General features: G+C 62.1%; 40 protein-coding genes, 2 tRNA genes, 1 other RNA gene and 1 pseudogene (2 of these 44 running past the window's edge). 17 read left to right on the forward strand and 27 right to left on the reverse strand.

Annotation, left to right across the window (positions count from 1 at the left end):
- Nucleotides 1-1,142, reverse strand: the 5' portion of a protein-coding gene (locus L7A15_RS07030; protein WP_237188986.1) for an HtaA domain-containing protein. 1,048 nt of this gene lie to the left of the window's left edge; the window shows 1,142 of its 2,190 coding nt (coding positions 1-1,142); its start codon is at nucleotides 1,140-1,142; the stop codon falls past the left edge of the window.
- A 214-nt stretch (nucleotides 1,143-1,356) separates the two neighbouring features.
- Here L7A15_RS07030 and L7A15_RS07035 point away from each other — a divergent pair, with 214 nt between their 5' ends.
- Complete coding sequence (locus tag L7A15_RS07035; RefSeq protein WP_237188985.1) at nucleotides 1,357-2,004, forward strand: heme oxygenase (biliverdin-producing); 648 nt, start codon at nucleotides 1,357-1,359, stop codon at nucleotides 2,002-2,004.
- A 127-nt stretch (nucleotides 2,005-2,131) separates the two neighbouring features.
- Here L7A15_RS07035 and L7A15_RS07040 read toward each other — a convergent pair whose 3' ends face one another.
- From L7A15_RS07040 to L7A15_RS07060, 5 genes are all read right to left on the reverse strand, one after another.
- Nucleotides 2,132-3,121, reverse strand: coding sequence for a hypothetical protein (locus tag L7A15_RS07040; protein WP_237208920.1), 990 nt, complete (start codon nucleotides 3,119-3,121; stop codon nucleotides 2,132-2,134).
- Nucleotides 3,122-4,622: 1,501 nt separating this feature from the next.
- Nucleotides 4,623-6,941 (reverse strand): phosphoribosylformylglycinamidine synthase subunit PurL, encoded by a 2,319-nt coding sequence (gene purL, locus L7A15_RS07045; RefSeq protein WP_237208921.1) that lies wholly within the window; start codon nucleotides 6,939-6,941, stop codon nucleotides 4,623-4,625.
- Nucleotides 6,942-6,967: 26 nt separating this feature from the next.
- Nucleotides 6,968-7,777: a phosphoribosylformylglycinamidine synthase subunit PurQ gene (gene purQ, locus L7A15_RS07050; protein ID WP_237188981.1), complete on the reverse strand. Its 810-nt coding sequence runs from the start codon at nucleotides 7,775-7,777 to the stop codon at nucleotides 6,968-6,970.
- 5 nt (nucleotides 7,778-7,782) lie between these two features.
- Nucleotides 7,783-8,034: a phosphoribosylformylglycinamidine synthase subunit PurS gene (purS, locus tag L7A15_RS07055; RefSeq protein WP_237188980.1), complete on the reverse strand. Its 252-nt coding sequence runs from the start codon at nucleotides 8,032-8,034 to the stop codon at nucleotides 7,783-7,785.
- A 344-nt stretch (nucleotides 8,035-8,378) separates the two neighbouring features.
- The gene (locus L7A15_RS07060; protein WP_237208922.1) at nucleotides 8,379-8,945 is read right to left on the reverse strand and encodes a TetR/AcrR family transcriptional regulator; all 567 of its coding nucleotides are present in this window, start codon (nucleotides 8,943-8,945) and stop codon (nucleotides 8,379-8,381) included.
- Nucleotides 8,946-9,044: 99 nt separating this feature from the next.
- On the opposite strand from L7A15_RS07060, the gene L7A15_RS07065 reads away from it, so the two are divergent.
- Together L7A15_RS07065 and L7A15_RS10675 are read left to right on the forward strand one after the other, a co-directional pair.
- The gene (locus L7A15_RS07065; protein WP_237208923.1) at nucleotides 9,045-9,428 is read left to right on the forward strand and encodes a DUF1304 domain-containing protein; all 384 of its coding nucleotides are present in this window, start codon (nucleotides 9,045-9,047) and stop codon (nucleotides 9,426-9,428) included.
- A 431-nt stretch (nucleotides 9,429-9,859) separates the two neighbouring features.
- Entirely contained in the window at nucleotides 9,860-15,904 is a 6,045-nt protein-coding gene (locus L7A15_RS10675; protein WP_272878657.1) for a MucBP domain-containing protein, read from the forward strand.
- A gap of 189 nt (nucleotides 15,905-16,093) precedes the next feature.
- Here the strand turns inward: L7A15_RS10675 and L7A15_RS07080 are convergent, their stop codons facing one another.
- The 5 genes from L7A15_RS07080 to ffs form a co-directional block, all read right to left on the reverse strand.
- Nucleotides 16,094-17,017 (reverse strand): 3-methyladenine DNA glycosylase, encoded by a 924-nt coding sequence (locus L7A15_RS07080; protein WP_237208924.1) that lies wholly within the window; start codon nucleotides 17,015-17,017, stop codon nucleotides 16,094-16,096.
- Between the two features lie 101 nt (nucleotides 17,018-17,118).
- Entirely contained in the window at nucleotides 17,119-18,408 is a 1,290-nt protein-coding gene (locus L7A15_RS07085) for an aspartate kinase (RefSeq protein ID WP_237208925.1), read from the reverse strand.
- 168 nt (nucleotides 18,409-18,576) lie between these two features.
- Complete coding sequence (gene recR / locus L7A15_RS07090) at nucleotides 18,577-19,671, reverse strand: recombination mediator RecR (RefSeq protein ID WP_237208926.1); 1,095 nt, start codon at nucleotides 19,669-19,671, stop codon at nucleotides 18,577-18,579.
- Between the two features lie 58 nt (nucleotides 19,672-19,729).
- A complete protein-coding gene (locus L7A15_RS07095) occupies nucleotides 19,730-22,930 on the reverse strand; it encodes a DNA polymerase III subunit gamma and tau (RefSeq protein WP_237208927.1) in 3,201 nt (1,066 codons plus the stop codon).
- A 232-nt stretch (nucleotides 22,931-23,162) separates the two neighbouring features.
- An RNA gene (ffs, locus tag L7A15_RS07100) (signal recognition particle sRNA small type) lies at nucleotides 23,163-23,259 on the reverse strand.
- Between the two features lie 200 nt (nucleotides 23,260-23,459).
- On the opposite strand from ffs, the gene L7A15_RS07105 reads away from it, so the two are divergent.
- Nucleotides 23,460-23,544 (forward strand) — tRNA-Ser (locus L7A15_RS07105).
- Nucleotides 23,545-23,739: 195 nt separating this feature from the next.
- Nucleotides 23,740-24,060: a type II toxin-antitoxin system VapB family antitoxin gene (locus tag L7A15_RS07110; protein WP_237188541.1), complete on the forward strand. Its 321-nt coding sequence runs from the start codon at nucleotides 23,740-23,742 to the stop codon at nucleotides 24,058-24,060.
- On the opposite strand, the gene L7A15_RS07115 is transcribed toward L7A15_RS07110, so the two are convergent.
- Nucleotides 24,057-24,725: a TetR/AcrR family transcriptional regulator gene (locus tag L7A15_RS07115; RefSeq protein WP_237188539.1), complete on the reverse strand. Its 669-nt coding sequence runs from the start codon at nucleotides 24,723-24,725 to the stop codon at nucleotides 24,057-24,059. The two genes, L7A15_RS07110 and L7A15_RS07115, sit on opposite strands and share 4 nt — an antisense overlap.
- Nucleotides 24,726-24,901: 176 nt before the next feature.
- Here L7A15_RS07115 and L7A15_RS07120 point away from each other — a divergent pair, with 176 nt between their 5' ends.
- The 4 genes from L7A15_RS07120 (at nucleotide 24,902) to L7A15_RS07135 (ending at nucleotide 29,539) form a co-directional block, all read left to right on the forward strand.
- Nucleotides 24,902-25,609, forward strand: coding sequence for a queuosine precursor transporter (locus L7A15_RS07120; RefSeq protein WP_423817294.1), 708 nt, complete (start codon nucleotides 24,902-24,904; stop codon nucleotides 25,607-25,609).
- 285 nt (nucleotides 25,610-25,894) lie between these two features.
- Entirely contained in the window at nucleotides 25,895-27,343 is a 1,449-nt protein-coding gene (locus L7A15_RS07125; RefSeq protein ID WP_237208928.1) for an amino acid permease, read from the forward strand.
- 199 nt (nucleotides 27,344-27,542) lie between these two features.
- Nucleotides 27,543-28,919 carry an amino acid permease gene (locus L7A15_RS07130; protein ID WP_423817295.1) on the forward strand — a complete coding sequence of 459 codons (1,377 nt, stop codon included), beginning with the start codon at nucleotides 27,543-27,545 and terminating at the stop codon, nucleotides 28,917-28,919.
- A gap of 173 nt (nucleotides 28,920-29,092) precedes the next feature.
- The gene (locus L7A15_RS07135; RefSeq protein ID WP_237208930.1) at nucleotides 29,093-29,539 is read left to right on the forward strand and encodes an acyl-CoA thioesterase; all 447 of its coding nucleotides are present in this window, start codon (nucleotides 29,093-29,095) and stop codon (nucleotides 29,537-29,539) included.
- Between the two features lie 79 nt (nucleotides 29,540-29,618).
- Here the strand turns inward: L7A15_RS07135 and L7A15_RS07140 are convergent, their stop codons facing one another.
- A complete protein-coding gene (locus L7A15_RS07140) occupies nucleotides 29,619-30,107 on the reverse strand; it encodes an SRPBCC family protein (protein ID WP_237208931.1) in 489 nt (162 codons plus the stop codon).
- A 176-nt stretch (nucleotides 30,108-30,283) separates the two neighbouring features.
- On the opposite strand from L7A15_RS07140, the gene L7A15_RS07145 reads away from it, so the two are divergent.
- Nucleotides 30,284-30,730: a helix-turn-helix domain-containing protein gene (locus L7A15_RS07145; RefSeq protein WP_237208932.1), complete on the forward strand. Its 447-nt coding sequence runs from the start codon at nucleotides 30,284-30,286 to the stop codon at nucleotides 30,728-30,730.
- On the opposite strand, the gene L7A15_RS07150 is transcribed toward L7A15_RS07145, so the two are convergent.
- From L7A15_RS07150 to L7A15_RS07170, 5 genes and pseudogenes are all read right to left on the reverse strand, one after another.
- Nucleotides 30,704-31,771 carry a DUF3039 domain-containing protein gene (locus L7A15_RS07150; protein ID WP_237208933.1) on the reverse strand — a complete coding sequence of 356 codons (1,068 nt, stop codon included), beginning with the start codon at nucleotides 31,769-31,771 and terminating at the stop codon, nucleotides 30,704-30,706. The two genes, L7A15_RS07145 and L7A15_RS07150, sit on opposite strands and share 27 nt — an antisense overlap.
- 40 nt (nucleotides 31,772-31,811) lie before the next feature.
- A complete protein-coding gene (locus tag L7A15_RS07155) occupies nucleotides 31,812-32,315 on the reverse strand; it encodes an SRPBCC family protein (RefSeq protein ID WP_237208934.1) in 504 nt (167 codons plus the stop codon).
- 297 nt (nucleotides 32,316-32,612) lie between these two features.
- A pseudogene (gene tgt, locus L7A15_RS07160) lies at nucleotides 32,613-33,908 on the reverse strand (tRNA guanosine(34) transglycosylase Tgt); the annotation flags it as partial.
- A 32-nt stretch (nucleotides 33,909-33,940) separates the two neighbouring features.
- Nucleotides 33,941-35,455: a SulP family inorganic anion transporter gene (locus tag L7A15_RS07165; RefSeq protein WP_237208935.1), complete on the reverse strand. Its 1,515-nt coding sequence runs from the start codon at nucleotides 35,453-35,455 to the stop codon at nucleotides 33,941-33,943.
- A 186-nt stretch (nucleotides 35,456-35,641) separates the two neighbouring features.
- On the reverse strand, nucleotides 35,642-36,061 hold the full coding sequence (locus L7A15_RS07170; protein WP_237186960.1) for an organic hydroperoxide resistance protein: 420 nt from the start codon (nucleotides 36,059-36,061) through the stop codon (nucleotides 35,642-35,644).
- A 103-nt stretch (nucleotides 36,062-36,164) separates the two neighbouring features.
- Between L7A15_RS07170 and L7A15_RS07175 the strand changes: the two genes are divergently transcribed.
- Both L7A15_RS07175 and L7A15_RS07180 read left to right on the forward strand, forming a co-directional pair.
- The gene (locus tag L7A15_RS07175; RefSeq protein WP_237208936.1) at nucleotides 36,165-36,629 is read left to right on the forward strand and encodes a MarR family winged helix-turn-helix transcriptional regulator; all 465 of its coding nucleotides are present in this window, start codon (nucleotides 36,165-36,167) and stop codon (nucleotides 36,627-36,629) included.
- 9 nt (nucleotides 36,630-36,638) lie between these two features.
- On the forward strand, nucleotides 36,639-37,295 hold the full coding sequence (locus L7A15_RS07180; protein ID WP_237208937.1) for a hypothetical protein: 657 nt from the start codon (nucleotides 36,639-36,641) through the stop codon (nucleotides 37,293-37,295).
- Here the strand turns inward: L7A15_RS07180 and L7A15_RS07185 are convergent.
- Nucleotides 37,269-38,531, reverse strand: coding sequence for a glycoside hydrolase family 76 protein (locus tag L7A15_RS07185; RefSeq protein ID WP_237208938.1), 1,263 nt, complete (start codon nucleotides 38,529-38,531; stop codon nucleotides 37,269-37,271). The two genes, L7A15_RS07180 and L7A15_RS07185, sit on opposite strands and share 27 nt — an antisense overlap.
- Nucleotides 38,532-38,714: 183 nt before the next feature.
- Here L7A15_RS07185 and L7A15_RS07190 point away from each other — a divergent pair, with 183 nt between their 5' ends.
- On the forward strand, nucleotides 38,715-40,034 hold the full coding sequence (locus L7A15_RS07190; protein ID WP_237188524.1) for an MFS transporter: 1,320 nt from the start codon (nucleotides 38,715-38,717) through the stop codon (nucleotides 40,032-40,034).
- An 88-nt stretch (nucleotides 40,035-40,122) separates the two neighbouring features.
- Here the strand turns inward: L7A15_RS07190 and L7A15_RS07195 are convergent, their stop codons facing one another.
- On the reverse strand, nucleotides 40,123-40,722 hold the full coding sequence (locus tag L7A15_RS07195) for an ArsR/SmtB family transcription factor (protein ID WP_237208939.1): 600 nt from the start codon (nucleotides 40,720-40,722) through the stop codon (nucleotides 40,123-40,125).
- A 91-nt stretch (nucleotides 40,723-40,813) separates the two neighbouring features.
- Between L7A15_RS07195 and L7A15_RS07200 the strand changes: the two genes are divergently transcribed.
- Nucleotides 40,814-42,085 carry an MFS transporter gene (locus L7A15_RS07200; protein ID WP_237208940.1) on the forward strand — a complete coding sequence of 424 codons (1,272 nt, stop codon included), beginning with the start codon at nucleotides 40,814-40,816 and terminating at the stop codon, nucleotides 42,083-42,085.
- On the opposite strand, the gene L7A15_RS07205 is transcribed toward L7A15_RS07200, so the two are convergent.
- The 3 genes from L7A15_RS07205 to L7A15_RS07215 form a co-directional block, all read right to left on the reverse strand.
- Nucleotides 42,032-43,171 (reverse strand): pseudouridine synthase, encoded by a 1,140-nt coding sequence (locus tag L7A15_RS07205; RefSeq protein WP_237208941.1) that lies wholly within the window; start codon nucleotides 43,169-43,171, stop codon nucleotides 42,032-42,034. The two genes, L7A15_RS07200 and L7A15_RS07205, sit on opposite strands and share 54 nt — an antisense overlap.
- 107 nt (nucleotides 43,172-43,278) lie before the next feature.
- Complete coding sequence (locus L7A15_RS07210; RefSeq protein ID WP_237208942.1) at nucleotides 43,279-44,613, reverse strand: peptidase T; 1,335 nt, start codon at nucleotides 44,611-44,613, stop codon at nucleotides 43,279-43,281.
- Nucleotides 44,614-44,770: 157 nt separating this feature from the next.
- Complete coding sequence (locus L7A15_RS07215) at nucleotides 44,771-45,655, reverse strand: DNA-formamidopyrimidine glycosylase family protein (RefSeq protein ID WP_237208943.1); 885 nt, start codon at nucleotides 45,653-45,655, stop codon at nucleotides 44,771-44,773.
- Nucleotides 45,656-45,910: 255 nt separating this feature from the next.
- Here L7A15_RS07215 and L7A15_RS07220 point away from each other — a divergent pair, with 255 nt between their 5' ends.
- The gene (locus L7A15_RS07220; RefSeq protein WP_237188513.1) at nucleotides 45,911-46,054 is read left to right on the forward strand and encodes a hypothetical protein; all 144 of its coding nucleotides are present in this window, start codon (nucleotides 45,911-45,913) and stop codon (nucleotides 46,052-46,054) included.
- A gap of 169 nt (nucleotides 46,055-46,223) precedes the next feature.
- Here the strand turns inward: L7A15_RS07220 and L7A15_RS07225 are convergent, their stop codons facing one another.
- The 4 genes from L7A15_RS07225 to L7A15_RS07240 form a co-directional block, all read right to left on the reverse strand.
- On the reverse strand, nucleotides 46,224-52,004 hold the full coding sequence (locus L7A15_RS07225) for an Lhr family helicase (RefSeq protein WP_237212386.1): 5,781 nt from the start codon (nucleotides 52,002-52,004) through the stop codon (nucleotides 46,224-46,226).
- Between the two features lie 136 nt (nucleotides 52,005-52,140).
- A complete protein-coding gene (locus L7A15_RS07230; RefSeq protein WP_237212387.1) occupies nucleotides 52,141-52,953 on the reverse strand; it encodes a DUF4232 domain-containing protein in 813 nt (270 codons plus the stop codon).
- A 3-nt stretch (nucleotides 52,954-52,956) separates the two neighbouring features.
- Nucleotides 52,957-53,277 (reverse strand): 2Fe-2S iron-sulfur cluster-binding protein, encoded by a 321-nt coding sequence (locus tag L7A15_RS07235; RefSeq protein ID WP_237188508.1) that lies wholly within the window; start codon nucleotides 53,275-53,277, stop codon nucleotides 52,957-52,959.
- 266 nt (nucleotides 53,278-53,543) lie between these two features.
- Nucleotides 53,544-53,619: transfer RNA gene (locus L7A15_RS07240), tRNA-Arg, on the reverse strand.
- Nucleotides 53,620-54,070: 451 nt separating this feature from the next.
- Between L7A15_RS07240 and L7A15_RS07245 the strand changes: the two genes are divergently transcribed.
- Nucleotides 54,071-55,897 (forward strand): phosphoenolpyruvate carboxykinase (GTP), encoded by a 1,827-nt coding sequence (locus L7A15_RS07245; protein ID WP_237208946.1) that lies wholly within the window; start codon nucleotides 54,071-54,073, stop codon nucleotides 55,895-55,897.
- A 302-nt stretch (nucleotides 55,898-56,199) separates the two neighbouring features.
- A protein-coding gene (locus L7A15_RS07250; protein ID WP_237212388.1) for a sugar ABC transporter ATP-binding protein crosses the window boundary here: on the forward strand, nucleotides 56,200-57,671 show its 5' portion. It continues 16 nt past the right edge of the window; 1,472 of the gene's 1,488 nt are visible here — the first part of the coding sequence; the start codon lies at nucleotides 56,200-56,202; its stop codon lies off the right edge, out of view.

The following is a 57,671-nucleotide window of genomic DNA, read 5'->3' on the forward strand; positions in this document are numbered from 1 at the left end:
TCGGCGTAGCGGGAGCCAAAAATGGTGCTTGCGTGGGCGGTAGCGCGGGTAGCGGCCCCGTCCAGAACCAAGGAGCCGTCAGCGCCAAGGGTCAGGGCGGCGGCGTCAAAGGTGGCGATGGGCTGGTCGGTAATTTCACCGGTGTTAGCCGAGGTGCCGGTGGCGTAGATGTAGCCCTGGGCGCCATCAGTGACGACCCGGAAGCTGTGCAGGTTAATGTTCAGCACCCCGCCGTGGGCAACCAGGGAGAAGCTACCCGGAACACTGATGGAGTAGCCGGTATCAGTCTTCTGGGCGGTGGCACCTGCGAAGACAAAATTGTTGCCCTCAAGGGTGGTGTTCTCGCCGGGGGTTACTGCGTTCTGAGAGATCAGGTAGTTCAGGAAGGAATCCTTGATACCCCAGGTCACGGTGCCAGCTGCGTTGCTGACCCCATCGGTTGCAGGGGTGGACGGCGCCGGGGTGGGCTCAGGTGACGGGGCCGGGGCGGGCTTCTCAGTCAGGGTGGCTGAGAAGGTCAGGGGGGCCAGGACGTCCCCAGCCTTGTAGAAACCGGCGAAGGCCGCAGCGCCGTCGGCAGTCAGGGCGGTGGGGGCCTGGTTGGCTGAGATAGTGCCGGCCTTAAAGGCGATTCCGCTGAGGTCTACGGTGGCGAAGTTGACGGCGGTGGAGTCAATATCGGGGGAGCCGTTGTAACCCTTGGACTTTACGTCCATGACCAGGGTGCCGCTGGTTCCGTTGATGACCAACTTGATGTTGGTGTAGGTGATGTCGAGGGCACCCTTATGGGCGGTGATGTGGATGGTGCCGGGGTAGTTGATGGTGCCGTTAGCGCCGGTGAACTCGCCGGTAGCGCCCTCCCAGGCAAAGGACGAGCCGTTGAAGGTGGGGCCGTCGGTCACGGTAATGGTGCCCCCGGCGAAGGCGCCGGTGACGTACTTGATGAAGGAGTCCTTGAGGGCCCAGGAGAGGGTGGCATTGTTGGTGACGTGGGTTGCGGACGCACTCGCAGCGGCCAGGCTGTTGGTGGGTTCGCTGGTTGCGTGGGCCAGGGGGGAGGAAGTGAGAGTCAAGCCGGTCAGGGTGAGGGCTGCTGTCGCTAGGAGCGCTCCGGTGCGCTTAGCGGTGAACTGTGAGGGCATGGGGTGTCCTTGTTAGTGTCTGATGAATCTGGCGGGGCCCACTTGGGGGTCAAGGGGGTCCTCAGAAATGTTGTTGGCAGAGCTAAATTAGCATTAAGGCCAGCCTAATAAAAATAGGTTACAAGCGCTTGACTTAATTGTGTTTTAGTGACAGTCTGTCGTTTAAGGCCTTTGTTGTGGGCCACCACTAGACACCTACCCCAGGAAAACCATCATGACCGCAACCCTTGCCGACACCCAGCGTCCTACCGGCTTCGCAGCCCGCCTCAAGGCCGAGACCGCTGCCCGCCACGACGCCGCAGAACACTCCACCTTCATGACCGACCTCATGGGCGGTAAGCTCTCAGCTGCCGACTACCAGCGCCTGCTCAACCAGTACTTCTATATCTACGAGGCCCTTGAAGAAGTTGCCGCTAGCTTCCGGGCTGCCCCCAATCCCATCACAGACCCCTTCACCCTTGAAGGTCTAGACCGCCTGGAGGCCATTAAGGCCGACCTCGCTGCCCTCGGTCAGACCGAGGTGGAACCTGCCCTACCCGCAACTACTGAATATGCAGCAGCTATCCGGGCAACAGCGTCCGCCCCTGAACGGTTCTTAGCCCACCACTACCTGCGCTACCTGGGCGATCTTTCTGGGGGCCAGGTGGTCGCCGCCCTCATGGCCCGCCACTACGGCCTGGCCCCCGAGGCGCTGAGTATGTACCGCTTTGACGCCCTCCCCAAGCCCAAGGTCTTCAAGGATTCCTACCGCTCCCTGCTCGATGAGGCTCCCATGACGGACGCCCAGCGGGACGCCCTTATTGACGAGGCCCTTGCTGGCTTCGACTACAACTCCCGCGTTTTTGCAGAACTGGCCCAATAGGTTCTACCGTGCAAAAATGACCGCATGAGTTACCCGCCCTGGCGCCTACGAAGGTAGCCCAGGGCGGGTTTTCTTGTGCGGGGAACTAGCCTCTTGCCCCGTTGTTCCCCCGGGGCTTGGTGCTTGGTTAGTGCTTATGGGGATGGTCTTGGTACCCGTGCGGATCAGTCAGAGGATAGCGGGCCCTGAACCGGGCATAGGCGGTTTCGAGGTCGGCGCCTGAGGCCTGGCCGTCCTGAAAAGCCCGCACCGCGGGAAGAAGCTCCTGCCGCCACGCCCAAGAAAAGGCAGCGAGGGTCAGGCAAAAGGAGGTGCCCCGGGTATCGCAACCGTGCAGGCAGGTGGGGTCTTTGAGGATCCACCGCCAGGGCTGGGGTGCCCCACCGTTTGCGCCCACCATCTGATAGGTTTCCCCAACTTTAAACATGAGATGCGGCCGGATGGGGCCAGCGGTGGCGCTCACTAGGTCGATGAAATCGTCACGGTAGGGGTTGCGGGGATCGTCAAAGCCGAGTGGCTCGGGGTAACGTTGCGCCGAGCTGGGGTGATGGCGGCTGGCACTCTCCTGGGCTGGGGCAAAAGGTAGGCTGAAATCAACCCACTGTTGGAACCTGGCAATATGGTGGGCGGTTTTGAGGGCGAGGTCGACGTCGTCCTGCTCCTGCCTGAGGGAGGTCAGGTAGGTGAGTAACTGGGGCTGTAGGGTCAACGTGAAATAGTCGAGGACGTCTCGCGCCCGAATACCGTAGCGTTGGGCCAGGATAACCCTACTCAACAAGGCAGGGGTGAAAGAAACAAGAGCCCAGGCAAGAATGGCGAGGACGGCGGTGCTCAGCGGGCTGACACCCCAGACGGCGGCGATATAGAGGGGGAGGCAGAGCACCAGCAGGGGGAGGGCGCCGAGCCGGAGGACGAGCCCCCGCCTGCTTACGAAGGAACACCTCAGGAGCTTGATAGGTAGCACCTGGGGGTGCGTGGCAAATACCTGGATGAAGCCGGGCAGGCTGATGGGCAGCTGGTCTTCAGGTAGATTTTTGAGCCGAGCAATCAGGGCAGTGGGCCGGTAGGTGGCCCACGGTGACGCTGCTGCCGACTGGCGCGAAGAGGAGTTACTCATGCTCCTTCCATTAAACATGACGCAGGGCACAGTCAGCTAATCGATGGTTGCGGGTCTTCCTTCCTACCTGGCCACGGGGTCTTTCACAAATCGGGGGAGGTCAGCTGACTGAGGCAGAAGTTAAGCCCCGAAAATCAAAAGAGGTGAGGACGGTCCCAACCCAGGGCATAAGCGGGGGTTCAGCTGGGCAGGGGCTAGAAGTTTCAGGGGCTTTATGACGATATGGAAATGGGTGTGCCTTGCAGGTTTTGTCTGCACAATTGACGGCTGCAACTGGAGGGGTGCACACGTATTCTGGCAAAAGTAGACTTCTTCGGCCTTGTTTTAAGGCGAAAAAGAAAGCTCCTCTCGAATAGAGAGGAGCTTTATCCCTGGGGCGATCAGGCGACTATGAGTAACTAGTCTTGAACAAACCCATTGGGAGACAGGGTGAACCCGTGCGTAGTGTTGACGCAGTATAGGGTCTGCGCATCCGTGGGCTTGCACGAGACACCCAGCGCTGTGATGACTGTGCCTACATCAACAGGGGTCGACTGAACGGGGGCGGTAGGGCCGTCGCTAAAATCAGAGAAAGTTGGAGCCCCGGCTTTGCCCATCGTCACATAGTTAATGCCACCCCCAGCCAGGAAGGCCCGGCAGGTGATTGTTTTGGTGTCGAGAGTGCCAATGCAATCAACGGTCTGAGCGGGAGTAGAGAAAGTGACTGCGGTGCCAGTCATAGCCCCCGGAGGGTCACCGATATGTTTGTTCATATCGACTACATAGCCGGGTAGCACTCGTTCCCCAGGGTAGCGCAGCTCAAGGTAGGCGCCGTTTGCGCTGTTTTGGCAGAGGTACACTTGGCCGCTTAACATTGCGTAGGCACCCATATATTGCCGGTTCATCTGGCAGGTGTACCCTCCCAGTATGCCTTCGACGACCCCGTATCGGTTGTAGGCAAGATCGGGTATCTGGGGGAAGTAGGAGTTAAAAACTGAGATAGCTTCAGCGCAGCTTACGGCTCCGCCAGAGACATAGACGCTTCCCTCAGTACTTTCGCCCTCACTATTGACCACGGGGCCGCAGTTGGTACCTGGCGCTGCAATAGCATCTGATGCGGGAGAGGCTTGTTCAGAAGGAGAAGGAGGTGTCTGGGCTTGTGCGGGAGTGGCCTCAGTAGTTGTTTGCTCTACCGTAGGTTCAGATGAGGGCGTTTCTGCGGTAGGTGAGGGGCTTGATGTTGTGGCCGAAGGCGACGGTGCTGCCGAGCTGCTTGATGATTCATGAACGGGGGTGGGTTCTGGAACACCGCCGGATGAGGAGCAGGCTGAGAGCGCGAGAGCCGCGATTCCCAGGATGCTCATGAGTGTGGTGCGAGAAAACATAGAGATTCCTTTGCTGGTGTGTACAGGTTTAACTCTAGCTTTATTCAGTTGATAAAAGCAGAAGGACGCCGCCACGCACCTTACCTGCCGTGGGGCAGGGTAGGGGCGGGGCGGCGTCCTTACACAGTAGCTAGCGACTAGCTGGGGGCAACCTCACCGAAGTAGCGGGCCAGGGTGCCCTCGTGGGCTTCGCGCAGCTCGTCCAGGTCGATAGCGACCTCACCCTGAATGTCCAGGGCCTTAGAAGCAGCGTCTACGACACCAATCCGGGCGAAGGGGTAGTCGCGAGCGGTGCACATGTCCTTGAAGCGAACTTCCTCAGAACGGGGCACAGATACAACCACGCGGCCCAGGGACTCTGAGAAGAGCAGGGTGAAGAGGTCAATACCGTCACGCTCAGCAACCTCACCCAGGCCAACGCGGGCACCGACGCCAAAGCGCAGGCAACCCTCAACCAGGGCAGCGGCCAGGCCACCGGCAGAAACGTCGTGGGCGGCATCAATCATGCCGTCCCGGCTCATGTTCACCAGCATGTCGCCCAGTAGCTTCTCAGCCGCCAGATCAACCTTGGGGGGCAGGCCGCCCAGGTGACCCTTGAAACGGGCCCACTCGGAGCCGTCCAGCTCGTCGCCGGTGGTGCCCAGCAGGTAGAGGGCCTGGCCGTCGTGCTCAGGAGCCCAACCGGAGGGGGTGCGGCGGGTGACGTCGTCCATCACGCCCATCATGGCAACCACGGGGGTGGGGTTAATAGCCTTGCCACCGGTCTGGTTGTAGAGGGAGACGTTACCGCCGGTCACAGGCACGCCCAGTTCCATACAGCCGTCAGCGATACCGCGTACAGCCTCAGCGAACTGCCACATGATGTCCGGGTCCTCGGGGGAACCGAAGTTCAGGCAGTCAGAGACAGCCACGGGGCGGGCGCCCACGGTAGCGACGTTACGGTAGGCCTCAGCCAGGGAGGCCTTGGCGCCCTCGTAGGGGTCCAGCTTAGTGAAGCGGGGGTTAGAGTCGGTGGCCAGGGCAACGCCCAGGCCGGTCTCTTCGTCCACGCGAATCACGCCAGAATCATCGGGCATGGACAGGGCGGTGTTGCCCTGAACGTAGCGGTCGTACTGGTTAGTAATCCAGGACTTGGAGCACATGTTGGGGGCGGCCATGAAAGCCTTGATAGCCTCGCCCAGCTCAGCACCGGTGGGGCGGGCGTCGTCCGCGCTAGAGCCGGTGAACTTGTCGGCCTGCAGGGCGTCCTGCCACTCGGGGCGGGCGTAGGGGCGCTCGTAGGTGGGCCCGTCGTGGGCGACGGTCTTGGGGTCAACGTCCACGATGATCTCGCCCTGCCACTCGATGGTCAGGCGGCCAGAGCCGGTGACCTCACCCAGAATGGAGTATTCGACATCCCACTTGGCCATGATGTCTTCGAAGCGGCTCAGGTTCTCGGGGGTAACCACTGCCATCATGCGTTCCTGGGACTCAGACATGAGGATCTCACCCGGGGTCAGGGTGGGGTCGCGCAGCAGAACCTTGGTCAGGTCAACGTGCATACCGCCGTCACCGTTAGAGGCCAGCTCGGAGGTGGCGCAGGAAATACCCGCAGCGCCCAGGTCTTGAATACCTTCAACGATGGAGTTCTTGAAGAGCTCCAGGCAGCACTCAATCAGCACCTTCTCAGCGAAGGGGTCGCCCACCTGGACGGCGGGGCGCTTGGAGGGCTTGGTGTCGTCGAAGGACTCCGACGCCAGAACCGAAGCGCCGCCAATGCCGTCGCCACCGGTGCGGGCACCGAAGAGGATGACCTTGTTGCCGGTACCTGAGGCGTTTGCGGTGCGGATGTCCTCGTGGCGCATGATGCCCACAGCCAGGGCGTTGACCAGGGGGTTGGCCTGGTAGCACTCGTCAAACTCAACTTCGCCGCCGATGTTGGGCAGGCCCAGGGAGTTGCCGTAGCCGCCCACACCGGAGACAACGCCGGGCAGGACGCGGGCGGTGTCGGGGTGGTCAATGGCACCAAAACGCAGGGGGTCCATGACGGCCACGGGGCGGGCACCCATCGAGATAATGTCACGCACGATACCGCCCACGCCGGTCGCTGCACCCTGGTAGGGCTCAACGTAGGAGGGGTGGTTGTGGGACTCGATCTTGAAGGTCACGGCCCAGCCGTTGCCAATGTTGGTCACGCCGGCGTTCTCGCCGATGCCGACCATGAGGTCCTTCTTCATCTCGTCGGTGACCTTGGCGCCGAACTGCTTGAGGTGAACCTTGGAGGACTTGTAGGAGCAGTGCTCAGACCACATAACCGAGTACATGGCCAGCTCGGCTGCGGTGGGGCGGCGGCCAAGAATCTTCTTGATGTCCTCGAACTCGTTTTCCTTCAGGCCCAGCTCAGCCCAGGGGAGTTCAGTGTCAGGGGTGGCTGCGGCGTGCTCGACGGTGTCGAGGTTAAACTTCTTTTCGCTCAATGTTGGATTTCCTTATGACGCGGCGTTTAGGCCGAAACCAGCTTGTTCAGTACCGAGGTGAAGACGCCCAGACCGTCGGCGCCCCCGCGCAGGGGCACGGTGCCGAAGCCTGAGGAGGAGGGGCCGAAGCCGGGTTCGACGGCGTGCTCGGGGTGGGGCATGAGGCCAACTACGTTACCGCGCTCGTTGGAGATACCGGCGATGTCGTTGCGAGAACCGTTGGGGTTGACGTCCACGTAGCGGAAGACGACGCGGCCTTCAGCTTCAAGGGCCTCAAGGGTCTTGGCGTCGGCAACGTACTGGCCGTCCTGGTTCTTGAGGGGGACGACGATGTTCTGGCCTGCTTCAAAGTCGCTGGTCCAGAAGGTCTGGTTGGTTTCAACGCGCAGGATCTGGTCGCGGCAGATGAACTTACGGTGGTCGTTCTTAATCATGGAGCCGGGCAGCAGGTGGGTTTCGGTCAGGATCTGGAAACCGTTGCAGATACCGAGGACGGGCAGGGGAGCGGAGCCGGAGGTGCCAGCGGCCTGGGCTGCTTCAACGACCTTGCTCATGACCGGGGCTTTCGCTGCGATAGCGCCTGCGCGGAGGTAGTCACCATATGAAAAACCGCCGGGTACGATAACGGCGTCTACATCGTGTAGGGCTGCTTCATCGTGCCACAGCGGTACGGGGGTGCCACCTGCCAGGCGGACGGCGCGGGAGGCGTCGCGGTCATCCAGGGTGCCGGGGAAGGTGATGACGCCAACGCGCACATCTGCGAGGGCGGCGTTGGGGGTGCTGACGGAGAAGTCGCCGACGAGGGGAACTTCAGTTGCTGCGAGGGATTCTGCCACCTTGTTTAGTCCTCCAGCGCTTCGACGTTGACTACGTCTTCGATAACGGGGTTGGAGAGCAGTTCTTCTGCTGCCTGGCGGGCCTGGGCGAGCAGTTCTTCGGTGACTTCGCCGTCGACAGTAAGTTCGAATCGCTTGCCCTGACGGACATCGGTGAAGTTGGTGAGTCCGATGCGGGGAAGTTCGTGTGCGATTGCCTTGCCCTGGGGGTCGAGGATCTCGGGCTTGAGCATAACGTCAACAACAATACGGGCCATGAATGGGCACTCCTTGGGTGCTGGAATCTAGTAAGAGCCGTCACCTATTTTAGCTGACGGTGAGCCAGGTCGCCTTGTTTTGAGATGGTGTGGGCCAGGGCATTTCTAGGCGGGCGCCGGGCCGGGGCGCTGATCTCTACTGGGACAAAAAGCGGGGATTTTCCCAATAAGGGCCTTAACGGGAAAATTCCTCTCAATTTTCTCATTAGTGGGACGCCGTCGCTTCGTCTAGGTCGGGGCGGGGGTGCGGCGTCTGGCTGTGGTGAGCATGCGTCATATCGCTGAGCGTGCGGTGGAACGGTGCAGGTTCAGTGATATAGCCCATGGTCGAGGTGTATGAAGGGTTAGCTGATAAGTGCTTGCGCCGCCTGCAGATTAGCGAGGGCAAGGGCGGGGTTGGTGCGGGCCAAGGCTAAGGCCGAGACGGTGAGGGCCACCAGGGATCGACTCTGATGATCCAGCTGGGAATCGGTAAGGTTCGGACGGGCCCTGCCCAGCCCCGCGCGGAAGGCGGCGAGGAGTTCGTCGTAGTAGCCAGATATGGCGGCGCTGACGGTGGGTTCAGCCCCGACGGGGGAGTTGGCGGCGGCAATGAGGAGGCAGCCCGGGTGGGAGCTGGTTGAGCGGATTGAGTCTGCTAGGTGCTCAAAATAGGAACGGAGGGCGTGAGGGGTAGCGTTTTCGCTGGTGAGTGGGGCTAGGAGGGGGCGGACGCTCTGCGCCAGATAGTTTTCGATTACTGCGTCGAAGAGTTCTTTTTTGGAGCCAAAGGCATGGTAGAGGCTGGAGCGTTTGAGGCCGGTGGCTTCTTCGAGGTCGGGGACGGACGTGGCTTCGTAGCCTCGGGCCCAGAAGAGGTTGCGGGCCTGGGTGAGGACCTGGTCGCGGTCAAAGGTGGCGGTTCGCCCCATGGGTGTGCCTCATTTCATCATCACCAAGGGTTTTGTACTGACTCTTCTAGTATATATTGGAATGAGCGTTGCAAAAAACTTTCTGAAAGGACACCTCTCATGACCATCGCCGGTATCATCGCCCTACTGCTCGCCGTTGCCCTACACGTTTTCATCTTCTACCTCGAATCCTTCGCCTGGACCACCCGAGCCCTGCCCGTCTTTGGAATGAGCCGTGAATCAGCCGAGCAGACCAAGGAAATGGCCTACAACCAGGGCTTCTATAACCTCTTCCTGGCGCTCATTGCTGCTGCCGGCGTCCTGGCCCACCTGGCAGGTGCCCCTGCTGTTGGCCTGGCCCTCATGCTTGCTGGCACCGGGTCTATGCTGGCTGCCGCGGCCGTCCTCTTCATTGCCTCACCTGACAAGCGCCCCGCTGCCATTAAGCAGGGTGCCTTCCCCCTGCTGGCCGTCCTCCTGCTCACTCTCGGCGCCATGATCTAAAAGGGGCTTACACAACCTGCGCGAGGCCACTGGGTTCAGTGGCCTCGCGCAGGTTTTTTGTTGCCCCGTGGGCGGGGTGAGGGGCCTGTGAGTAGGTAGGACGTCCGATGAGTCGGTTTCTGGCCGGTGGGGTCATGTCATATTTCCATTAATTTTCAGAAGTGCAAAATTGCCGGGGGGGGGGGTGGGTTAGGTGAACCTAATACCTGTCTGGTTTGGAAAAATAATACCTGTCTTATTTCAAACTTCAACTGTTCCTGTGTGGTGCTTCAAAACTGATCGAATGTAACAAATAGGGAAAACCCTAGAGCTCCTAAACCTGTCTGGCTACCCTGAAAGTGTCACTCTAAAACCTTTGCGAGAACTCCCAGAATTCTCGGTCCTTCGCGGGATCATCTGGGGTTTCTTGCGTGCACCAAAAGAGGAACACCATGACAACCCCAAAACATACCGCTAAGCGCAATGCCGCGCTCATTACCACAGCCGCAGTCGTCTCTGGTGGTCTTATATTCCTTCCCCAAGCCGCTGAAGCATCTGAAGCATCAGATTTACCTGTAGCCCTCAGCTCCAACGGCGCCCGCATGAGTATCGCTGAACTCAACCAGCAGATCTCCTGGGCCAACTTCAAGCCCGCCGCTGGCCAGGGCCAGGTCGGCGTTTGGAACTACGGCACCGGCAACGCCTTCCAGGTCGGCTCCGTCTACACCCACGAAATGATGTACGCAGGTGACGTCGTCCGTATCACCGCCGAAGTCGTGGAACTCAAGCCTTACCAGGACGACGACGTTAACTGGAACCGCGCGGAGAACACAGAGGCCAAGGTCGTCGCCACGGAAGACAGCGGAACCTATTCCCACCTGACCTATGCCGGTATTCCCATGCTCAATGAGGACGGCAGCAAGGCCCTGGGCAACCTGGGCTCCAATGTCGACGGCGGTAACATCGGTATCACCTTCAACGTCACCGCCGTCCGTATCCTCTCTGACGGTAGCGAAGTTCCCGTCCGTCCCTCCATCATCGTGGCTGACGGTGAGATGGCCGGTGTCGCAGAGTTCCAGGCCTACTCCACCACCGGTACCGCCTGGGACCTCCTTGCTGAGGCCAAACGGAGGGAATCCTACCCCTCCTTCCGGGACTACCCGGACTCGCTGACTTCAGACTGGTTCAGCTACAATAATCGTCATTACAATATCAACGACTGGAAGCTCAACCCCAACGACCCCAACCGCGGCATCGGTACTAGCCTGGTCGGCCCCCTGCGCACTGAAGCTTACGAGCCTAAGGAAGGTCCTCATCCTGCCCATGGCTCCGTCCCCATCGTTGAAACCACTAGTACCTCAACCCAGGGCATGAACGTCTCCATCTTCGTGAACTCCCCTGGCCAGCAGCAGGTCCGTCTGGGCTTCGTCCTCTTCGATCAGGGAGATGCCCCTGAATCCTACGGATCAGCCAAGCACCTCATCGCCGATAATCCCCAGATTCCCAACTACCAGAACCCCAAGATTGGTCGCGTTGGGCCCGACTTCCGATCTGAAGACGGCGCTGACGTCGAATGGAAGAGCGACGACATGTACGACGCCGGCGACGAAGGCATCGCCGACTTCACCGCCGCTGGTAACACTGACGACGACCTCGCCTTCTACTTTGCCTCGAGCACCCGCTTCGAGTACCAGATGATGGCCTCCCGCTCCAACGACCCCGCCAAGAGCTCCTACCTGCGCTCCTGGGTCGATACTAACAACGACGGCACCTTCGAGGTAGGTGAAGCCTCCGAACCCGTCCGCGTTGACACCTACACCGCTCAAGGCCAAGCCGGCGCCATGCACACCCTGGCCTTCAACAACCCCCACCAGATCGTTGACACCTCCCTCAACTACGTCGGCGTCCGTGCCCGTATCGCTGATAACTTTGCAGATATCCAGCACCCCACCGGCTTCGCTTCCTCCGGTGAAGTTGAGGACTTCATGGTGCGCGTCATCCACCCGCCGCGCGGTACCCAGCAGTTCACCGAAACCCCTCAGAACACCCCGGTAACCTCCACCCCGATCGGCTTCAACGCCTACGGTAACCTCAAGGACAACTTCAGCGTCGCCAACGCCCTCCTCGGCACCAGCGAATACAAGATCGTTGGCCCCGACGGAACCCTCTACGGGGTAGGGGAGACCTACACCCTAGCAGGTGAAGGCAGCTACGTCCTCAACGCCGACGGCACCGTCACCTTCACCCCCGAACCCCAGTTCGTCGGTACCGCCAAGGGCGTCGCTATCCGCGCCTACGATGAAAACGGCAACGACACCGGTTGGACCTCCAACACCACCCTCAATGGCCTTGAAAACGTCAACGACATCCGGGTCAACGGCGCCCGCACCATGGACGCTATCTTCGTCCCCACCGTTGTAGGAGCCAAGCCCAGCGCAACCGTAGACTCCAACCTCGACCGTCAGGGCGCCCCCCAGACCTCCGAAATTGTCTACACCCCGGGCTCCGAATTCGCACCCCTGGACTTCTCCACCACCACCTTCGTTGACGGCGATGGCAACCCCATCTCAGGCACCACCATCCCAGCCATGAAGGACGGCGTCCAGGTCGGCACCTACACCCTGGACCCGGCAACCGGCCAGGTCACCTTCCAGCCCAACCCCGACTTCGTCGGCTCACCTGACCCCGCCCGCGTCCGCATCAGCGACCGCAACGGCGAACACGCCACCGGCATCTTCGCCCCCCACGTCTTCCCCGTAGCACCTGCGGCAGACGGCAAGGAAACCGGCGACCTCCAGGGCCGTGACCAGAGCGCAACCCCCACCTTCACCGAGAGCGACGGCAAGCCCATCGTTCCCAGTGCAAGCAACCCCGTGCGCTTCATCGATCCTGCCACCGGCCAGCCCACCGACGAAACCACCATCCCTGCCACCGATGAAACCGGCAAGCAGATTGGTACCTACACCGTCGATCCCCTGACCGGCAAGATCACCTTCACCCCCAACAAGGACTTCACCGGAACCCCGGTGGCCGCCACCGTCACCGTCAAGGACAAGTACGGTGTGCCCGTCACCGCCACCTACACCCCGACCGTCTTCACCGTCACCCCCTTTGCCTCTGACGACGTCACCACCGGCCTCCAGGGACGGGAACAGACCGGCCGTCTGGACTTCCAGCCCGGCCACGAAGAAGTCCCCCTGGACTTCTCCACCACCACCTTCGTTGATGGCGATGGCAACCCCATCTCAGGAACCACCATCCCCGCCAAGAAGGACGGTGTCCAGATTGGCACCTACACCCTGGACCCGGCAACAGGCCAGGTCACCTTCAAGCCCAACCCGGACTTTGTTGGAACCCCTGACCCCGCCCGCGTCCAGGTTAAGGACATCAACGGCACCCCCGCCACCGCCGTCTACACCCTCAGCGTCACTGAGGTCACCGGCGACGTCCTCGTCACCTACAAAGACACCACCGGCAAGGAGATTCCCGGCCTGCCTCCCGTCACCGACACTAAGGACAAGCGGGTCGGCACTGACTACGACACCACCGACCACAAGCCAGCTGAATTCACTGCGGTCGACGGTAGCCGCTACGTCCTCGTCCCCTCCCTCACCGAAGGCGACGAAAAGGGCACGGTAGCAGAAGGTGAAACCACCGTCGCCTACGTCTACCAGAAGGTCGGCAGCTGGATCACCAATATCCCGGGCCAGCCCGTCGAAAAGATCCCCTTCCCCTTCGACCCCGAAAACCCCGGCAACCCCATGGTCCCCGGTGACGGCGTAACCATCCCCTACGTCCCCGGTTTGACCCCGGTCGATCCTGGCACCAACCAGCCCCTGACCCCGGTTGACCCCGAGGATCCCACCAAGGGCTACGTCCCGCCGACCCCCAGCACCCCCGGTGAAGACCTCAACATCACCTATGTACCCAACGCTAGCGGTAGCGTTACCGTCAAGTACCAGGATGTTGACAGCAAGGAAATCTCAGTTTCCGTCATCGACACCGAGGCCGGCACCAAGGTGGGCGAAGAGTACGACACCACCGACCACAAGCCCACCGAAATCGTCACCGAGGACGGTAGCCGCTACGTCCTCGTCCCCTCCCTCACCAAGGGCGACGAAAAGGGCAAGGTCACTGAAGTCGACACCGAAGTCATCTACGTCTACCAGAAGGTGGCTAACTGGGTTCCCATGCTCCCCGGCGTCCCCGTCGATGAGCTTCCCAAGATCCCCTTCCCCTTCGACCCTGCCAACCCGGACCAGCCGGTAACCCCGACCCCGGACCAGACTATTCCCCACGTCCCCGGCTTCGTTCCGGTTGACCCCCGGGATAAGACCCCGCTGAATCCGGTTGATCCTAACGATCCCAAGAAGGGTTACATCCCGCCGGCCCCCAGCACCCCCGGTGAGGAACTCCTCATCCCCTACCAGCTCGTAGCAACCGGTAGTGTCATCGTCAACTACGTCAGCACCGGCGGCGACACCATCAAGGCCCCCGTCACGGACACTGCTGGCGCAGCGGTAGGTACCGAGTACACCACCACCGACAACAAGCCCGAAACCATCATGCTGTCCGATGGCACCCGCTACGTGCTCATCCCCGGCAAGACCAAGGGCGCAGAAACAGGCACGGTAACTGAGGGAACCACCGAAGTCACCTACGTCTACGCGAAGGTCGGCTACTGGGAACCCAAGATCCCCGGCGTCCCCGACGAGAATCAGCCCAAGATTCCCTACCCCTTCGACCCTGCCAACCCGGACAAGCCGGTAACCCCGACCCCGGATACCGTCATCCCCTGGGTCCCCGACCACACCCCGGTTGACCCCGAGGATCCCACCAAGCCCCTGACCCCGGTTGACCCCGAGGATCCCACCAAGGGCTACATCCCGCCGACCCCCAGCACCCCTGGCGCCAACACCCCGATTCCCTACGTCCCTGTAGTGGAAGAGACCCCAGCGCCCGAGGCTAAGGTTGGCAGCGTCGTGGTTCGCTTCACCGACACCGAGGGTAACGCCATCAAGGACCCTGCCTACCTGGTCACCGACTCACCTGTCGGCGGTAGCTACGACACCACCGGCACCAAGGCCGCAGAAATCATTGCAGCCGACGGTAGCCGCTACGTCCTGGTACCTTCTAAGACCATCGGCACTGAAAAGGGTGAAGTCACCGAAGGTACCACCGAGGTCACCTATGTCTACCAGAAGGTAGGCAACTGGGTACCCAAGCTGCCCGGCGTCCCCGTCGAGGATCTGCCTAAGATCCCCTACCCCTTCGACCCTGCCAACCCGGACCAGCCGGTAACCCCGACCCCGGATACCGTTATCCCCTACGTCCCCGGTTACACCCCGGTTGATCCTCAGGATCCGACCAAGCCCCTGACCCCGGTTGACCCCGAGGATCCGACCAAGGGCTACGTCCCGCCGACCCCCGGCACCCCCGGTGAAGAACTGGTCATTGACTACGTCAAGGACGCAGATAAGGTCGGTAGCGTCATCGTCAAGTACCAGGACAAGGACGGAAACGCCATCCCCGGCCTCAACCCCGTCACTGACACCCGCGACGCAGTCGTCGGCACTGACTACTCCACCGAGGACCACAAGGTCACCGAAGTAACTACCGCCGACGGTAGCCGCTACGTCCTCATCGCCGTGGAGGGCACCGAAAAGGGCCAGGTCGTTGAGGGTGAAACCACAGTCACCTACATCTACCAGAAGGTTGGCTACTGGATTCCGCAGCTCCCCGGCGTCCCCGTCGAGAATCTGCCCAAGATCCCCTTCCCCTTCGATCCTTCTAACCCGGACAACCCCTCCGTCCCCGGTGAAGGCGACGTAGTGCCCTACGTTCCCGGCTTCGTCCCGGTCGACCCAGTCACAGGTGAACCCCTGCAGCCGGTTGATCCTAACGATCCCAAGAAGGGCTACATCCCGCCGACCCCCGCTAACCCCGGTGACGACCTGGTCATTCCCTACAAGCCCGTAGAGAATAAGCCGGTTGACCCGACTGACCCGGCTGACCCCGGCGTCCCCAACCAGCCCATTACCCCGGCCCCCGGTGACGGCCAGCCCGGTACCCCCGGTGACGGTCAGCCTGGTGACGGTCAGCCCGGCACCCCCGGCGACGGCCAGCCTGGTGACGGCCAGCCCGGTGACGGCCAGCCCGGCACCCCCGGTGACGGCCAGCCCGGTGACGGTCAGCCCGGCGATGGTCAGCCCGGTACCCCCGGTGACGGCCAGGGCAAGGGTAAGGACGGCGGTAACGCCGGTGGCTCAGGCGACACCGGTAATACCGGAGGCAAGACCGGTGGTAACGCTGGTGGCTCCACTGGCGGTAACACCGGAGATGCAGGCCAGGGCAAGACCCCCGCACCTGCAGGTAAGTCTTCCAGTGGCAACCTTGCAAACACCGGTGCTCAGGTTGGCACAGCTGCCGGTCTCGGTGCCCTGCTGCTGGGTCTCGGTGCGGCCCTGACCCGCCGCAACCGTCGCAAGGACTCCTAACGCCAAGCGTCAAGAGTCTGACCTGAACCACTAGGTTCCTTCACAATGTACTCAGCCCCTTGGGGCTAACCGGCGGGCGGGCCAGCACCTGGCCCCCCGCCACCCTAGCTACACAAGACCCCTCCTCTCAACCTGGTTGAGAGGAGGGGCCTTGCGTATGGTTAGCTCTGACGCAGTGCGAGGGTGAAGCTAGAGCGCCCGATCGATGGCGTCCAGAAGCTGCTGGCGCAACTCAACCGACCGGGCAGCAAAGGCCCGCTGCTGGCGGGCGTACTCAAGTTTGCCCTCAGGCGTCTCAATCTTGACCGGCTCGTAGCCCCAATCCCGCAAATCGTAAGGGGCTGCCCTCATATCCAGCTCCCGAACCTCCCAGGCTAACTCAAAACAGTCCATGACCAGGTGAGAGGGCACCAGCGGCAGGAGCTTATAGGCCCACTTATAAATATCCATGTTGGCGTGCAGGCACCCCGGCTGCTCCAGGTTGCGTTGCTCCTCCCGCGTCGGCTGCAGCTCGTTGAGGGGAGCGGCCTGCGGCATAAAGAAGCGGAAAGCGTCAAAATGGGTGCAGTGGATTCTGTGGCTCTCCACTACCCGGTCGGTGCCCTCCGGCCCCAGCCGTAGATCAAGGTAGTCGTGGCGGATGTTATTCTCCACCGACTTATAGGCCATCGCCCACTCATGCAACCCAAAGCAGCCGAAATTACCGGGCTTGGCGGCTGTGTTGCCCAGAATAATGCGGGCAAAATCAATGGCGGATGCGCGGGCTTCGGCAAACTTTTCGGTATCGACCAGGACGCTACTGCCCGCCTCCGCCGCTTCGGCAGCTTCGGCTGGGGGTAGGCCTGCTTCTTCTAGTTCTTGCCGGGTGGCGGGCCGGTAGAACTTCCAGTCTGCCCGGTCGGCGGCGTCGTGCAGGATTATTCCGGCCCCGGGGTGCCAGCGCATGAATTGGCCTGGTTTGAGGGTGTAGTAGGTGAAGAGGAAGTCTTCAACGGGGTGGGCCTTGCCCCGTTCGCGTCGGGCTGCGAAGGGTAGGGCGTAGCGGCCAGCGCGGTTTTCGTGGGCGGACGCCAGCGCCCGCCACTCGTCAGAGGCAAGGAGGGTAAGGGGCATGAGGTCTATTCTAATGGGCAAAAGCAGGCCCCGGGCCAGCAGCGCTACACTGCCAACCCGGGGCCAGCCCGTCCTTACCGGACGAAACAAAAACCTACAACCTAACGGCCAGTACCACCATAAACAGTAGCCTCACCCTCGGCATCCAAACCGAAAGCAGTATGGACCGCACGAACAGCCTCATCCAGCTTCTCAATATCAGTAATCACCGAAATACGGATCTCAGAAGTAGAAATCATCTCAATGTTGATACCAGCAGCACTCAAAGCGTCAAAGAACTTGAACGAAACACCCGGGTTAGACTTCATGCCCGCACCCACGAGAGACAGCTTACCAATCTGCTCGTTGTACTCCACAGACTCAAAGCCCAGCTCAGCCTTCTTCGCCTCAAGGGCAGCCAGAGCAGCCGCACCCTGCTCCTGGGGAAGAGTGAAGGAGATATCAGTAACGTCAGGGCGGTCAGTAGAGACATTCTGAACAATCATGTCCAGGTTCACGTTAGTCTCATTCAAAATACCAAAGACCTTAGCGGCAGAACCCGGAACATCGGGAACACCAATAATAGTGACCTTAGCCTGGCTACGGTCGTGGGCAACGCCCGAGACGAGGGGCTGTTCCAAGGGGATCTCCTTCAGATTAGTTTCCATACCCTCATTGTCCGGGATAACGAGGGTGCCTTCAAGCTGTGAGAACGAAGAACGCACATGCAGCTTCAAGTTAAAGCGGCGGGCATACTCAACAGAACGCAGGTGCAGAATCTTTGCGCCGTTAGCAGCCATCTCCAGCATTTCTTCGCTGGTAACAGTGTCAAGCTTGTGGGCGGTAGGGACGATACGGGGATCAGCGGTGAACACGCCGTCAACGTCAGAATAAATCTCACACACATCAGCATTCAGGGCAGCAGCCAGAGCAACAGCAGTAGTATCAGAACCGCCCCGGCCCAGGGTAGTGATGTCCCGGGTCTGACGGTTCATGCCCTGGAAGCCAGCAACCACAGCAACATAACCCTCGTCAAGGGCAGTGCGGATACGCTCAGGGTTAACCTCAACCAGGCGGGCGGAGCCGTGGACGCCGTCGGTAATCATGCCGGCCTGGGAACCAGTGAAGGACTGGGCGCGTCCGCCCATGCTGTTAATAGCCAGGGCCAGCACGGCCATGGAAATTCGCTCGCCGGCGCTCAACAACATATCGAGTTCACGCGAGGGGCCGGCATTGGGGGTTACTTCAGCCGCAAGGTCGAGCAACTCATCGGTGGTATCACCCATCGCTGAGACAACAACGACGACCTCGTTGCCAGCCTTCTGCGTGTCCACAATACGGCGGGCAACGCGCTTGATACCCTCGGCGTCAGATACCGAGGATCCGCCGAACTTTTGGACAATCAGGCTCATTTGGTTTTCTCCAGTACAAAGTATGGTGTGGGGCCGGCGAGTAACCGGCTCACCACCTATGGTATGGCCCGGCGCCTAAGATGAACTATTTTTGCTCACATGACGGGAATATAACGTGTGTGACGGAAAATTACAGAGAGACAGGGGTTCGTTGCAGGACGCTGCGGGCTAGGTCCAGGGGTTCACGTAGGTCTTGCCCGGAATAGGAGGTATCTCGGGGGCCACCGTGCGCAGGGGAGTTTTCTTCAGCTCTTCCAGCTTGGCTTCGTAGGCTTCGCGGCGCTCGTCGTCCTCAGCGGATGCCGGGGCGGGGACGTCCGCGCCCTCTTCCGCCTCGAAGGCTGCGGCGGCTGCCCGCTCAGCAAGCTCTTCGGCAGAGAGCTCGCCGGGCACTTTCTCAAGTTCCTGCTCTAGGAGGGCTTCGTTCAGGTCGCCCTGGGTTGCTGCCGGGCTGGCCTGGGCGGACGGGCTGGGGTCGGGGGCGTCCTGCCCTGTAGGCTCCTGCCCGGTTGGGGCGTCTAAATCATCGAACATGGAGCCAGACCAGCGGGCCCGAGGGGCCTTCGCCGCCTCAGCCTGGGCGGCCTGCTCAGCCTTTGCCTGGTTTTCTTCTTCGACAGCGGCCTCAAAATCCTCAACCGGGTTGGCCGTCTCAGGGCGGTTGCCCTCGCTAATGATCCGGCGACCCTCTAGGGCCCGGCCCAGGGTGATTTCGTCGGCATACTCCAAATCGCCACCCACCGGCAGGCCCGACGCCAGGCGCGACACCCGAATCCCGATAGGCACCAGCAGGCGGGAGAGGTAGGTGGCGGTAGCCTCCCCCTCAAGGTTGGGGTCCATGGCCAGAATCAGCTCGGTAATACGCTCATCGGACAGGCGGGCTACCAGCTCACGAATCCGGAGCTGCTCGGGGCCGATACCGGCCATGGGGTTAATGGACCCGCCCAGCACATGGTAGCGGCCGTTGAAGGATCGGGTGCGCTCAACTGCGACCACGTCCTTGGACTCCTCAACCACGCAGAGCATACTGGGATCCCGCTGCTCGTCCCGGCAGATAGCGCAGAGCTTGGTTTCAGAGACATTGCCGCAGATATCGCAGAAGCTGACGGTCTTTTTGACGCGGGAAATTGCGTCGGTCAGCTTGGCCATCTCAGACGACTCAGCGTTCAGGATGTAAAAAGCAATGCGCTGGGCAGACTTAGGCCCGACGCCGGGCAACCTGCCGAGTTCATCGATCAGATTTTGGACGGCACTCTCGTACACTCAAACTCCTTGCGCCCGGCACCTAGCCGGTGGTTACTGCCTGAAACAGGAAGAGGGGTTAGCCCTGGTGGAGGGGCTGTTCGTCAATGACCTTGCCGCCGAGAATCTTCTCGACCGCCCTCTGGCCAATAAGGACGGCTGACTCAAGGGCAGCGTCGTCGTCGCTAGGGGCGAAGTCCTCGGGGGCTTCTGCGCCTGGGGCCGGGGCCTGGGCTTCTTGCACCGCCCGCTGACCTGCCGCGATTTGGGCGGCGTGACGCTCCCGGAAGGACAGCTTGCCACCCCGGCCCTGGGCAGGGCCAGACTGGGTGCTGCTGGGCTGGGGAGCCGGTTCGGACGCGCTGGGCTCGCCTGCACTGGGCTCGCCTACGTTGGGGGCAGCCAGGGGCGCACCCGCCAGGGGAGCCGCCGCGAGAGGGGCTACAGGAGTGGGCCCGCCTTCCTGCTCCTGCCCGGGAGCGGGGCTGGGGCAGTTAGCCGGAGCGGGCTCAGGCTGGCCTGACGGGACGGAAGCAGGTGCAGGTGCAGGTGCGGGCTGGGCAGGCGCGACGGGCGCAGGCTGCCCGGGCGCGACGTCCGCCGGGCTGGGCTGATTCGGATGACTGGGCTGGCTCTCCTGGTTGGGCTGGCTAGCCTGGGCGGGCTGCTCGGGGCCAGTCTGGTCTGGACTGAGGTAGCCGACGCCAGCAACATATTCCGGCTCGTCGGCGGGGGCGTCATCGAAATAGCCGCCCTCATAGTCGGCGTACTCATGGGCCACCGGGGCCTCAGCCACCTGCCCAACCGGCTCGGGCGCACCCTGGGCAGGAGCAACCGGAACCGGAGCAACCGGCCCTGAACCAGGCTCAGGCTGAACGGAATCAGCCTGGGCCTGCTGGGCAGGAGCCTGCTGGCCTCCCTGTTCAGCAGGGCCTGCCGGGACGGACGCTTCTGCCGGGGCCTGCTGGGGCGCGGCAAGAGGGGCCGGGCCTACCGGAACCTGCTCCTGGCCCGGGCCCTGCACCGGCGGGGTGGGCGCGGGCGTTGCTTGCCCGGCTACCGCCTGGGCCTGGGCGTCCAGATCGGTGGCAGGAGCCTGGGTGGCCCCGGGGCCTGCGTCAGGATCCCCACTGGGGATGGGGGCAACAGACCAGGAGGTGACGGGGTTGTTCCAGTCGTCCTGGCTCCAGGCGGGGGGCTCGGGGGAGCGGGGCTGGCCGTGGGCTGCCCAGGCCTGGTCCCCACCGCGCGGCCCCTCTGCCACAGGGGCAGCCACCGGGGGCTGGTGGACGGGAGCGCTAACCGGGGCGCTCGCAGGTTGGGGGGACGCTGCCGGGCTCGTGGGGGCTACCTGAGCCTGCGGGGCTAAGGGGGCGCGGACGGCTGCTTGGGCCTGCCCGGCTGCGGCGGCTGTAAGCGGGGGCTGGCCTACAGGGGCTGCTTCGGCGGGAGCCGGAGCGTTACCCTGTGGGCCCTGGGGTTTTCCCAGGTCGGCTGGGCCTCCCTCACCGTGGGCTGGGCTCGATGGCTTAATTTCCCCGCGCAACTGAACCTGGAGGCCCAGCACCTGGTGGAGGGCCTGCTGAAGCAGGGGCAGGTGGCTCTTCACGTTTTTCAGTACGGCTAGTTCAGCCCGTAGGAAGAGGGCGCCACCTTCAAATTTTGACGGCTCGCAGAGGGCAAACTGGGCCCGGGCGTAGGGGGAGGGCAGCTGGGCAACCACATCAGCCCAGGAGTTACGCACCAGGTCAACGGTATTTTCACCGGGGACGCTCTGGGGGGCTTGCTGGGACGCCTGCAAGGGCGCGGACGGGGCCTGGGCTGGGGCCTGCTGGGGAGCTCTGCCTGCGAGGGGGGCAGAGGCTAGAGGGGCTACCGCTAGAGGAGCAGAAGCCAGGGGCGCAGAAGCCAGGGGGGCACCTGCCCCGGGGGCAGGGGCAGAATCAGCCGGGGTTGCCCGGGGGTGGGCTAGGGGGGCCTGGGGCACCTGGCCCTGACCGGCCCCGTCCGGCCCCGCGCCCACGGGGCTAGCATTCACGGGATTAGAGCCTGCAGGCCCAGTGCTCATGGCACCGGCACCTGCTGAACCAGCCCCAACCGGGGCGGACTGCTGGCCCGACACCGACTTACGTTCCAGGCGCTCTACACGGGTAGCCAACCCGGCTACCCCCTGCTCTCCGGTAGCCATAAGAATCCGGGCGCACAAAAGCTCAAGGTGCAACTGCGGGTTCATGGCCCCGCTCATTTCATTCAAGGCCGCATTGGTGATGTCCGCCGCCCGCGACAGCTCAGCAGACCCTAGCTGCCCAGCCTGGGCCCGCAGACGCTCCAACTGATCAGGTGCCAGGCCCCGCAAAATCGACCCGGCAGCGTCCGGAACAGCCTTGACCATAATCAAATCACGGAACCGCTCCAGCAAATCCTCCACAAACCGGCGGGGATCCTGGCCGGTCTGAATCACCTTATCAACCGCCCCAAACACCTCAGCAGCAGAGCCAGACGCAAAAGCGTCAATGACCTCGTCCAGAAGCTCACCGTGGGTAAAGCCCAGCAGGGCCACCGCCAGGTCATAGGAAATACCCTGTTCATCTGAGGCACCAGCCATAAGCTGGTCAAGAATCGACAAGGAATCGCGCACCGACCCGCCACCGGCACGCACCACCAGGGGCAAAACCCCGTCAGCCACGGCAACGCCCTCCTCCTGGCAGAGCTGCTGCAGGTAACCCCCCAGAATTTGCGGGGGCACCAGCCGGAAGGGGTAATGGTGGGTACGCGACCGAATAGTGCCCAGCACCTTGTTGGGCTCGGTGGTCGCAAAAATAAACTTAATATGGGCCGGGGGCTCCTCCACGATCTTGAGCAGGGCGTTGAAACCCTCGCGCGTGACCATGTGGGCCTCGTCGATAATAAAAATCTTGTAGCGGTCACGCACCGGCGCAAAGGTAGCGCGTTCCCGCAGGTCACGGGCATGGTCCACACCGCCGTGGCTGGCGGCGTCCATCTCAATCACATCGAGGGAACCGCCACCGTCGCGGGACAACTCCCTACAGGACTCACACTCCCCACAAGGATTCGGGGTAGGGCCCTGGGCACAGTTGAGGCAACGCGCCAAAATACGGGCCGAGGTGGTCTTGCCACACCCGCGCGGCCCCGAAAACAGGTAGGCGTGGTTCACCCGGTTCTTCTCCAGGGCCGTCATCAAAGGCTCAGTGACGTGCTCCTGCCCAATGACGTCAGCAAAAGACTCAGGACGGTAACGGCGGTACAGTGCAGTGCTCACAAGAAACCTTCGGTAGGACGGCAGGGCCACACGCAGGGGACCCGGAGGGCTGGTTAACAGTCTAGTGGGGGTGCCTGACGTTTTAAGCGTCCCCCGCTCTCAGCAGAAGCCCCGGCGGCGGCGTCGGGGCACATGTGCCGGAAAACTTCAAATGTTCCGGCAAAGCCCACACATATGATGGCCAGCGAAACATGTTCTGCTGGTGCCAGGGTCGGGCAGCTACCAGCGGGCATAAAAAGACCCCTCACGCACCCGTCAGAGCCCAGATACCCTTGCTGCCTTCCGGCCCTGGGGGAGTTTTCCAAGATGACGCCACGTAAGGGGCTCCAACAACTTTACCCCAAGCCGCCTTAAAAAACAAAGGTGCAATAGAGAGAGCTTTTCAAGGCCTCGGGGCCCTCCCCGGCACACCCGGGGGCAGGACGCCGCCGCCCGCCCGTCCGCACCAATTTGCAAGGACGCCGCAGATGGGGTATGCTCGTATCTGTTCGCTTTCGTGAAGCTACGAAAATTAGCTAAGCAACAGCCTGGAGGATTCGCCTAGCGGCCTATGGCGCACGCCTGGAACGCGTGTTGGGTTCACGCCCTCGGGGGTTCAAATCCCCCATCCTCCGCCGAAGCCGGTCTGATCGCCCACTTGTTCAGACCGGCTTTTTCTATGCCCAAACAGCAGGCACGGGATTAGGGATATTGGCAGAAAGTGTGCCCTGCCCCGGGCCAGTCGCCCACCACAGTGCGAGCATAACCGGCCTCAAGGAACACATACAGAGCACCTCTTGGCCCGCCCCAACCGGCGTAGAATAGAAGCCATGATTTTCAAAGGAGTCGGCGACACCCGCCCCTACCCCGACCACGGGCTCACCCAGCGCACCTGGGGATCAATCGCCCCCTCCCAGGTCCGCCTCGACCGCCTCATCACCACCCAGAAAAACCTCAACCTCGAAACCCTCCTGGCGGAAGACTCCACCTTCTACGGCGACCTCTTCCCCCACGTGGTGCGCTACCGGGGCGAACTCTACCTCGAAGACGGCGTCCACCGCGCCCTCCGCACGGCCCTACAGCGCCGCGCCGTCATGTACGCCCGCGTACTCGACCTCGACCAGCTCGCCCCCGCCCTCCTCGAAAACTAGGACGCCTCCACCAGGCGCACCTCGGGGGTGCCATCAAGACGCACCGGGCGGCCGTCCCCATCAAACCGGGCACCCAGGCCCAGCTGAATAAAACGAATCGTGTGCTCAATGTGGCGCTCGCGGGCCTCCTCGCTGTCGGCGTCCTCGGTGCGGTCAGCGGTTGACGAGAGGGAGCCATGGACGAGCTGGGCCAGCTCCTGAATGTCATTGTCAGGGAGGAAGCCGCGCTCAATGGCGCTTGAAAGAATGTTAGCCAGGACCATCTGAAGCTCCCGGACGTGCGCCCCCAACTTGGCGAAGGCGTCCGGCGACAGCACAGACCGCATAGCCGGGCCCGGCGGGAGGTGGCGGCGGGAGAGATCCTCAATTTGCAGGCGGACGTAGACGGCCAGCTGGTCGATGGGGTTGTCGGTACCGGCCAGGGCCTCCCTGAGCTCCTTGAGGAACCGCTCCGTCTCATCCAGGGCATAAGCAATCAGAAGTTCGCCCATGTCAGCAAAGTAATTGTAGACGGCGGTGCGGCCAACCCCGGCGTTTTTAGCAACGTGGGTCATGGTCAGGCCGGGCAAGCCGTGCTCATAGAGCAGGCGGCCAAAAGAATCGAGAATAGCGCGTTTAGTGTTCTCGCGCTGGGCGGCATTGGAGGCGGCTGAAATACGAGGCATACTGACACCCTACCGGCAAACGTCAGCAAAACCTATTTTTGGTGGCGAAACCCAGGGAACTGTCAGCAAAGCCATCTCAGCAACTACCCCGCCTGCGTCCTTTCCATGTAAGATTGATGGCGCCCAGGTGGCAGATGGGCAGATGAAATCAAAGAAACCTAGACCTAGGGACAACTGTGTCGTCAACCATCTCGCCCGAGAATCGGGCCACTGTGTCTGAAAGCGGCTACGCCCGCCCCACCCGCACCTACTACGACCTGCTCCTCGCAGCAACCTGCGTCGTCTTTATTCTCTCCAATATCGGGGCAACCAAGGGCGTCACCTTCGGCCCCATCATCACCGACGGCGGCTTCTTCCTCTTCCCGCTCGCCTACGTACTAGGCGACGTCATCAGCGAAATCTACGGCTTCAAACTAGCCCGACGGGCCATCCTCACCAGCTTCGTCGCCGCAGCCGCCGCAGCCGCCTCCTTCTGGATCCTCATCGCCCTACCCGCCGCAGACTTCTACGAGGGCCAGGCCGCCCTAGAAACCGTCCTGGGCCCTGTACCGCTCATTCTCATCGGCTCCCTGCTGGGCTTCCTCACCGGCCAGCTACTCAACTCCTGGGTACTCGTCAAGCTCAAAGAAAAGACCGGTGGCCGCCACCTCTGGGGCCGCCTCATCGGCTCAACCCTCGTCGGCGAACTCGCAGACACCCTCATCTTCTGCGCCATCGCCGCCCCCATTATTGGAATTACAAACTTCAGCGACTTCCTCAACTACGCCATCGTCGGCTACCTCTACAAGTGCGCCGTCGAACTCCTCCTGCTGCCCATCACCTACCCCGTCATCGGCTGGTTCAAGCGCAAGGAACCCACCTATAGCCCGGCCAGTGAGGGCTAGTGTCTATCAGACTCGCGCAGTGCCCACCTGCGTCGTAAGCATTGGGAGAGTCTCGTAGACAGTCAAGGGGCGGGCGTCGCAACCGCCGACGTCCGCCCGTCCGGCAGGGGCCCACCGACGTCCGCCCGCGCACGGGCAACCAAGGAGCCTGCACCCCTCCCCAAGCCGGTGAGCTGAATCTCACCCCATAATGGTGAGCACGAAGCCCGCACGCAGCTGCGGCAAACCGGTAAACTTTCGGTTCATTGTCACCACACACTCCTGAACAGAAGGGGAGGGGAAAACTTGGCTCAAACCAACACCACACCGTCCGAGCAAGGCAACCTCAGCCGCCAACTCTCGCACGGCCAACTCACCATGATCGCCCTCGGCCTAGCCGTCGGCACCGGCCTCTTTCTAGGCTCCGGCCCCGCCATCGCCATCGCAGGCCCTGCCGTCATCATCTCCTACGCTATTGGCTCCCTCATCGCCGCTATCATCGGTGCCTGCGCCGGCGAAATGGCCGTCCGCTACCCCGTCCGTGGCGGCTTCGGCACCATCGCCGGAAAATTCATCAGCCCCTACGCCGGCTACCTCACCCGCTGGGCCTACTGGATGACCACCGTCACCCTGGCAGGTGCAGAAGTTGTTGCCGTCGGCGCCTACATGGCCTACTGGTACCCCAACGTCCCCCTCTGGATCTGGGTTTTGATCGCAGGCGTCTCCATCCTCGTTCTCAACCTCACCAGCGTTAAATCCTTCGGTATCGTCGAGTTCTTCCTCTCCTCTATCAAGGTCAGCGCCGTCGTCCTCTTCATCATCTTCGGCCTCGCCCTGGTCTTCTTCGGCCTGCCCGGCCAGGAGGCCACCGGCGTCTCCAACCTCACCGCCCACGGCGGCTTCCTGCCCAATGGCGTCTCCTCCATCTGGATCGCCCTGGCTGTTGTCATGTTCTCCTTCGGCGGTATCGAGCTGATCTCCATCTCAGCTGCAGAAGCCAAGGACCCGGTGCGCTCCGTCCGCTCCTCCGCCAAGGCCATGATGTGGCGCCTGGCCACCTTCTATGTGCTCTCCCTCTTCATCGTGGTCGCCATCATCCCCTGGACCACCGCCAGCACCCTAGGTAAGGAAATCGAAGGTTCCCCCTTCGTCATGGTCTTCACCGAACTGGGCATTCCCTACATCGGCGGAATCACCAACTTCATCCTGATGTCAGCGGCCCTTTCCGGCGCTAACGCCGCCCTCTACGCAGCCACCCGCCTGCTCCACGCCCTCGGCCACGAGCGCATGGCCCCCAAGATTCTCGCCCGTACCAGCGGTTCCGGTATTCCCACCCTGGCCCTGGCGGTCTCCTCCCTGGGTGCCGTCGTCGCTATGATCATGGCTATCTCGGGTGTCGGCGGAATCTTCGGCTACATGATGGCCCTGGTCACCGTCTGCGTGCTGGTGGTCTGGTCCATGATTTTGATCTCCTACATGGCCTACAAGAAGGCCGAAGGGGACGCCTCCCCCTTCCGCGTCTTTGGCGGCTCAGCCACCGCTGCTGTCGGCCTGGCAGGTGTTATTGCAACCTTCATCGCCATGTTCTTCGCCGGTGGATCCATGATCCCTTCCGTCCTAGTCGGCCTGGGCTTCTTCGCCCTGATTACCGTCGTCTACTTCGCCGGAGTGAACAAGAACGTCCAGGCCTCAGATGATGCTTTCGACGAGGTCCGTGCCGTCACCTCACAGATTCCCTCTGTAGAAAAACGCTAACCGGCCTCCCGCAGGCGGCACCTGCCTGCCGGTCACATTCCGGACGAGTCCGTCTCACCTACCAGCCCCAGGGCAGGGAGGTGGGGCAGGCTCGTCCTATTATTTAAAGCACAACACATCACTAACAGTTAGGTTCACCGTGGCTACCAGCAGAACCCAGGGGGCCCACCAGCTCCAACGCTCCCTCACCCACAGCCAAATGACCATGATCGTGCTCGGCTCAGCCCTGGGCACCGGCCTCTTCCTCGGATCCTCCGGCGCCATCGCCCTGGCGGGCCCCGCCGTGATTCTGGCCTACGCCATTGGCTCCCTGGTGGCTGCCATTATTGCCGCCTCCACCGGCGAAATGGCCGTGCGCTACCCGGTACGCGGCGGCTTCGGCTCCATTGCAGGCCGCTACCTGGGCCCCTACGCCGGCTACCTGACCCGCTGGGCCTACTGGACCGTCACCGCCATCATCACCGGCATTGAGCTGGTCGCGGTTGCCACCTATCTGCAGTACTGGTGGCCCTCCCTGCCCCTCTGGGTGGGAATCGTCCTCTTCGGCATAGTGATTATTCTGCTGAATATCCGCTCCGTTAAATACTTCGGCACCATGGAGTTCTTCCTGTCCTCCATTAAGGTCATTGCCCTGCTCCTCTTCGTCGTCGTTGGCCTGGCCCTGGTCTTTGTGGGCTTCCCCGGCCACCCGGCCACCGGCGTCGCCAACCTCACCAACGACGGCGGGTTCATGCCCACCGGCTTCCACGGGGTCTGGCTCTCCCTGGCTGTTGTCATGTTCTCCTTCGGCGGTATCGAAATGCTCTCCATTTCAGCAGCCGAAGCCAAGGACCCGGTGCGCTCAGTACGCGCCTCCACCAAGGCCAACATGTGGCGCCTGGCAACCATCTACGTGGTGGCCCTCTTCATCGTGGTGTCGATTATTCCCTGGCAGTCAGCCGCCCAGCTGGACGGCTCCGTTGAAGCCTCCCCCTTCGTCCTGGTTTTCTCAGAAATCGGGGTGCCTGCCATTGCGGGAATCACCAACTTCATTATTCTGGTTGCTGCCCTCTCGGCGGCCAACGCCAACCTCTACGCGGGCACCCGCCTACTGCACTCCCTAGCCAGCGAAAAGATGGCCCCTAAGCCGCTCTCTCTCGTCAGCAGCGGCGGTATTCCGGTGCGGGCCATGTGGGCCTCAACCTCGGGCGTCCTGCTGGCGATTCTGCTGGCGGTCTTCCAGCCCGGCCAGGCCTTTGGGCTCATGATGACCCTGACCATGGTCTGCGCCCTGACCGTCTGGGTGCTGATTCTGCTGGCCTACATCGCCTTCAAGGGGGTTGAGGGTGATTCCTCAGCTTTCCGCATGTGGGGCGGACGGGCCACCGCCGGGCTGGGCGTGCTGATCCTGCTGGCCATTTGGGCGGCCCTCTTTGCCCGAACCGGCAACGCTGTACCTGCCGCCATGGGTATTGCCTACTTCTTTATTCTGACCATGATCTACTTTGGGGTGGTCAAGCGGGTTCACACCGGGCACGAGGAGGCCTTTGCTGAGGCTGATGCGGCGGTGGCTGCTGGCCACGCCGCTGAAAAATAGGCCAGTGTGTTGAAATTGAGAATCATTATCATGTAGACTGTGGAGTGAACTAAGTTTTATCTCTGCGTTCAATGTCTGTGTGTAAAAGGGAACCCCGCCGCTGAAGAAGATTCACGGCGGGGTTCCCTGTATCTAGGGGCAGCAGGGCGGCCCCAGGGGGTAAAGTAGCAGACATGCAGACCACCACAATCCATACCCTCCAGATTCCCCTACGCTGGGGCGACATGGACGCCTACGGGCACGTCAATAACGTGACCATCATGCAGATCCTCGAAGAAGCCCGTGTTGCCCTCTTCGGGCCGCCGCCCTCGTCCGGCGAACCTGCCCCGGTAGATGTCCCCCTGCCCCTCTTCGCTAGCCTGCCAGCATGCACCCAGGCCCTGGTTGCTGAAAACTACGTCAAATACCGCAGCCTCCTGGCCTACCGTGGGGTGCCGGTGCGGGTAGATATGCAGGTCACCAAAGTCACGGCTGCCTCGCTGGTGGTTGCCTACGAACTGTTCGACCCGGTGACCGGCGTCCACTGCGTCTCAGCTACCACCACCCTGGCCTTCTTCAACGTCGAGACAGGCACCCTGGTGCGCCTGAGCGCCGAACAGCGGGAGCAGCTGGCGGCCTAGCCTGTAGACGCCCAAAAAAAGTGCGCGTGCCCTCTATGTTTGGCAGGGCACGCGCACTTTGTATATGGCGCTGAGGCTTTTAGGCTGTGAGCAGGCGGTTGAGCTTATTGAAAGAGGACTTCCAGCCTGCTACCGACATCTCGTGCATGGCAGGGTCCATGGGGCCCTGGGTGATGGTGACGCGGGTGGTGGACTCATCAATCTTCTCGAAAGAGGTACGGTTGAGGAAGTAAGAACCAGCCTCCATGCCGTGGGCTTCAGCCAGTTCCTCACCGATAGCCCCATAGCCCTCAATCAGCTCACCGGGCACCAGCTTGTGGAAGGTGCCGTTGACGGGGGAGGTGAACTCGGGATTCTCTTCGCTGACCATGACGAACTTCTGGGCACCGCCCTCGCGCACGTCAATCTCAACGGTATCCAGCGGCACGGTGAAGCCTTCGGGGCCAAACCACTGGGGCATAAGCTCCGCAGACGTAAAAGCCTCGTACAGGGCCTCGGGGGTAGCCTCAAAGTCGTGGGTAAAGGTCAGGACCTCTTCAGGGGCAAGAGCGCCAAAATCAAAGTTCATGGTGTTTTCCTTGGGTGAGAGTGATGGTGAGTTCTGAAAGCGATTTACCTATTCTAATAGGTCTATCTCTCGGAGGTTCAGACAGAGGTGTCTGCTCTTGCACAAAAAATTTTTGACGAAACACTTGCACCCACCTAACCCCAGGGGTTACATTTATTACAGATGGAGGTAAGACTATGAGTGCTCAGACAGCAACTCGCCTAAACCCAAACGAATTAACTGCCCATGAGGTGCAGACACTTGAAAGCCTCGCTGCCGAATATTCAGCCAGCCCCGCGCTTCACATTCTTGTAAACATGATTCTCGCCGCGAAGGAAAGCGGTGAACCTCTTGAAATCTTTTCCCACGACAAAGAACTATCACCTAACCAGGCTGCTCAGCTCATCGGTATGAGCCGTCCTTTCCTGCTCCGTTTCATTCGTAACGGGGAACTGAAAAGCCATACTGTAGGAACTCATCAGCGCATCAAACTCCCCGACCTTCTAGATTTTCAAGAGCGTCGAGTGCGAGCCAAAGCAGGTCATGAAGAGGCTGTGAAGGCTCCTGTTGCTGAGTCTGTACTAGATCTTTCCAACAGTGAACTTGAAGAGCTCCGTCTAGGTTTCCAAGTTGGCGAGGAGTAAATCTATAACTCGCTGAGCGATGGGTTCCTTCAGTTCACACTCCTGACAGATGGGGAGAGCGCCGCTTTCCCCATCTCTCGTTGGTACAAAAAATACTCCGCAAAGGGATTGAACCGCTTTCCCCATGACGATGCTTTCTGTCAATTTCACCTTACTTGTGTAGTGGGCAACTACCTGTTGGGTTGGCTCAATATCTGACAGGCGGATTTTACTGCTCTGATTGTTAGTGAGTAGCTGAGCTAGATGGGAGTAGCTAACAAAAAGTTCGAAGACTAAACTGTCCGGGTCTCCCTGCGCATAAACCGACTCTACAAGACGTGTATCTGGTTGCAGCGGGTTCACCCAGTATCTGCGAATATCTTGCAGCGCTTTTTGATTCGATACTTTTACGCGGAGTGAAATAGAGGTATCGCAATAGGTTTGATGCGCTGTGTCGAGCGAAATGTCAGGGTCATTTGCGGGCGAGATGTTAAGCGAGATGCTTGCCTTGTCTCCTCGGACAGTGACGATATCGGTGACTGTGGAGCCCGGGGCCTTGACTGCCTGGTCAAGAACTGAAAGAAAAGCCCTTAAGGATTCTTGCCGTTCCGCTGCTAGTTTCTTTCGCTTCTCGTCCATAGCATGAATAACCAGGTCAAGCTTTTGCGGAAGGGCAGAACCCTTGCTCTTCTTCAAAAATTCTTGTGTTTCTGAATGAAAATGGTCGTGGGTAGCTGCATAGATAAGCCAGGGGACCGGCGCAATAAAGATGACGGCCCCGCGCCAAGCAGCCCCACCCCGGTCGCGAACCTCATACACAGTCTTGCCCTCGATAGAGGAGCCTCGATGTTTATCTGGCCTGAGTTCATGCGAGAAGAAAGAGTCTGCATCGCTGAGAAGAGGGTGGCTGCGGTGCAGAAAAGAAATACTTTCGAGTAACTCTGCAAAGGTGGACGAATCAGCTGTTTCCAGCTTCCTGACCCTGTCGTACATGACAGGGTCAGCAAAACTATCGCGAGGAAGCCGTCTTAGAGTTTTGAGAGTAGGTCGAGTGATGCGCATAACATCATTCTAGGTGTTTGTGTGCGATTAAAGTGGCAGTTTATGCCTTCTTGAGCAGCTCAGCCAGCTTGCCGAAGGAACCCTGCCAGGAGGCCAGGGTTTGCTCGTGCACACCGGCAGGTAGGGGGCCCTGGGTGAGCTTAAGGATAGTACCCTCGCCGACGCCGTCCTCGGTCACCGCAGTGCCCGGCTCCAACTCAAGACGCAGGCCAATCAGGGTATCTGACGGCTGGCCCGACGGGGTGGGCAGGGCCTCCCGGTACTCGATAGTGTGGGGCTCAGCCAGGGTCACAAACCGCATATACATGGGGGCCTGGAACTTAGCCTGATCCTTGTGGCGCATCACGAACTGCTTGCGGCCACCAATCACCGGCTCCAGGGTCAGGGTGTTGGGAATAATCTTCCAATCGGCAGGGCCAAACCACTTGATAAAGAGAGTGGGGTTGGTAAAGGCCTCAAAAACCTGCTGAGGGGTCGCCGCGAACTCGTGGCGGTAGGTAATGGTTTCCTCGGGCTTGAGGTCATCAATCTTAAAGTCGTTCATGCTCTACTTCTCGTCGCTGGTGGTCTTGGTGGTGTCGGCCTGGCCGGTTTCAGGCTGGTTGCTCGCAGCCTGCGCGGACGCCTCCGCCCCGGCGTCCTGCCCCTGGGCAGGGGAGGGGGTGACGGCGTCCTGCCCTTGGGCTGCCTGCTGGGCTGCCTGCTCAGCTGCCCGGCGGACTTCGGCCTCAGCCTTTGCCTTCATGTTGGCCTCCCAGCGGGCCTGGGCAGCAGCTGCCCGCTCGGCGTCCTTGGCGGCCTTACGGGCGGCAGCTTCTTCCTGGGCCTTTTGCTGGGCAACCTTCTTGGCGTAGTACTTACCCAAGAACTCATCGCGGTAGTCGAAATATTCCCCGGAGTCGATCGCCGCGCGGGCGTCGTCCACCATCTTCACAATAAAACGCTCATTGTGAATCGAAGCCAGGGTCGCTGAGAGGCGCTCGTCTGCCTTGAAAAGATGGTGCAGGTAGGCGCGGGTGTAGTGGGTGCAGGTGTAGCAGTCGCAGCCCTCGAAGATGGGGGAGAAGTCGGTACGGTAGCGGGCGTTGGTCAGGTTGAAGCGGCCATCGGGGGTGTAAACGGCCGCGTTGCGGGCCACGCGGGTGGGGGAGACACAGTCGAAGGTATCGACGCCGTTTTCAATGCCGGTGAAGATGTCATCGGGCTCCGAAATGCCCAGCAGGTGGCGAGGCTTGTTCTCGGGCAGCTCCTCGTTGCACCAGCGCACGATAGTGCCCAGGTTTTCCTTTTCGAGCGCCCCGCCCAGGCCGAAGCCGTCAAAGGGCATAGCGCCCAGGTCGCGGCAGGCCTTGCGGCGCAGGTCCTCATACTGGGCCCCCTGAATCACACCAAAAAGGGCCTGGTAGGGCTTGCCCACCCGTTCAGCGGTCAGACGCTGGTGCTCAGCAATACAGCGCAGGGCCCATAGACGGGTGCGCTCTAGTGCCTCCTCCTGGTAGGCGCGGGAGTTGTAGAGGGTAGTGAGCTCATCGAAGGCAAACATGATGTCAGCGCCAATCTGGTGCTGCACCTGCATGGATACCTCGGGGGTGAAACGGTGAATATCGCCGTTGATGTGGGACTTAAAGTTGACCCCGTCATCGTCTACGTGGGCCATGCGTTCCTTGCCCGCCGCCACGTCGTCGTCGCCGATGGGGCGGCCGTCCGCGCCGGTAGCCCCGGCCACGGTGCCCATATCAATCACCTTTTTGAAACCCGAGCCCAGGCTCATGACCTGGAAGCCCCCGGAGTCGGTGAAGGTGGGGCCGTCCCAGTTCATGAACTTACCCAGGCCGCCTGCGGCGTCGAGGACGTCCGGCCCCGGCTGCAGGTAGAGGTGGTAGGCGTTGGCCAGCAGGGCCTGGGCGCCCAGGTCTTTCATAGCTTCGGGTAGTACGGCCTTGACGGTTGCCTTGGTGCCCACCGGGGTGAAGGCGGGGGTGGCAATGTCGCCGTGGGGGGTGTGAATGACGCCGGTGCGACCCTGGAAGGCCCCGCCGTTGGCGTCCACCTGCTTGCCAGTGGGTTGGGCAGTATCGGTCAGACGCTTGCCCAGTTCAAAAGAAAAAGTGGGATCAGAAAATTCGGTATTGAGCACGGGAACAAGTCTACCGGGTGAGTGGGGAGGGGTTAGAGCCTGCCGGTAAGTCGGCCGTGCAGCTCGCCGGAGACAGCGCCTAAGCCTACAATCTCCACCTGCTTGCCCAGCTTCTCGTATTTAGTGGTAATGGCATCGAGGGCTGATACGGTCGACGCGTCCCACAGATGGGCACCGGATAGGTCGATACGAACCTTCCCCGGGTCAGCTGAATAGTCAAAGAGGGTGTAGAGGTCGTTAGACGAGGCAAAGAAGAGCTGGCCCGATACGGTGTACACAGCTACCTGCCCCTCTGCGCCTTCAAGAGAGCGCTCTACCGTCACGAAGCGGGCAACCCGGCGGGCGAAGAAGGCGCAGGCTGCCAGAATACCTGCCCCCACGCCCAGGGCCAGGTTGTGGGTGAGCAGGGTCAGGGCCACGGTAATCACCATGACCAGGGTTTCAGCCTTGGGCAGGGCACGTAGGGTTGCCGGTTGCACCGAGTGCCAGTCAAAGGTCGTCAGGGCAACATAGACCATGATTGCAACCAGGGCGGCCATAGGAATCATAGCCACAATATCCCCCAGAACTAGCGAGAGCACCAGAATAAAGAAGCCAGAGAAGAAGGTTGATATGCGGGTTCGGGCCCGAGCCCCATTGACGTTAATCATGGTTTGCCCAATCATGGCGCAACCGCCCATACCCCCGAAGAAGCCGGTGGCCAGGTTAGCTACACCCAGGCCCCAGGATTCGCGGGTTTTGTTGGAGTGGGTATCGGTGATGTCGTCTACGAGCTTGGCCGTCATCAGGGACTCCACCAGCCCCACAAAGGTGATGCCCAGGGCGTAGGGGGTGATGATGGCGAGGGTCTCGCCTGTCAGGGGAACCTGGGGGAAGATCAGGGACGGTAAGGACGAGGGCAGCTGGCCGTAATCGCCAACGGTGGGTACCTGAGCCCCGGCTGCTAGGGCAAAACCGGTGAGCAGGACGATAACAATCAGCGGGGCGGGGATATTCTGCGAGAGCCGGGGCAGCCCGAAGACCAGGAGCAGGCCCACTGCCACCATGGGGTAGACCAGCCAGGGCACCCCGATGAGCTGGGGCAGCTGGGATGAGAAAATCAGGATGGCGAGGGCGTTGACGAAGCCCACCATGACCTGGCGCGGGATAAACCGCATGAGCTTAGCGACGCCGATGGCAGCGAAGACGATTTGTAAAAGACCTGCCAGAAGAACCGTGGCGATCAGGTAGTCCATGCCGTGGCTGGCGACCAGGGGCGCTATGACGATCGCTGTTGAACCTGCCGCGCCGGAAATCATGGCGGGACGGCCGCCGGTGAAGGCAATAACCATAGCCAGCACCACCGAAGTGAAGAGCCCCACCTGGGGGTCAACGCCCGCCACCACGGCAAAGGCGAGGGCCTCGGGGATCAGGGCCAGGGAGGTTACGAGACCGGCGAGTACCTCAATGAAGAGCAGTTTGGGTGAGCGCAGGGTACGGAGCACCGATTGGCGCTCTTGGGGGCTGGGCGGTGCGGTCTGGTGGGCTGTGGGTGAGGACGCGGTCATTCGGCTTCTTCTGTCGCGGCGGCTAGGTGCCTGACACACTTTACCCGCCTCGCTGCGTCCTGTCTTTGGCGGGCCGGGTTAGCTCTATCTCTCAGTGCTGAGAGTCGGCAAAAGCTTCATAGGTAAGCGGGAAGAACTTACCTATGAAGCTTTTGGCGACATGCGGTGCGAGTGTGGGGTGCGAGCTTAGTCGTCGGAGACGGTGACGGTCACGGGGATGTTGCCGCGGGTGGCATTGGAGTAGGGGCAGACCTGGTGGGCTGCGTCGGCCAGTGCCTGGGCCTCGTCCTGGGGTAGCTCGGGGATAACGACCTCAAGCTCAACAGCCAGACCAAAGCCCTCGCCCTGCTTGCCGATGGAGACCTTAGCGCCAACGGAGGAGCCCTCAATGTTCTTCTTCTGCATGCGGGCAACCATCTGCAGGGCAGAGTGGAAGCAGGCTGCGTAGCCGGAGGCAAAGAGCTGTTCGGGGTTCAGGCCCTTGCCGGAGCCGCCCATCTCAACGGGAATGGCGAGATCGGCGTCAAAAGCGCCGTCAACGGTGCGGACGTGGCCGTTGCGGCCTTCGCCGGTGGCCAGGGCTTCGGTGGTGTAGAGGGGTTCCATGGGGTTTCCTTTCGGTTCTGTCTCTAAAAATAAGATTACACAATTAAATTGTGCACAATCTAATTGTTAACTAGGAGCTTGCCCACAACCTATACTGGGTGGAATGAACCAAGACAGCAGCCTCGCCCTCGACAATCAGCTCTGCTTCTCCCTCTACCGCTCCAGCCGGGCCGTCACCCGCGCCTACCAGCAGCACCTGGGGGAGCTGGGCCTGACCTACCCCCAGTACCTGGTCATGCTGGTCATGTGGGAGAACCCCAACGGGCTGGGCATGAAAGAACTCGCTGCCCGCCTCGACCTCGACAGCGGCACCCTGACCCCGCTCATCAAACGCCTGATTGACCACGGCCTGCTGACCAAGACCCGCGACGCCCGCGACGAGCGTCGCACCCTCATCAGTCTCACCCCTGCCGGGCAGGAGCTGAGAGGACGTGCGGCGTCCGTCCCCGGGGCCATCTACGCCGCCTGCGCGGTCGAGGGCCTCGACGTCCTGGCCCTCAAGGCCGAACTCGACGCGCTGGCCGAGCACCTGGCCGAAACACCTCCACGGGCAGACGGAACCAAGTAGGTTAGGGGTATGGTTCTTGCGCGTTTCAAAGCCCGCCCCTTGCTCACCTGCATCGCTCTGGCCCTCTGCATAGCGGTTGCATCGCTGCTGAGCAATATCACCACAGAAGCCCAGCTCTCGGGTCAAGCTGAGGCCATCACCTATGCGCGTAAGGTGGTGAGTAAGTTCCTCAACTCGGGCACCCTATGGGCAGCCCTGGGGTTCTACGCGGGCTGGCTGTGGTCCGGCAGCAGAACTCGCCCCGCCCCGCTCTGGGGGCCTGTGACAGCCGCGGTGGCGGTGTCCTTAGGGGCCCTAGCCGGGCACTACGCCCTGGGGAACCTGCTTGGCATCATGGAAGCCAGCATCTGGATTGAGAACTACCACTGGTTTATTGCAGCCGTCATCATATCGGGGCCCCTGGGCTGGTTGGGCGCTAGGTCCGCGCAGGACGACTGTGCAGGGAAGCTCCTGCGCTATCTGGTTCCCGCGGGGGCTGTAGCAGAGCCCCTCGTCACCGGCATGTTCTGGTATCCGTCAGGGTTCAGTTTCCCGGTGTCTGAGATTGCCTCGAGCTATACCGTGGGCTTACTGCTGATGCTTCTGGGTGCGCTGGGACTTTGGGCCGTCTACCGCGCGAATAAGGCGGCCGCGCCCGCCCTAGAAAACCCGCGCCGCCGCTTCTAACGCCATCCAGGCCTGGAGCTGGGTCGAAAGATCAACCGGCTGGGCGGGCTTGAGAACCTCAGAAATATGCCGGGTGACATCGGGCGAAAAGAGGGCAACAGCCTCACCACGAATCTCGGTGGGGTCGATACCGAGTTCGTTCATGGGCAGGTCGGGGTCGAACTCGCGGCGTCCGTCCCAGAAGAGCTCAGCGGTTGCAAGGACGAAATCCCGCGCCTGCTCCCGCACACCCTGCGGTAGGGCAGCGTGAGTGGCAACCTCGGCGAGGTAGCGCACCAGAATACCGGTAAAGAGCCCGCCGTCCCCACCGCCCTGGGTAGCCAGAACCCGCAGGATTTCTGCCTCTGACACCTCAAAATCCCGGCCAAACTCCCGGTCAATACCGGCCAAAACCTCGGCGATATGCTCAGCCGGATCAACCGTCAGCAGCTCAGACTGACCGGCATCAAGTACCGCCAGGTAGGCTGCGAGAACCGGCCCCTGGTTATAGGTATAAAGACCGCCCTCCACCGAAGAAATCTCGGCGCGAGCCCCGCGCCCGGCCACCTTGACCCCGTCCAGATAAAGGCCGCGCTCGGCATCAAAGAGGTTGGCGTGCAGCCAGTTCAGCAGGGCTGCTGCCTCGTCACACCGGTGGGCCCGCGCGAGAGCCAGAGCAATGGGAGCGGTCGCCGGAGTGTTCTTAAAATCGTGGTCCTTGGACCAGAAGGCACCCCCGCCCACCTCAGCGGTGCAGGCAGCTGCTAGCTCCCGGTAGAGCCGGGTGGCAGCGTCCTGAGCCGCAGAATCTCCGTTTCCCTCCACGGCGAGCGCCAGCCGGTTGAGGCGCTCGCAGGCCAGGGTCAGCCAGGCCATGTCGTCGTAGAAGGAGTTGGGGTAGGAGCCGAGGTTGCGCATCTGGATGCCGCGCAGTACCGCGCGGGCCTGGCGCAGGGACGCTTGTGCCTGGCCCTGCCCGTCGGGTGTGGTGAGCTGGCGGAAGCCTGCATCGACGAGGTTGTCGAGCAGGTGGGCCTGCCACCAGTAGTGCCATTCACCGCGCCGCTGGCTGCGGCGGCGGGTGTCGGGGTGGAGGGTGCGCCCTAGCAGGGTACCGGGGACGCCTGCGACCCGGTGCCCGAAGAGCCGCGTGACGGAGTGGGCTGCTGTGCCTGCCCGCTGCCCCAGGGTGTGGCGGTGCTCGGCGGTGAGCGCTGCGAGCTGGTCGGGTGAGTGCTGCAGGTGCTTGGGGCGCATGGTGTCTCTTTCTGTGGCGCGTCGGTGGGCGGTGGCCTGGGCCGGTTTTAGTCTACCGGCTGGTGGGGCTAGTGCGTTTGCGCCGAATGTGCCTCTTAGCCCCGAGCGGGGCAGTCTAACCCCCCACGCTCGGGAGTAAGTGGCACCTTCTGGCACTGGGGGTATCTGCTAGAGTTGGTGCTTATGCACACCTCTTCTTCCACCGGGCGGGTTTCTGCTGTCTGGGTTTATTTGTCTTCTGCTGCCCTGTCGATGCTGGGCAATTCTATTGCCGGTATTGTCTGGCCCTGGCTGGTGCTAGAGCGCACCGGTAACCCGGCTGCTGCCGGTATCGTGGCGGCTGCGATTGCGGTGCCTTCACTGGTTTTTGCTTATTTTGGGGGCAATCTGGTCGATAGTCTGGGCCGGAAACCGGTGTCGGTGATTTCGGATATTATTTCGGGCCTGTCGGTGGTGGCCGTGATTGCGGTTGATATGGTCTTTGGGCTGACGCTGAGCTGGTTCATCATCATCGGTATCGTGGGTGCGGTGGGTGATATTCCCGGTATGAGCGCCCGGGCTGCCCTGGTGGGTGATGTGGCTGCGACCTCGCGTAAGAAGGTTGCCCAGATTTCTGGCTGGAACCAGGCTTTGAGCGGGGTCAGCTTCCTGGTGGGCCCGGCTGTAGCCGGTGTGCTGATGACGGCCCTGCCCATCGAGCAGGTTCTCTGGATTACGGCCGGTTGCTCCCTGGTGGCCGCCGCCCTGACCGCCTGCTTGCGCCTGCAGAAGGCGGGCGCGGACGTCCGTGCTGAGGGGCAGGACGCCGCTGCCCAGCTGGGTGAGGACGGGCAGGTGCCAGCGTCCTCCCCTGAAGCCCCTACCGAAGACCCTTTCAAGGGGCTGGCGGGCTGGAAGAAGGCCCTGGGCTACCCGGTGATTCGTCTGCTGGCTCTGGATTCTTTGCTATCGATGGCCCTGGTAATGCCCTATCTAATGGTGCTTCTACCCGCGCATTTTCAGGGAATTAACCAGCCGGGGCTGTACGGGGCATCGATGTCTGCCTTTGCGGTGGGCATGATGGTCACCAGCATCGTAGCCGGGAAGATTGTGCCCTTCCCTCGCCGGGCCTGGGTGGTGGGTATGGTCTTCAATACCCTGGCCTTCTTTGGCATGGCCTTGCTCGAAACTTCCTGGCTGGCCATCGTGGGTATGGGTGTTGCCGGCCTGGGCGGGGGTATTATGAACCCCCTGCAGACCCTGCTGGTGACTGAGGGTGTACCCGAGCAGATTCGCGGCCGGTCGTTCTCAATCTTTATGGCTATTAGCCAGGTGGCCGCGCCGATTGGCCTGGTGGCGACCTCGGCGGTACTGGCCTTTGTGACGATTTATCAGGTGGCCTGGGTGCTCGCTGGCCTCTGGTCGCTAGTGGCTATCTACCTGGTGGTGCGCGGCCTGCAGCTGCTGCCAGCCAGGAGTGCTGAGTCAGTAGAAAAGGGTGCCCCTGTACCTGTAGCCGAGTAGCTTCAAAGTCCCGGGCCGAATGTGCCTCTTATTCCCGAGCGGGTGGGCTTACTCCCGACATTCGGGAAAAGGCGTCACATTCGGTGGCTCATTGTTCCCCGGCTGATGGGGGAGCGCTGGTTGAGGCTAGGGAGAGTAGGAAGTCGTAGCTCTGAGTGTTGGCGGTTTGTTTCCCTTGGGTCTCGTAGCTGTCGATGAGGTTAGAGATTTTTTGTCTGAGTTCTTCGGCCTGCTCAGGGGTGAGCTGTAGCTGGGAGACCAGTAGGGCTGAACCTTTGGCAGGTACTAGTAGAGGTTGGTCTGTGCTGGCGGAATTGAGTGCCAGCTGCCAGGTGCTTTTGGCGTGGTCAAGCTGGGCATTGATGAGCCCCAGGGAGAGGGCTGCGTCCTCAGTAGTTGCTGTTTGGGCGTCGAGAGTGAAGCCCTCGCGGGTGGTGAGCTGCCATACTCTGTCGCGCTTGTCGCGGGCTTGCTCGGGGGCTTCGGTGATAATGCCACCTTTGGCAAGGGCTCGCAGGTGGTAGCTGAGGGCGTTAGAGGGCAGGTCTAATTCCCGGGCTAGGTCTGTGGCGCGGGCGTAGGTAAGCCTAGCTAGGGTGGTGACGATGCGGACGCGGACGGGGTGGGCCAAGGTCCGCATTTGAGTTCGGACGGTGGTGGGTTTGGGAGGTTGCTCCGGTGTGGTCATGGGGTCAGTCTAGGAAATATTGGGTGTTTCCTCAAAAATTATTGCGCAATATATATTGCGCAATAATTCTTGCTTAAGTTAGGGTGTGGCTATGACATCGCATACCTCATCCCTCTGGCGCAACCGCGAGTACCGCCTCTGGTTCAGCGGCGACCTCTTCCTTGACCTGGGCACCAGCATAGGCACCTTCGCTTTTCCTCTGATTACCCTGGCGGTTACCGGCTCACCAACGACAGCCGGAACGGTTGCTCTTTTCCAGGGGCTGGGGCAGGTTATGGGAACTCTGCCCGGCGGTGTCCTTGCAGACCGACACGACCGGCGTAGGCTTAGACTTCTTTCCTGTTTCCTAGGTATCTTGGCTCAGATTATTTTCCTTGCCCTCCTGTTGACAGGCACCGCCACCGTCGGCACCCTCAGCGCCCTGGCTCTGGGAGACCGACTCCGCTCATCTCTACTTGCAGAAGCCTCTAACGCCATGATTAAAGAGGTGGTACCCGAAGCAGACCTTCCTCGGGCAATCGCTATCAATCAGGGGAGGGACGCCGCCGTCGGTCTAGGCGGTGGCCCCGCCGGCGGCGCTCTCTTGGCTATCGGTCTCGCCTACCCGCCCCTGGCTCAGCTTCTAGGTCAGATTATCTCTCTAGCTGCCACCTATGCCATGACAGGTAGCTACGCGCCGCAGGGTGCTCAGCCTTCTCGATTCTCCGCCCGTAGCGCCCTTAACGATTTCCTAGAAGGAGGTGCCTGGCTATTCCAACGTCGCTTACTTGTCGTTTTGGCCTGCGCTATTTGCCTGCTGAACTTCAGCATTAGCGGGACCCTCATGACCCTCACCCTCAGCTACACCCAAACCGGAACAAGCCCCGTCTCTCTAGGTGCTCTGATGGCTACGGTCTCAGCCTCCATGATGGTCGGAGCTCTTTGTGCAGGTTATCTTGTTCAGAAACTCCCCACCGGGCGCGTCCTTATCCTCGGTTTCCTAACCTTTACCATCTGTCTGGGACTGCTTCCCTGGCTCCCCGGAATCGGCTGGGTAGGTTTCACGTTAGCTCTCGCCGTCCTCGTCATACCAACCCTCAATGCCGGCCTTTTGGGCTTTTTAACCCTCATTACTCCCAACGACATCTTGGGGCGGGTTCAGTCCCTCATTGGTTTCGTGGCTGTCGGCCTTGCTTCCTTGGCCCCGGCGCTTGCTGGATGGGGCCTAGGCCTAGTTGGCCCTTCCGCTACTGCGATTTTCTTTACGATCACCTGCTTCTGCGCCACCCTCGTGGTCATGAGCAGTCGTGATCTCATAGCACTACCTGCCTCAGAGCAATGGTCTGACTTCGCCCGTAGCAGGAACCTGCTCAACGAGCCGTAGGCTCCGCCCGCTTCGCACCGTCAGCCGTTCCCCGGTGAAGGGGTGGGGGAAGGTCAGCGACCTGGCCAGCAGCTGCAGGGGTAGGGCGGGCTCGTCCTCGGCTATGGGCAGGACGGCCGGGTAGACCACGTCCCCCACAATCGGCGCCCCGGCCGCCGCCAGATGCACCCGCAACTGGTGGGTCTTACCGGTATGCGGCTCCAAAAGATAGTGGGCCAGGGGTGTGCCCGCCTGCGGCAGGGGCAGGGCCGGGTTGGCCTCAGATACAGCGGGCAGGACGCCATCTGCCACCTCAAACACCGTCAGGCAGGTAATACGCGACTGGGCATTCAGCCCCTCAAAGGACGCACCTGCGCGGCGGCGCTCCCGCCGCTGCGCCTTGGTCTCAACCGGCAGGGGGCCGGTGTCACCGGGCAGGAGCTCAACTCCGGTGTGGGCTACCTGCATAGCCCCGTGTTGGTTATCAATGCGTGAGCGCACCGTCAGGCTCTGCCCCACCCCCAGCCCGGCGATAGGGGCGGCTACTGCCTCGTAGGTCTTGGTGGGTTCGCGCCGCTGGAACATGGTTTGAAAAGGGGCGCGGGCCTCTGGGGTCTTGGCAAAGAGGACGACCCCGGCGGTGGCCCGATCCAGTCGGTGAATTGGAATGAGATCGGGGTTGTTCTCCCGCACCCGTAGCTGGGTCAGGGCCGTGTGGGCTACAAAGGAGCCGTTGGGGGTGGTGGGCAGGAAGTGGGGCTTATCGATAGCTAGTACCCACTCGTCCTCATAGAGTACCGGCATGTCAAAGGGAACCGGCTTCTCAACGCCCAGTTCCCGGTAGTACCAGATCTTTTGCCCGGTCAAGGGGGCGGTGGGGGAAACGTCCTGCCCGTCGGCGTCCTTTACCTCTTTGCGTTCAAAGCGGGAGGTAAACAGGGAGCGCTCGTGGGGGTAGAAGCGGGCCACCAGGTAGTCCAGCACCGTGGCCGCCCCTAGGGTGTCATCTTCGGGGTTGCCCGCGTCGGGTAGCACAAAGGAGACGGCGTCAATCCCCTGGCGCTGGGGCAGGGGCTTAGGGGTAAGGTGGCGGTTGATTCGGCGCATAGGCTCTATTATTCCAGGACGGCGGGGCGGGCAGGTTCCCTTCTGCGGGCATAATTCTGCCGGGGCAGGCACCGCCGTAGCCACCTGCCCCGTGGGCCCTAGTGCCCCTACTGCCCCGTGTTTGCTCGCATGAGTTCGTCCACCACCCGGTAGCTGGCTTCGAAGGCCGGCAGGGGCAGGAACTCGCAGTTGGAGTGGAAGTTGTGGGCCCCGGTAAAGAAGTTGGGGGTGTAGATCCCTTGGGTGGAGAGGTAGGAGCCGTCGGTGCCCCCGCGCATGGCCAGGTTAATGGGTTCAACGCCGAGTTGGGCGAAGGCTGCCCGCAACCGGTCGGAGGCAACGCGGGTTTCGTCGGTGGCGGCGTCCTCAAGGTTGCTGTAGATATCTGAGATATCCAGGCGGACGGACGCCCGCGGGTTGGCTTCTGCCGTCCGTTCAGCTAGGTCGCGCAGGAAGGCCTTTTTGGCCTCGTAGCCGGCCCTGTCATGGTCGCGGATACTGATATCGACGGTTGCGGTGGCCTGGTTGCCCGCTATCCCGTTGACCCAGAGGTAGCCCTCACGCCCCTCGGTGTGCTCGGGAGTCTGGGTGCGGTCGAGGGCCGCAATAAAATCGTGGGCCACCAGAATCGGGTTGACCAGGTTGCCCTTGGAGTTCATGGGGTGGGCGGTGACGCCCTCAACGTGCAGGCGGGCATGCCCGGCGTTGAAGGTAGCCTCAACCAGTTCGCCCAGTTCGCAGCAGTCCAGGGTGTAGGCATAATCCACGGGGAAGCGGGCCAGGTCCATGGTGCGTACGCCCAGCAGGCCGATTTCTTCGTCCGGCACAAAGGAGAGATAAATGTCGGGGTGGGCGGACGCCCCCGCCCCGTCGCCCTGCCCTTGGGCGCCTGCCTGCCCGGCGGCGTCCGCGTCCGCAGCGAGGATCCGCACGGCTGCTTCCATGACCGAGGCGACCCCGGCCTTGTCGTCCGCTCCCAGCACGCTGGTGCCGTCGGTGACGATCACGCGCTGGCCGGTGTAGCGGGTGATTTCGGGGTGCTCGGCCTCGCGCAGCCAGATGTCGAGGTCGGTGTTGAGGCAGATGTCCCCGCCGGGGTAGTCGATGACGCGGGCGTGTACGTCGGGGGAGAGGTTCACATCAACGGTATCGAGGTGGGTGCAGAAGCCGACGGCGGGGGCTTCGGTGCCTGTGGGCAGGGTGGAGGGAATGCGGGCGGTCAGGACGCAGGTGTCGCTCAGGTGTACGTCCTGGGCGCCGGCTGCCGTGAGCTCGTCCTTGAGCAGGCGGGCCAGCTCCCACTGGCCCTGACTGGTGGGCACGACCGACGCTGAGGCGTCCGACTGGCTGGAGATCGCTGAGTAGCGCAGAAAGCGGGTTGCCAGGGCCTCCTGCAGGGCGGTATCGGGGGTGTAGGTGGGGGTGAAAGTGGTGGTGCTCATGGCCACCAGTCTACCGAGGGCAGACCTACCCAAAATATAAAAAATAAGAAAGAATAAGAAGAAATAAGAAAGAATAAGAAAGGTGCGGGAAACGTATGGCCAACCCCTTCACGCCGACCTTTGGCGTTACCCTTCCCCTGCTGGTTGGGCGGGGTCTTTAGCCTAGTAGCTCCTGGCAGCCGGGGCAGCGGAAGCTGAGGCGGTCGATGTCTTCCTCACGGGCGATAAGGTGCCCGGGGGTGTAACGGTCGGCGCCGGTACCCGAGTCGGATAGGTCCTCCCTGATGATGCTTGCCCCGCACCGGTAGCAGGGGCGGCCTGCGCGTCCGTAGCACCAGAGGGGCTCGGCGCTGGTGCGGGTGACCCGGTGCGGACGCCCGCGGTTGGCGTCCAGCAACAGGCGGGCGGTGGCTACCACGGCTCCCACATCGGGAATAGCCCCGACGGGGGTGCGCGGGTCAATGCCGGTTAAAAAGAGGGTTTCGGCCCGGTAGATTGTGCCGATTCCGGCCAGGTTCTTTTGGTCGAGGAGGGCTGGGCCGATCATCCGCTCTGGCCTGGCCAGGAGGCGGGTGGTGGCTTGTTCAGCTGACCAATCTGGCCCTAGCAGGTCGGGGCCCAGGTGGGCTAATTTCTGCTTCTCAAGCTCTGTGGGAAATACATCGAGCAGTCCTAAGTTAAAGCCGACCGCTGCGACAGGGGTGCTGCCGGGGATGAGCTGGCCGGTGGCGTCCGTCCGCGCATTAGCCTGGATGACGGCCCGGGCGGAAGATGCCGGGCGACGCCAGGGCTCGGGGCGTCCGTCCGCGCCTACCCCGTAGAGGTGCCAGATTCCCTCCATTTTGAGGTGGGAGTGAATGGTCATGTCCCCGACCCGCACCAGGATGTTTTTGCCCCGGGCCAGGGCCCCGTGGATCGGCTGTCCGGCTAGGTTAACGTCCCCTAAATCCGGGTAGCGGAAGTCAGTTTTGTGGGCCGTTCTGGTGGCAAGTGCGCGGTGTAGGTCGCGTGCCTGCCGCCACACGGTATCACCTTCAGGCATGCTTCTCCTTGGGTTCTCCTGCCGCGTCTCACCGGTGTGTTGCGGCGTTTCAAAAAATTTTTGCTGGAAACTAGATTGGTGTTTAACCTAGTCAGATAGGTGTATGCCACTATAATGGGGGACAAAATAATGCTTTTTTGCGAAAGAATTACCAGAAGTTAACTTTTTGTCCCCTAAGGTGCTGTAGAGTGTAACCCGTTAGATAAATCCATCGGGTGGTCCCCCAGCCACCTGTCCCCTAGATGGAGGTTAGAAATGAGCATCCTTACCATTCTTTTCGCATTCTTTGCCTACAGCCTGCTGGCCCTGTCTGTTCTTGCCATTGGCGTCCAGGTAGCCCGTTCCGTCCGCGAATTCCGCGCTGGCTACCAGAACCCTGAGCTCACCCTGAGCTACTAATTTCACCTGGTACTTTCCAGTTACCGTGTAGAGCGTCTGGCAACCCCCCACCCGCTAGATGGCTCACCCCTAGATTTTAGACCCTCCTGCAGTCCCTAGGCAGGAGGGTCTGATTTTTTGCCTTTTTGCCCCGCCCCCCCCTTGTATGTGGGGGGCGGGGTTGTGTGTTTTAGTAGCCGCGGCGTATGCGGAGTCCCCTGGGGGTGGTGTAGAAGCCTGCGGCCAGGAGGGCCCGGCGCAGGGTCAGGACGGGGTGCTCGCCGCCTTCTACCGCTGTGTCCGGCTGGTTGGGGGCCGGTGGTAGGGGCCCCGGGGTGCTGAGGATATCGACGCCGCCTGCGGTTTCGATGACGATTTTGTCGGCTACTCCGGCCCGCACCAGCTGGCCGATGAGGGGCGCGGCGGCTTCGATGGGGGTGGGGGAGTCGGTGAAGGGTAGCAGGGTTTTTCCGCCGCGTTCCAGGTAGAGGGTCAGCTCCCCGTCGACGAGGACGACGACGGCCCCGGCCTTGCGCCCTGGCTTGTGTTTGATGGGGGTGCGGTTGCTGTCCCAGGCCACGGGGGCGGGCCAGGGCAGGGCGGCCCCGTAGGGGTTGGCTGGGTCGGTGGCAGCGAGCAGGGTGACCGAGTGGCGGGTGCGGCGCACCGGGGTGTAGGCGGACGGGCCGGGTGCGGCGTCCTGCCCCTCGTCGTCTGCTGCGGTGTTGTCCACCGCCCGGAGCCTATCGACAGTGGAGGAAGTGGAGAACTGGGCGGCGCCCAGGCCTTCGATGAAGTAGCCGCGGCGGGCCAGGCCCTTTTCTTCGGCGGCAGACAGCACCCGGTAGACTCCGGCGAAGCCGCCGGGGGTGTCCTCAACGGCCACGGCCCCGCGGGTGAGGACCCCGTAGCGGTCCATGAGCAGTTCGGAGCGGGCGGCAGCTGCCACGGTGGTGTCGAGTGGTTCGGCCTCGATGCGGGCCCAGCGTCCGCCGTCGATGGGGGCGACCTGGGCTGATACCGCAGGGGCCCGGCCTACGCCCACCCCCAGACGGGAGGCAGAGAGACGGGAGGCACCCCGTCGCATTCCCACGGAACGGGCCCGGGGGGCGGGGGCGGCCACCTTGTGGGCCGACGCCCCGCCCGAGATTAGGGCCCGCACCGGGGCGAAGGTATCGCCGGTGACCAGCCCGGCCCAGACCAGGTTCCAGAGGGCGGTTGAAATCTCCTGGGCACTCGGGGGTGTATTGCCTAGCGAGGTGGCCAGGGCGGCGAGCTGGGTCTGAATCTGGGTGAAGAAGAGCCCGCCGGTCAGCAGCTGGTAGAGGGTGTTTTCAAGGGCCCCCAGGGCGGCGAGCGCTTCGGTGCGTTCTACCTCATCGGGCAGGGTCAGGGCTGCGCTTTCGCCCAGGTGCAGGGAGATCCAGCCGTCGTCCCCGGCGAGCTGCCCGGCGCCCGTCCAGATGACGTCCCCGGCGCTCATGGCGGAGTCGAGCAGGGCGGGGGTGTAGTCGCTGATGCGGGCCTTGAGAATCAGGGGTTCGAGGGCAGAGGCGGGCACCCGCACCCCGGCGAGTTGGTCGATGACGGTGAGTAGGCCGTCGTAGCCGCTGAGCATGGCGCTTTCGTCCCGGCGGACGCTGATGGGCTGGGCCGGTGCCCCGAAGGTGCCGGGAGCGGCGGTAGTTTCGGTAACCTGCCAGGAGCCCACATGCTGCCAGGGCGGCAGGAAGCGGGCGTAGGTGCCGGGGGTAACGGGTTCGACGTCGGCGCGGAGGGCAGCCAGGGAGCGGGAGCGCAGGGTGCGCAGGACGGCGGCGTCTACCCATTCGGTTCCGGCCAGGTAGGTGGGGTCGGTGGAGCCGGTGCGGGCTGCAGCTAGCTCGGCGCGGAGCTCTTCGGGCAGGAACTCGCCGGAGATCACCCGTCGGTCAGCGGCCAGGGTACGCAGGGCGGTATCGACCACTGAGACACCCAGCCCGAGGGCCTCAGCGGCCTGGGCTGCGGTAAAGGGGGCGTGGGTACGGGCGTAACGGGCGACCAGGTCAACCAGGGGAGCCTCGACCGGTTCCAGGAAGGCCAGGGGGACCCCGATGGGCAGGGGGACGCCCAGGGCGTCGCGCAGGCGGGCTGCGTCCTCAATGGCGGCGTAGAGTTCCCGCCCGTGCAGGCGGAAGCGCAGGGCCCGCCCGGCTTTCACCAGAGCCTCAAGGTGCTCAGTTGCTTCAGCTTCGGTCAGGACGCGCTCGCCCGACTGACCTGCCTCGGAGCCGGAGCCGGGAGCCGGGGCGCTGACGTCCTGCCCGGCGTCCTTACCGGAGTCTGCCCCCGCGTCCACCCCACCGCCCTGGTCCAGGAGCACCCGCAGGCGCTGGGCTGCCTCGGCGGCGGTCAGGGGGCCGAGCAGGCGCAGCAGGTCTGCGGTTCCCTCGATTCCGCGCAGGCGGTAGCCTTCAGCGGTGCGCTGCAGACGGGCCTCGGTGGAACGGATGACCTCAACATCGAGCAGTTCGCGCAGCTCGTCCTTGCCGAGTAGCTCGGCTAGCAGGGCCGGGTCCAGGGCCAGGGCGGCGGCGCGGCGCTCGGCCAGGGGGGAATCCCCGTCGTAGAGGAACTGGGCTACATAGCCAAAGAGCAGGGTGCGGGCGAAGGGGGAGGGGGTTTCGGTTTCCACCTCGCTGATGCGAACCTTTTTGGCCTCAAGATCCTTGTGCAGGGTGGTCAGGGCGGGCAGGTCGTAGACGTCCTGCAGGCACTCACGGGCGGTCTCCAGCAGCAGGGGGAAGGTGGGGTACTTGCGGGCCACATCCAGGAGCTGGGCGGAGCGCTGGCGCTGTTGCCACAGGGGGGTGCGGCGGCCCGGGTCCTTGCGGGGCAGTAGCAGGGCGCGGGCGGCGTTCTCGCGGAAGCGGGAGGCAAAGAGGGCAGAGTTACCCACCCGCTCGGTCACGATGTCTTCGAGCTCGGCCGGGTCAAAGATGAAGAGGTCAGCCCCGGGCGGTTCGGCCTCCATGGCAGGAATCCGTAGCACGATGCCGTCGTCAGCGGCCATAGCTGAGGCATTGACCCCGTAGCGTTCCTCGGCCCGGGCGCCGACGGCCAGGGCCCAGGGAGAATGGACGGGCATACCCAGGGGAGAATGTAGAATCAGACGCCAATCCCCCAGCTCATCGCGGAATCGCTCGACCAGCAGGTGCTTCTCGCTGGGCACCTGGCCGGTTGCCTCTGCCTGTTCTGCCACGTAGGCCAGCAGGTTATCGGCGGCCCACTGATCCAGGCCAAGGCTGCGCAGGCGGGCGTGGGCGGCACCGGCGTCCTTACTGTTCTCAAGGGCCAGCTCCCGGGTGAAGGCCCCCAGGGCCCGCCCCAAATCGACGGGACGGCCCGGTGAATCCCCGTGCCAGAAGGGCAGGCGCCCAGGCACGCCGGGGGCGGGGGTCACCGTCACCCGGTCGTGGGAGATATCCTCAATCCGCCAGGAGGAGGCACCCAGTGCAATGACGTCCCCGGCCCGGGACTCATAGACCATCTCCTCATCCAGCTCACCAACCCGCTTGGGGGCCTTAGAATCCTCAGCCCCGGCAATAAAGACCGGGAAAAGGCCGCGGTCAGGGATAGTGCCGCCGGAGGTCACCGCCAGGCGCTGGGCACCGGGCCGACCCTCAATCGTCCCGGCGTCCCGGTCCCAGACAATGCGGGGGCGTAGCTCGGCAAACTCGTCCGAGGGGTACTTACCGGCCAGCAAATCAAGGGTCGCCTCAAAGGCCGCCCGGGGCAGGGTGGCAAAGGGGGCTGTGGCCCGCAGGGCCTCAAACCAGGCCTCCACGCTAATGGGGCCCAGGGCACAGGCCGCTACGGTCTGCTGGGCCAAAATATCCAGGGGGTTAGCGGGAATAGCCAGGGGCTCAATCTGCCCGGCCAGCATGCGCTGCACGGTCACAGTGGCGTTCAGCAGGTCGCCCCGGTGCTTGGGGTAGAGGTAGCCGCGCGACACCTCCCCCACCTGGTGCCCGGCCCGGCCCACCCGCTGCAGGCCAGAAGCCACCGAGTGCGGGGCCTCCACCTGAATCACCAGGTCCACATGGCCCATATCAATACCCAGTTCCAGGGAGCTTGTGGCCACCACGCACCGCAGCTGCCCCGACTTCAGGGCCTCCTCAATCAGGGTGCGCTGGTCCTTGGACACCGATCCGTGGTGGGCCCTCGCCAGCACCGGCGGCGCCCCGGCAGCCGTCGCCGAGCCCCCCATCACCTGGGCAGGGGGCTGAGCTGAAAGGGGTAAGGACGCACCCGCCCCCGGCAGGCGCTCATCGTCGGCTTCCAGCCGGGTAGGGGCGTCCTTGGCCAGGGCCTCAGCCAGCACATCGGCCAGGGCCTTTGGCTCCCCGCCGGTAGCCGCGTAGGTGCGGGCCCCGGTGGAGGCGCTCGCGGTCACCTCACCCAGCTCCCCGCGAGCCTCTAGACGGCCCAGATAAATCTCGTTGAGGCGGGCCGTTAACTTCTCTGCCAGCCCGCGCGAGTTAGCAAAGACAATGGTGGAGCGGTTGGCCTCCACCAGGTCCACAATGCGCTCTTCCACGTGCGGCCAGATGGAGGCCTGGTAGCCGTTGAGATTCGGGGTTTCACCCCCGGTGCCCCTACCCGGGGCGGACGCTGCCACCTGCACCTCCTCGATGGTGAGGGCAGGCTTGGCTTGCTCCTGGGGAGTGGCTGCCGACCCCTCACCAGGAAAGACACCCACAGCGTCCCACAGGGCCTGCTCGCTGGGAGCAGGGCTCACCGGGGAGGGCAGGGGGCTATCAAAGTAGTCACTGGCCTCAACTTCGTCAGGGGCAGGACGCTCGGGGGTCGGCTGCTCGGGAGCTGGTTGCTCAGGCACGGGCGCGGCTGCCGGGCCCACCAGGGGCCTGATATTGAGGGCGTCAGCCAGGGTAGTACCAGTGGGTAGGTTCTCAGCCCAGTGGGTGCGGGCAAGCGGATGAAGACCCTCATCAGCGAGGGAATCGGAGGTTACAACCCCGTCGTCAAAGGTTGAGGTGGAGTGCTCGGTGGCGTCCAGGGACCTCACCTGCTGGCGGGTGCGTTCAGCGAGCTTATCCAGGTAGGCGCCCGACCCAGCAGGCGCAGAGGCCACCCGGGGGCCGCTGGCCTGGTTGAAGGAGTTATCCCCCTCCCCGTAGGCGTTGGGGCCGCCCAGGGCCGTCATATCGGGTACAGGAACTGAGAGCGTCAGCTCCCACTCCTTGGCCGAGGGCGGGCGCACAATCTGCACCGGCACACTGCCGCCCAAAAAGCGGGCCACGGTTTCAACCGGCTCCACGGTCGCCGACAGCCCCACCCGCTGGGCCGGGGTTTCAAGAATCTGGTCCAGGCGTTCAAGAGTGACCGCCAGGTGGGCCCCGCGCTTGGTCCCGGCCACCGCATGCACCTCATCAATAATGACCGTATGCACCCCGGTCAGGGTTGAGCGGGCCTTGGAGGTCAGCATAAGGAAGAGGGATTCAGGGGTAGTAATCAGAATATCCGGCGGATTGGAAATCAGCTGGCGGCGTTCCTTAGCCGGGGTATCACCGCTGCGCACCCCCACCCGCACCTGGGGCGGCTCCACCCCCAGCTGCCGGGCCGTCTGGGCAATACCGATCAGGGGCGCTCGCAGGTTGCGTTCGACGTCCACCCCCAGGGCCTTGAGGGGGGAAATATAGAGGACGCGGGTGCCACCTCCCGGCCTAGCCCCCTCAGCCGGGGCGGGTGCGTCCTGCCCCTCAAAATGCAGGCGGTCAAGGGCCCACAGGAAGGCCGAGAGGGTCTTACCCGAGCCCGTCGGGGCCACAATCAGGGCATGGTGGCCAGCCGAAATAGCCTCCCAGGCACCCGCCTGGGCTGCCGTCGGCGCAGAAAAAGCCCCCTCAAACCAGCGGCGGGTTGCCGGTGAGAAGAAGGAGAGAGCGGAGGCGGTATCGACTGAAGCCATACCTCCCATTATCACCTACTCGTCTGGCCCGGGGCGCTGGGATGGGCTGTTCAGCCCTGGCTGCCCCACACCCAGATTCTGTCTCAACAGCAAAGGCCCCTCACCAGACGGTGAGGGGCCTTGCCGCTCCTGAGGTTTAAGGGGCTGCGCCGACGGCCCCCACGGACAGCTGGGACACAGCGTTGTTCGAGCATGCTTCAGTAGCAAAGGTCAGGACGAGAGGCTGGGACGAACCGGGCGCCTGCACGGAATAGCCAGCCGCTGAAACCCCCTGGCAGGTTTCGCCATATAGCTGGGCGTAGGTTTCGCGCAGGGTGGCACTAATCGAAGCACCGGGTTCAAGGACCCCACCGGTTGAGGACCATTCAGTGGCGTTAGCTGCAGGAGCGCCAATCTGATTGCCGGAGGCATCAACATAGTGGACGGAAGGGTAGCCACTCATGACGCACCTGGTCGTACCGGTGTTATTGAAGGTGAGGTCAATATACCGGGACCCTGCAGCACCCTGGGTTGCGGCCGCTTCAACGTAGAGCTGGCCGTAGTCACAGATTGCCACGCCAGCAGCTGAACTGCTGCCCGGGCTGGGCACAGGCTGGGCTGAGGCACCAGAGTCTGTAGGTTCAACGGTGATGACGGTTCCTCGCGGGGGCGCGGGCTCCGTGGTGGCTTGAACAGAAGGTTGCTGCTCGGTCACAACAGGGGGAGCTGGGGTGGTTGCTGCGGCTGTTGCTTCAGGGGACGCCACGGTGGCCTGGGCGCTGGGGGTTGCGGAAGGCGAGGCGGACGCGGCAGCTGCTGCCTCAGTGGCTGCGCTACTGGTGGCGACGGCCTGGGTAGTGGATGAGGAGGCGCCACTGGTGTCCTGGGCGGTGGGGGCGGTAGCGCTACAACCTGCAAGCACCAGGCTGCTGCCCAAGGCGAGGAGGGGAAGGAAGTGCATAATGCGCATACGTTACATTCCGGGTTGGAGGGTAACCTGGGCGCCGTCCATTCCTTCGGTGTATTCGGTCTGGCAGCTCAGGCGGGAGCATTCGTTGGCGATGTCATCGATCATATCGAGCAGGTCTTCTTCTGCTTCTTCACGGGGCAGGGAGGCTTCGATGTGATCGGGGTCGATAAAGGCGTGGCAGGTGGCGCAGGAGGCGTTACCGCCACAGGTGGCCAGCACGGGGAATCCGGCAGCGAGGACGGCTTCGAGCATGGTCTGGTGGGGTTCCCAGGCGACGTCCTTGGTGGTTCCGTTTTCGTCAGTGACGGTGATGTTAATGCTCAATTGTTTCTCCTGTGCTGTACGGCCCTGGCCGGGCCGGGGACCGGCGGGGGCGTTTTTCGTCCTCCCCTATTTTAGGGGCGCGGACGCACCTGTCCCCTCTTTTGTGGTGAAAACTACGGGGCAGGAGGGTTAGGGGGGCGGCTTCTGTGCCGGATACCTTCTGTTGTGTTGGCGCTGTCATCTACTGTGACGAAATGAGTCGGCGCATCAGGGGGGGGGCAGCCGGGCATGAAAAAACCGGCCTTCCGAAGAAGACCGGTTTTATCTGGTGCGCCCGAAGGGATTCGAACCCCCAACCTTCTGATCCGTAGTCAGATGCTCTATCCGTTGAGCTACAGGCGCATCATGCAGTGACCGGCTGTGTCAGCCCGTCGCGGCAACAGGTAATACATTACGCGGGTTTTGGTGGCCGTGCAAATCGAAAAGGCGTGACTGTGCTCTCATAAGCGAGGGTTGTGGGTGGTAAAACCTTGAAATAGCAAGGGAAAAAGCGGGTTTTGTGAGGTGGAATAATTTTTTTCTGACGGCTGTGGGGCGGGGTTGGCGGAGGGTTTGGGCTAGATGTGACGAAATATTTGTGTCTGAATGCAGTAAAAAAGGCTGAAGGTCTGTACTCTAGGTTGTACACGATGAAGTGAAGGTGCATTGCACGAACGCGTTTATTCATTGATATGGGTGGCGCGTTTTTCTGTTTTTACTCATCCCGCACGGGGTGGGTCAGGACGGGGTGATGCGCCCCTACTTCCGGCACAGTGGAGTGTCGGGGTAGCCGAACAATAAGGGGAAGCGTCAGATGACTGACATTTCAAAAGACAAGGTAATTGCACAGGCACCGACCACCCACGCAGAGCTCCTGCAGTGGGTTGCTGATATTGCTGAGATGACCCAGCCGGATTCAATCTACTGGGCTGACGGTTCTCAGGAGGAATACGACCGCCTGGCAGCTGAGCTGGTTGAAGCTGGTACCTTCCGTAAGCTGAGCGACCACGAGTTCCCGAACTCTTACGTTGCCTTCTCTGATCCCGACGACGTCGCCCGTGTTGAAGAGCGTACCTTTATTTGCTCCAAGACTGAGGACGGCGCAGGTCCCACCAACAACTGGCGGGATCCGGCAGACATGAAGCAGACCCTCACCGGCCTCTTTACCGGTTCTATGCGTGGCCGCACCATGTACGTCATTCCGTTTGTGATGGGTTCTGTGGACGCCACCAACCCCAAGTTTGGTGTGGAAATCACCGACTCCGCCTACGTCGTTTGCTCCATGCGTATCATGGCAACTATCGGTGCTGATGTGCTGAAGAAGATGACTGATACCAATGCTTTCTTCGTCAAGGCCCTGCACTCTGTGGGTGCCCCCCTGGAACCCGGTCAGCAGGATGTTGCCTGGCCCTGCAACCCGGAAAAGTACATTGTGCAGTTCCCCGAGGACCGCGAAATTTGGTCCTTCGGTTCCGGCTACGGCGGTAACGCCCTGCTGGGTAAGAAGTGCTACGCCCTGCGTATAGCCTCCGCCATGGCCCACGACGAGGGCTGGATGGCTGAGCACATGCTCGTCCTGAAGATGACCAACCCTGAGGGGCGCAGCAAGTACATTTCAGCTGCCTTCCCCTCAGCCTGCGGCAAGACTAACTTCGCCATGATGGATCCGACCATTGACGGCTGGAAGGCTGAAATGGTGGGCGACGACATTGCCTGGATTGAGTTCCGCGACGGCAAGCCCTTCGTGGTTAACCCCGAGGCTGGCCTCTTTGGTGTCGCCCCGGGTACCGGCTGGTCCACCAACCCCAACGCCATGCGTGCCATTGCCAAGGGCAACACTATCTTCACCAACGTGGCCCTGACCGACGATAACTCCGTTTGGTGGGAGGGCAAGACCGACGAGGTGCCCGAGCACCTGATCGACTGGCAGGGTAATGACTGGACTCCCGAGTCTGGCCGTCCTGCTGCCCACCCCAACTCCCGCTTCTGCACCCCCATCTCCCAGGCTGACATGCTGGCTGAAGAATACTACGCCCCGGACGGCGTGCCCCTCTCCGCCATCATCTTCGGCGGCCGTCGCAAGACCACCGTGCCCCTGGTGGCTGAGGCTTCCAGCTGGGAGCAGGGCGTCTTCCGTGGCGTCACCCTCTCTTCTGAGACCACTGCAGCCGCCAAGGGTGCTGTGGGCGTGGTCCGTCGCGACCCCATGGCCATGCTGCCCTTCATCGGCTACAACGCCGGCGACTACATCCAGCACTGGATTGACCTGGGCAAGAAGCATGGCGAAGAGAATATGCCCAAGATCTACTACGTCAACTGGTTCCGTCGCACCCCCGACGGCGGCTTCGCCTGGCCCGGCTTCGGCGAGAACTCCCGCGTCGTCAAGTGGATTTTTGACCGACTGGACGGCAAGGCGGGCGGCGAGGAAACCTTCCTCGGTGTTGTCCCCTCAAAGGGTGACCTCGACCTGACCGGTCTTGACATTTCTGATGCAGAACTTGAGGCAGCCCTGGCTGTTGACCGCGAAGAATGGGCCGCTGAAATGCCCGGTATCGACGAATGGCTGGCCTTCCTGGGTGATAAGGTTCCCAGCGAAATCAAGGCCCAGCGTGATGCCCTAGTTGCTGAATTGGCGGGCTAGAACGGGGTGAACCTACCCCATACGACCCGCCCACCTGGTGGGCGGTAGAGGGGGAGGTCACCTGCCTGTACGAAGATGCAGACAGGTGGCCTCCCCTACTTTTTTGAGGGTAAAGCTAATAGACCCCAAAGAGTGGACGAAAAGCTGGCTTCAGATTCGGTAGAATACTTAAGAATGGCTGAATATTGTGTAGCCCTCGTGCCTCCCCCCGCGCGTATCACCGGTTAGCCACCGCGAATGGTGAAACATGCGGCACGACCCCTCGGGTTGCTCACTCGCATTGTTTGGAAGGAAAAACTACAGTGGGAAATTTGCTGAGCGTCAAGAACCTCACCAAGAACCACGAGCATCTTCGCGCCCTGAAGGGCGTGAACCTTGAAGTTGCTGCCGGTGAGATTGTAGGTCTCCTCGGCGAAAACGGTGCAGGAAAGTCCACTTTCCTGTCTATTCTGGGCGGTTGGGATCGCCCCGGTGGAGGCACCATCACCCTGGGTGGTAAGAAGTACACCCCTCATACCCCTGAAGAAGCTCTTGCTGCTGGCGTTGGCTCTATCCGTCAGAAGTTCAAGGTCGACCCTGACCTAACTGTAGCTCAGGCAATTTTCCGCTCAACTGAGCACGCTGGTGAAGCTGAAGATAAGCTGGTCGCCCGCGCCCAGGAACTGCTCTCAGAAATCGGCCTTAACGTGGATCCCCGCGCTAAGATGGGCGATTTGGTTCGCGCCGAGCAGGCCCTGGTTGAGGTCGTCCGTATGGAGGCTGAGAACACCCAGCTGGTGCTGATGGACGAGGTCGCTGCGACCTTCAACGACTACGAAATCTACCAGCTGCATGAGGTTACCCGTAAGCTTGCAGCTGAGGGCCGTGCCGTCATCTACATCACCCACCGTATCGATGAGATCCGCTCCCTGGCGAACCGCGCCGTCATCCTGTCAGACGGTGTGATTGACACCGAAATTAACCCCGGCACCATGACCGCCGAGGAAATCGCCTACAAGATGTTCAACCGCGAAATCTCCCTGGGTGGCCGTCCCGAGACCTTCGAAACCGACGACGCTAAACTGGTGATTGAAAACCTGACCAGCTCCAAGGGGTCCCTCAACAAGGTGTCCTTCTCTGTTGGCCGGGGTGAAATCTTTGGCCTGACCGGTATGCGCCGTTCAGGTATCAATGAGGTCGCTGCCGCCCTGGTGGGCGTCGATGAAACCGCTAAGTTCGGCACCCTCAAGATTGACGGTAAGGACGCCACCATCACCTCCCCTGAGGACTCAGTGGCCTACGGTATCGGCTACCTCTCAGATAACGATGACGAGCTGGGCCTGGCTAACGAGCGTTCCATTGCTAAGACCCTGATGGAGAACGCTGGTCTCAAGGAAAGCCCCGACGGTTTCCTGCATGAGGTTTCAGCCCTGCGTGAGGTTGCTGAGCAGATTCAGAAGCTCCGCATTAAGACCACTAACATTCAGGGTGAGGTAGGTAAGCTCTCCGGCGGCGACCAGCAGAAGGTCGCCCTGGCTCGTTGGATGACTACCGACTGTGAAATCCTGATTCTGAACCACCCCACTCGTGGTATTGACGTCAGCGCCAAGAGCGAGATTTACAAGATGCTGGTTGAGCTGACCGAAAAGGGCACCTCCATCATTCTGATTGGCTCGGATATGTCTGAGCTGATTGGCCTCTGCAACCGCATTGCCGTCATGCGTTCCGGTGAGCTGGTATCTGTTCAGAAGAACAAGGCTGCTACCGAGGATACCCTGATGGGTGAGGCCCTGGG

The sequence above is a fragment of the Rothia nasimurium genome (genome assembly GCF_928391935.1).
Taxonomy (GTDB): Bacteria; Actinomycetota; Actinomycetes; order Actinomycetales; family Micrococcaceae; genus Rothia; species Rothia nasimurium_D.

Excerpts from the sequence above, each read along its gene's own strand:
- L7A15_RS07035 (WP_237188985.1), top strand. The coding sequence starts at position 1,357 with ATGACCGCAACCCTTGCCGACACCCAGCGTCCTACCGGCTTCGCAGCC.
- L7A15_RS07040 (WP_237208920.1), bottom strand. The coding sequence starts at position 3,121 with ATGAGTAACTCCTCTTCGCGCCAGTCGGCAGCAGCGTCACCGTGGGCC.
- purS (WP_237188980.1), bottom strand. The coding sequence starts at position 8,034 with ATGGCCCGTATTGTTGTTGACGTTATGCTCAAGCCCGAGATCCTCGAC.
- L7A15_RS07060 (WP_237208922.1), bottom strand. The coding sequence starts at position 8,945 with ATGGGGCGAACCGCCACCTTTGACCGCGACCAGGTCCTCACCCAGGCC.
- L7A15_RS07065 (WP_237208923.1), top strand. The coding sequence starts at position 9,045 with ATGACCATCGCCGGTATCATCGCCCTACTGCTCGCCGTTGCCCTACAC.
- L7A15_RS10675 (WP_272878657.1), top strand. The coding sequence starts at position 9,860 with ATGACAACCCCAAAACATACCGCTAAGCGCAATGCCGCGCTCATTACC.
- L7A15_RS07080 (WP_237208924.1), bottom strand. The coding sequence starts at position 17,017 with ATGCCCCTTACCCTCCTTGCCTCTGACGAGTGGCGGGCGCTGGCGTCC.
- L7A15_RS07085 (WP_237208925.1), bottom strand. The coding sequence starts at position 18,408 with ATGAGCCTGATTGTCCAAAAGTTCGGCGGATCCTCGGTATCTGACGCC.
- L7A15_RS07110 (WP_237188541.1), top strand. The coding sequence starts at position 23,740 with ATGATTTTCAAAGGAGTCGGCGACACCCGCCCCTACCCCGACCACGGG.
- L7A15_RS07115 (WP_237188539.1), bottom strand. The coding sequence starts at position 24,725 with ATGCCTCGTATTTCAGCCGCCTCCAATGCCGCCCAGCGCGAGAACACT.
- L7A15_RS07130 (WP_423817295.1), top strand. The coding sequence starts at position 27,543 with ATGACCATGATCGTGCTCGGCTCAGCCCTGGGCACCGGCCTCTTCCTC.
- L7A15_RS07135 (WP_237208930.1), top strand. The coding sequence starts at position 29,093 with ATGCAGACCACCACAATCCATACCCTCCAGATTCCCCTACGCTGGGGC.
- L7A15_RS07140 (WP_237208931.1), bottom strand. The coding sequence starts at position 30,107 with ATGAACTTTGATTTTGGCGCTCTTGCCCCTGAAGAGGTCCTGACCTTT.
- L7A15_RS07145 (WP_237208932.1), top strand. The coding sequence starts at position 30,284 with ATGAGTGCTCAGACAGCAACTCGCCTAAACCCAAACGAATTAACTGCC.
- L7A15_RS07150 (WP_237208933.1), bottom strand. The coding sequence starts at position 31,771 with ATGCGCATCACTCGACCTACTCTCAAAACTCTAAGACGGCTTCCTCGC.
- L7A15_RS07155 (WP_237208934.1), bottom strand. The coding sequence starts at position 32,315 with ATGAACGACTTTAAGATTGATGACCTCAAGCCCGAGGAAACCATTACC.
- L7A15_RS07165 (WP_237208935.1), bottom strand. The coding sequence starts at position 35,455 with ATGACCGCGTCCTCACCCACAGCCCACCAGACCGCACCGCCCAGCCCC.
- L7A15_RS07170 (WP_237186960.1), bottom strand. The coding sequence starts at position 36,061 with ATGGAACCCCTCTACACCACCGAAGCCCTGGCCACCGGCGAAGGCCGC.
- L7A15_RS07175 (WP_237208936.1), top strand. The coding sequence starts at position 36,165 with ATGAACCAAGACAGCAGCCTCGCCCTCGACAATCAGCTCTGCTTCTCC.
- L7A15_RS07180 (WP_237208937.1), top strand. The coding sequence starts at position 36,639 with ATGGTTCTTGCGCGTTTCAAAGCCCGCCCCTTGCTCACCTGCATCGCT.
- L7A15_RS07185 (WP_237208938.1), bottom strand. The coding sequence starts at position 38,531 with ATGCGCCCCAAGCACCTGCAGCACTCACCCGACCAGCTCGCAGCGCTC.
- L7A15_RS07190 (WP_237188524.1), top strand. The coding sequence starts at position 38,715 with ATGCACACCTCTTCTTCCACCGGGCGGGTTTCTGCTGTCTGGGTTTAT.
- L7A15_RS07195 (WP_237208939.1), bottom strand. The coding sequence starts at position 40,722 with ATGACCACACCGGAGCAACCTCCCAAACCCACCACCGTCCGAACTCAA.
- L7A15_RS07200 (WP_237208940.1), top strand. The coding sequence starts at position 40,814 with ATGACATCGCATACCTCATCCCTCTGGCGCAACCGCGAGTACCGCCTC.
- L7A15_RS07205 (WP_237208941.1), bottom strand. The coding sequence starts at position 43,171 with ATGCGCCGAATCAACCGCCACCTTACCCCTAAGCCCCTGCCCCAGCGC.
- L7A15_RS07210 (WP_237208942.1), bottom strand. The coding sequence starts at position 44,613 with ATGAGCACCACCACTTTCACCCCCACCTACACCCCCGATACCGCCCTG.
- L7A15_RS07215 (WP_237208943.1), bottom strand. The coding sequence starts at position 45,655 with ATGCCTGAAGGTGATACCGTGTGGCGGCAGGCACGCGACCTACACCGC.
- L7A15_RS07220 (WP_237188513.1), top strand. The coding sequence starts at position 45,911 with ATGAGCATCCTTACCATTCTTTTCGCATTCTTTGCCTACAGCCTGCTG.
- L7A15_RS07225 (WP_237212386.1), bottom strand. The coding sequence starts at position 52,004 with ATGGCTTCAGTCGATACCGCCTCCGCTCTCTCCTTCTTCTCACCGGCA.
- L7A15_RS07230 (WP_237212387.1), bottom strand. The coding sequence starts at position 52,953 with ATGCGCATTATGCACTTCCTTCCCCTCCTCGCCTTGGGCAGCAGCCTG.
- L7A15_RS07245 (WP_237208946.1), top strand. The coding sequence starts at position 54,071 with ATGACTGACATTTCAAAAGACAAGGTAATTGCACAGGCACCGACCACC.